This window comes from Vannielia litorea, from assembly GCF_900142295.1.
Lineage (GTDB): Bacteria > Pseudomonadota > Alphaproteobacteria > Rhodobacterales > Rhodobacteraceae > Vannielia > Vannielia litorea.
On the sequence record NZ_FSRL01000001.1, the window covers coordinates 2,385,029 to 2,440,169 of the forward strand.

Genomic DNA, 55,141 nt, shown 5'->3' on the forward strand with positions numbered 1-55,141 from the left:
GCGACCGAGGCCACCACGGCCCGTCCGCCCAGCGCCTCGACCGCCGCCACCTGCGCGCCCTCGTCCGGCCCGCAGCACACCACGCCCGCGCGCGGCGCCAGCCGTAGCCGGTTCGCCTCGCCGGTCGGCCCGGCCATCTCGATCATCGCCGCAGGGGCCACAACCGGCCCCAGCCGGAAGCGCTGCAAATAATGCGGCCCGCCCGCCTTGGGCCCGGTGCCCGAGAGCCCCTCGCCGCCGAACGGCTGGCTGCCCACGATTGCGCCGATCTGGTTGCGGTTCACATAGACGTTGCCCGCCGCCACCGCGTCACTCACCTCCTGCACCCGCGTGTCGATCCGGGTGTGCAGGCCAAAGGTCAGCCCGTAGCCGGTGGCGTTGATGTCGCGCACCACCTGCCCGATCTGCCCGGCCTTGAAGGTCGCCACATGCAGCACCGGCCCGAACACCTCGCGCCCGCCGAGGTCGGCAATCCCGTTCACCGAAATCAGCGCCGGCCCCACGAAGCAGCCCTCCGGCGCGTCGAGCTGCTTCACTAGCCGCCCCTCGGCCCTGGCCGCCTCGACATAAGCCCGAATTTCCGAGGCCGCCTGCGCGTCGATCACAGGCCCCACGTCCGTCTCCAACAGGCCCGGATCACCGACCGACAACTCGTCCATCGCGCCCTTCAGCATCAGGGTGAACCCCGCCGCCACGTCCTCCTGCACGTAAAGGCACCGGAGCGCCGAGCACCGCTGCCCGGCCGACTGGAAGGCCGAGGCCACCACGTCGCGCACCGCCTGCTGCGGCAGTGCCGTGCTGTCCACGATCATCGCGTTCAGCCCGCCGGTCTCGGCGATCAGCGGCGTGCCGGGGGCCATGCCGCCCGCCATCGCCCGCGCAATCGCCTTGGCCGTGGCGGTGGAGCCGGTGAAGGCCACGCCGCTCACCCGGGCGTCGGAGGTGATCGCCGCGCCGACCACGGCACCCTCGCCGGGCACCAGCTGCAGCACCTCGGCCGGCACCCCCGCCTCGTGCAGCAAGGCCACCGCCGCCGCCGCGATGCGGGGCGTCTGCTCGGCGGGCTTGGCCAGCACGCCGTTGCCGCAGGCCAGCGCCGCCGCGACCTGCCCGGTGAAGATCGCCAGCGGAAAGTTCCAGGGGCTGATGCAGGCAAAGACGCCCCGCGCCTGCGACGGCGCGGGCGCCGCCTCCGCCTCGCCCGCGTAGTAGCGCAAGAAATCCACCGCCTCGCGCAGCTCGCCCACCGCATCGGGCAGGGTCTTGCCCGCCTCGGCGATCAGCACCGCAAAGAGCGCGCCCCATTCGCGCTCATAGAAGTCCGAGGCACGCCGCAGCACCTCCGCCCGCTCGGCCACCGGCGCATCCCACGGCTGCGCTGCCGCCAGCGCCGCCTCAACCACCTCGGCCCCTGCATCCGCCACAGGCCCGCGCGGCTCGGCTTCGGCCACCGCCGCGCCGATCCGCGCCAGCTCGCTCACGTCGCTCAGGTCGAACCCGCGCGAGTTGACCCGGCCCGAAAACACCTGAGGCCCCCTGGCGATTTTCGCCGGCCCGCTCCAGGCCTCGAAGGGGCAGCCCGCCACCACCTCCGGCGGCACGCTCTCGTCGACGATCTGGTTCACGAAGCTGGAGTTCGCCCCGTTCTCCAGCAGCCGCCGAACGAGATAGGCCAGCAGGTCCTTGTGGGTGCCCACCGGCGCGTAGATCCGGCAGCGCGTGCCCTGGTCGGCCAGCACCAGATCATGCAGCCGCTCACCCATGCCGTGCAGCCGCTGGAACTCGAAAGCCGAGCGCGGCAGCTCACGCGCCATGTGCAGCACCGCGGCCACGGTATGCGCGTTGTGGGTGGCGAACTGCGGATAGATCCGGTCGGTCATGCCCAGGAGCTTGCGAGCATTGGCGATGTAGCTGATGTCCGTCGCAGGCTTGGCGGTGAACACCGGAAACTCCTCCAGCCCCTCCACCTGCGCATGCTTGATCTCGCTGTCCCAATAGGCGCCCTTCACTAGCCGCACGGTGATCCGGCGACCGAGCCGCGCCGCCAACGCGTGCAGCCAGTCCAGCACCGCGCCGCAGCGGCGTCCATAGGCCTGCACCACCACGCCGAAGCCGTCCCATCCCGCCAGCGCCTCGTCCGAGAGCACCGCCTCGATCACCTTGAGCGAGAGCACCAGCCGGTCGGCCTCCTCGGCATCGACGGCAAAGTTCATGCCCGCCTCCGCCGCCTGCCGCGCCAGCCGCGCGACCACCGGCACCAGCTCGGCCATCACCCGCTCCTGCTTGGCCACCTCGTAGCGCGGGTGCAGGGCCGAGAGCTTCACCGAGATCCCCGGGTTCTCCGCCATCCCGCCCTTACAGTTCTGCGCAATCGCGGCGATCGCGTCGCCATAGGCCTTTGCATAGCCTTCCGCATCGGCGCGCGTCATCGCCGCCTCGCCCAGCATGTCGTAGCTGTAGGTGTAGCCCTTGGCCTCCATGCCGCTCGCCCGCTTCATCGCCGCGCCGATGCTCTCGCCCAGCACGAACTGCCGGCCCATCTCCTTCATCGCCCGCCCCACGGCCGCGCGGATCACCGGCTCGCCCAGCCGCTTGACCGCGCCGCGCAGCCGGGTCGCCATGCCGGGCCGCTCGTCGAGCACCTTGCCGGTCAGGAACAGCCCCCAGGTGGAGGCATTGACCAGCGGCGAGGCGCTCTTGCCGATGTGGCGGCCCCAGTCCGAGGGCGCGATCTTGTCTTCGATCAGGTCGTCGATGGTCTGCGAATCCGGCACCCGGAGCAGCGCCTCGGCAAGGCACATCAGCGCCACGCCCTCGTCGGTGGAAAGCCCGTATTCGGCGAGAAACACCTCCATCAGCCCGGGCCGCGCATCGGCACGTATGCGCCGCACCAGCGCAGCCCCTTGCGCCGAAATCTCCGCCCGCGCCGGCCCGTCTAGCGCCGCCTCGGCGATCAGCCGTTCCACGAGCGCAGCCTCCGGCTGGCGCTTCAGCGCGTCGATCTGCCCGAGGGCGGCGGAGGTGGCGGGGGGCGTGGGATGGGTGCACATGGCGCGAGTATCGCTTCTTTCCTTCAGACGATGTGTCTATTCTCACGGGCACAACAGCCCGCTCGGATCAAAGCGATGCAGAAATTTGGACGAAACGCCACCATAGACCTCGATGCGCTGGACGAATCAATCATCCGCGAACTGAGCGGCGATGCCCGCCTCAGCATGACCGAGCTCGCCCGCCGCGTCGGCCTCTCCAAGACTCCGGTCCTTGCCCGTGTCCGCCGGCTCGAGGAGGCCGGGCTCATCACCGGCTACCACGCCACCGTGAGCTGGCCCAAGCTCGGGCTCGGCTGCGTCACCTTCGTGCAGGTCCGGCTCACCGACACCCGCGAGAAGGCGCTGAAGGCCTTCAACAAGGCCGTGGCGACCCTGCCGGAAGTGGAGGAATGCCACATGATCGCCTCCGGCTTCGACTACCTGCTGAAGGTCCGCACCCGCGACGTGGCGAGCTACCGCGAGGTGATGGGCGAAAAGCTCTCCGAACTGCCCCACGTCGCCTCCACCTCCTCCTTCGTGGCCCTCGAGGTGGTGAAGGACGGCTGACCGCCCGGCCCATTTCCGCCCCTCGACACGGGCCGCAATTGCCCTAGCCTCTCCCTGACTCGAGAGGAGACCCATATGCCCCAGCCCCCCGCCTGCGACTTCGGCACCCCCGCCCCCGATTTCACCCTCCCCGGCACCGATGGCCGCAGCTGGAGCCTCGCCGATGTGTCGGGCGAGAAGGGCACGCTGATCATGTTCATCTGCAACCACTGCCCCTATGTGAAGGGCATCATCGACCGGCTCATCACGGATGCGCAAACGCTCCAGACCGCCGGCATTGGCGTGGCCGCGATCTGCGCCAACGACGCCGAGAGCCATCCCGCCGACAGCTTCGAGAACATGAAGGCCTGGGCCGAGCAAAAGGCCTTTCCCTTCCCCTACCTGCACGACGAGAGCCAGCAGGTCGCCCGCGCCTATGGTGCCGTCTGCACCCCCAACTTCTTCGGCTACAACGCCGCCGGAGAGCTGCAATACCGCGGCCGGCTCGACGCCTTCGGCAAGAACGCGGCCCCCGCCGACGCCCCCCGCGAGCTGGTCGAGGCGATGATGCAGGTCGCGGCCACCGGCAAGGGCCCGGAGGAGCAGGTGCCGTCGATGGGCTGCTCGATCAAGTGGCGGGCCGCCTGATGCCCGCCCACATCGGGAATTCCGCAGCAAGATGAACGGCTTGCGAGAAAATTCCGCACCGCGTGAAACTTCTGCCGCGGCGCCCGCGTGTCCTCTCCTGCAAGCCGGTCGCGCAGCGCCTTGCTGGGAGGCGCGGCCCCGGGTTGCTGTATGAGTGTGAAGGGTAGAGGCGTCCGCAGCCGGCAAGGGCTGCGGACGTCTCGCTATTGTGGAACGAGGTTGATACGGTCGTCCCCATGGTAACGCCGGAAGAGATCGAGGGGATGATTGCGCGCTGCGGTCTGGGCGACCGCGCCGCCTTTGCCGAGCTCTACCAGGCGACCTCCTCGAAACTTTTTGGCATCTGCCTCCGTATCCTCAGGGAGCGCTCCGAAGCCGAGGATGCCCTGCAGGAAGTCTACCTGCGGATCTGGCGCAAGGCCGAGAGCTACGTTGCGGGCGGACCCTCGCCGATGGCCTGGCTGTCGACCGTCACCCGCAACCTGGCGATCGACCGCCTGCGCGCCAGGGCCCCCGCCGCCGACGAGCTGTCGGATGCGCCCGAGCTGGTGGCCTCCGGCCCGACGCCCGAGCAATCGGCGGTGGCCGCGGGCGAGGCGGCCCGGATCGGCGCCTGCCTCGGCGAGCTGGAGCCGGATCGGGCCGGCGCCGTGCGCGGCGCCTATCTTGAAGGCGCCACCTACGACGAGCTGGCAGGCCGCTACGGCGTGCCGCTCAACACGATGCGAACCTGGCTGCGGCGCAGCCTGATGAAACTGAAAGAGTGCCTCGAGCGATGACCGAAGCGGCCCCATACGACGAAGACGACATCGCCCTGGCGGGCGAATACGTCCTGCGTCTGCTCGGGGCCGAGGAGGTCGCCGCCTTCGAGGCGCGGCTGGCCGCCGAACCCGCGCTGCGCCGCCTTGTCACCGAGTGGCAGGAGGGGCTCGCAAGCCTCGCCGACGAGATCTCCGAGGCCCCGCCCGCCGCCCTCTGGGCCCGGATCGAGGCCGCCGCCCATGGCGACACGCCGCTGCGCAGCGCCGTGCCGTTCTGGGGCTGGCTCACCGGCGGCCTGGTGGCCGCGCTGCTGGCGCTGGCGGTGTTCTTCGTCATCCCGCCCGGCCCGGTGGAGCCGGTGCAACAGGCGCGCATCGCCGCCGAGGACGGCTCGCTGGTGGTGCTGGCCGGGCTTTCCGCCGAGGGCGAGCTGCACCTGGTGCGCGAGGCGGGCGGCCCCCGCGCAGGCCGCGTGCTGGAGCTCTGGCTGATCGCCGAAGGCGCGCCGGCGCCGGTCTCTCTGGGCGTGCTCCCCGAAGAGACCGACGTGCGCATCCCCGTGCCCGAGGCGCTCCGCGCGCGCTTTGCCGGCGGCACCCTGGCCATCTCCGACGAACCCCCCGGCGGCTCTCCCACCGGCGCCCCCACCGGTGACGTCCTGGCCGCCGCGCCCATCGAGCTGCTCTGAAAATTCTGACGCCGATCTTTACATCGTTTTCAATACTTTAGCTGCAGCTCACGGTTTCGTGTGAAACCAAATGCCCGGCTGCTCCGTAGCTCTCTGCATACCCCGGCCGAAACGGTCCGGGACCACACAGAGAGGATTACCCATGCTGACCAAGACGCTTTCGCTCACCGCCGCCGCCGCCCTCTTCGCCGGTGCCGCCTTCGCCGCCAACCCCGAAGTCGGCGGCGCGCCGATGTTCGAAGACAAGAACATCGTCGAAAACGCCGTCAACTCCGCCGACCACACCACGCTGGTCGCCGCCGTGCAGGCCGCCGGCCTGGTCGAGACCCTCTCCGGCGAAGGCCCCTTCACCGTCTTCGCGCCGACCAACGCCGCCTTCGAGAAGCTGCCCGCCGGCACCGTCGAGACCCTGCTGATGCCCGAGAACAAGGATCAGCTGACCAAGATCCTCACCTGCCACGTGGTTGCCGCCGATGCGATGTCGGCCGCCATTAGCCAGATGATCATGGATGACAACGGCGCCCACGAGATCCAGACAGTTGGTGGCTGCGTGTTCACCGCCCGCCAGACCGGCACCGACATCCAGATCGAAGACGAGATGGGCAACATCTCGACCGTGACCATCGCCGACGTGAAGCAGTCGAACGGCGTGATCCACGTGGTCGACACCGTGCTCCTGCCGAAGATGTAAGCCACGATCCGCAGCCGGGGGGCCCAAGCCCCCGGCCGCGGCCAGGTGCCTCCCCTCTACCCATCACCGGGGGGGCACCGCCCTCCTCCCCGCCGAAAGGACAGCCCGATGAACCGCCGCGACTTTCTCTCCGCCGCCTCTGCCGCCCTCCCCGTGGGGCTGCTGCTCAGCCCGCGCCTCCTTGCTGCGACCGAGGGCAGCTTCGAGGTCACGCGAAGCGAGGCCGAGTGGCGCGCCATGCTGACCGAGACCGAATATGCCGTGATGCGCGAGGAGGCGACCGAACGTGCCGGAACCTCGCCGCTCAACGACGAGAAGCGCCCTGGCACCTACGCCTGCAAGGGATGCGACCTGCCGCTCTATTCCTCCGAAACGAAGTATGACAGCGGCACCGGCTGGCCCTCGTTCTGGCAGTCCCTGCCCGATGCCATCGGCACCAAGGAAGACCGCAAGCTGTTTTCGGTCCGCACCGAGTGCCACTGTCGCCGCTGCGGCTCGCACCTGGGCCACATCTTCGATGACGGCCCCGCGCCCACCGGCAAGCGCCACTGCCTCAACGGGGTGAGCCTCACGTTTCTCCCGGCCTGAGAATCCCCCCTCGGCCCGTGTCTCCGTGCGGGCCGACCGCCCGCCCCGCGCACCATCCCGCGCCGGGGCGGGCCCCTTCAGGCAGAGGCCACGGGGCCGCTGAACCCGACCGGCCGCTCAGAACCCCCGCAACTCGGTGAAAACCTCCAGCGGCTCCCGCGCCGTACGCACCGCGTTGGCCGGATGTGCCGGGTCGGCCCGGCCAAGCGCAATCCCGCAAACCACCAGCTCCCCCTCCGGCAGCCCCAGCGCCTCGTGCACCACGTCGCCGTGATGGGCAATCGCCCCCAGCCCGCAGGTCGCCAGCCCCCGCGCCTCCGCCGAGGCCAGCAGCGCCATGATCGCCATGCCGAGATCCATGAAGCAGCCCTTGCCCATGCCCCGGTCGATGGTCACGATCACCCCCACCGGCGCATCGAAGAAGCGGTAGTTGCGGTCGAACTGCCGCCGCCGCCCGTCGAGGTCGCGCCTCTCGATGCCCAGCGCCTCGTAGAGCGCATAGCCCGCCGCCCGCTGCCGCGCCTTCAACTCCGGCGGCATGTGCTTGGGAAAGTAGGAATATTCCGCCACCTGCGGCCGCCCCTCGGCAATCGCCTCGGCCAGGGCGCCCGAGAGCGCGGCCAGGGGCGTGCCGGTCAGCGCGATGAACCGTCCGGGCTGCAGGTTGGCGCCCGAGGGCGCGCGCCGGGCATCGGTGAGGATCGCCTCCACCGTGCTGCGCGCCACCGGGTCGGGCAGAAAGCCCCGCACCGAGCGCCGCTGCGCCAGCGCCTCGCTGACGGTCAGCTCGCGGGTGCGGGGGCCTGCGTCCACCGGCTCAGCCCCGGCTGGGCAGCGCGCCCGGCCGCGCCCTGGCCAGCGCCTGGGTGACCAGCGCCGCCAGCACTGCCTTGATGAGATCGCCGGGGATGAAGGGCAGCGCCGCCACCGTCACCGCCTCGCCGAGCCCCGCCGGCTTGACCAGCATGTACCACGCGAGCGCCACCACGTAGAGCGCCACGATCCCGCCCAGCACCGAGCCCGCCGCCGCGCCCACCGCCACCGGGGCGGCGCGCAGCCGTTCCATCACCAGGCCGGTCACGAAGGCCGCGATGGGAAAGCCCACGAAGAACCCCGCCCAGGGCGTCATCAGCACGCCGAGCCCGCCCCGGCCGCCCGCCAGGAGCGGCAGGCCGAGCAGCACCAGCAGGCAGAAGAGCGCCGCCGCCGCCGCGCCGCGCCAGGCCCCAAGCACCGTGCCGCACAGCATGATGCCCAGCGTCTGCGCCGTGATCGGGATGCCCGAGGCCAGCGTCAGCTTGGGGATCAGCCCCAGCACCGCGATCAGCGCCGCAAACAGCGCGATCATCACCACGTCCCGCTCCGATATCCGCTTCATCTTTCAGCCCCTTCGCTCAATCCGCCGCGCGCCCTCAGCGCCTCGGCCACCCGTTCCGCATCGTCCAGCGCCAGCCCCGCCAGCGGCGCGGCGATCCGCCAACCTGCCCGGCGGCGCCCGCTGCGCGCCCTGTAGCTTTCGGCCAGCGCCGCGCCCTTCTCGCTCAGCACCGGGATAAACCGGATCACCAGCGAGATGGCAAGCTCCAGCGGCCTGGTGCGCAGCCCGACCCACCGCAGCGGCGCGGTCAGCCCGTGCAGCACCGCGAGCATGTCGGCCAACCGTGTCGTCATGGTGACAAGGTTGGCCAGCGCCACCGCGCTCACCAGCCTCAGCACGATCACCGCGCCCTCTTCCAGCGTCCCCACCGCGATGTGCCAGACCGCGATGAGCGCCGCGAAGAGCGCCACCGGCCGAAGCGCAGCAAGGCCCGCCCGCGCGAAGCGCGCGCCCGGCAGGGCATAAAGCGCAGCGACGCCGGCGAGCGAAGCGAGCTGCCCCGCGAGCGAAGCGAGCAGGAACAGCCCGGTTGTCGCCAGGCAGAGCAGCCCCAGCTTCAGCCCCGCAGGACAGCGGTGATACACCGTCTCAACCGGCGAGGTCAGTGAGATCATCGCCCGCCCCCTCCATCGCCGCCCTGAACCGCGCCAGCACCACGCTCGCAGGCCCGTCGGCCTCCACCGCGCCGCGCTCGAGCCAGATCACCCGGTCAAACCCCTCCAGCGCCGCCGGATCGTGCGAGATCATCACCACCCGCTGCGCAATCGCATCGAGCCGCCGGTGCAGCGCCCGCGTGGTCGGAATGTCGAGCCCCGCGAAGGGCTCGTCGAGGATCAGCCACTCCGGTTCCATCGCCAGCACCGAGATCAGGCACAGCAGGTGCCGCTGCCCGCCGCTGAGGCTGCCGACCGGCCGCGCCCACCAATGCCCCTTGCCAAAGCCCTCCAGCGCCGCCCGCGCGGCGGCCTCGGCCTCGCGCCGCCCCTGCTGGGCAAGGCCAAAGCTCACCTCCTCGCCGCAGGTCGGAAAGATGATCTGGTGATCGGGGTTCTGAAACAGGATGCCGACGCGCGCGAGCGCCGCCTTGCGGTCCGCAAAAAGGTCGTCCCCCGCCACCGTCACCGCGCCCTGCGTCGGCGCGATCAGCCCCGCCAGCAGCCGCGCCAGCGTGCTCTTGCCCGAGCCGTTGCGCCCGACGATCCCGATCCGGCGCTCGCCCAGCGCCAGCGTCAGGAGCTGGAGAATCTCCCGCCCCGCCACGCCGTAGCCCGCTTCTTCAAGCCGTATCTCGCCCATCGCACCCTCTTTTGCCGGCCCGCCCTAGCCCGAAACGGCCCGCAATGTAAGGCCCTGCCCGGCCGCAAAACCCACCAAAACAATCGGAATTGACTTACCCAAGCATTTCACTAAGAATTGCCCCGACTCCCAGCCACCCCACCCAAGGGCCAGCCCGGACACGTCGAAAACCGGAGACCCCAGCGAACAGGTGGACCCATGAGAAACGCGACCCCGAGTGACCCGTATTCATCCCTTCTCCAGAGTTTCTTCTACCGCCACTACGGTGCCGGCGAAGCCCGGCTTTTTTGCCGCATCGTCGGGGAGGCGCGGGCATGAACGCGCATGTGACCGCGCCCGCCACCTCCCTGCCCCTGCACGACGCCCGCACCCTCACCCAGGGCGGCATCCAGGCGATGATCGATCTCGACGGGCAGACGTATTTCCTGCGGATCACCCGCGCCGGCAAGCTGATCCTCACCAAGTGAAGCACGCCGTCCTCCCCACCCCGCGCGGGGCCGCACCCGTGGGCCGGGTCTCGGAGCTGACCCCCGCCGAGCGCGCCGCCGTCACCTACCTGCGCATGGCGCTCTCGGGCGGCGGCGCGGCGGTGGCCGAGGATTTCGCCCTGTTGCTCGGCCCGCAGGACGGGGCCGAGGCCCATGCCGCCTTCACCCGCCTGGCCCGCGCGCTCTCGGAGCGGCCCCGCACCTTCCCGCACCACGCGCCCGGCTGCACCTGCTACGGCGGCGACGAGAGCGCCTTCGCCCAGCTGCTCTCCGCCGCCGCCGCAGGCGACGAGGAGGCCGCGATGGGCTTTGCCCTGCACCTCTTCTCCGGGCGCCCGCCGCTCGGGCTGCTCGGCGCCGCCGCCCGCGCCGGTCTGGCCCTCACCCACATGGCCGGGATGCTCTCCGCCCCCCGGCCTCTCCACTGAACGACACCCAGAAAACAGGACAGCAAAGACCAATGATTTCCAAGCTCAAAGCCACGCTCCTCGCCACGGCCACCCTGGCGCCCCTCCCGGCGCTCGCCGGCCCCGCCGAGGTGCTCGCCACCTACGCCGACATCGCCCAGGCCGGCTACGAGGACAGCCTCGCCACCGCGCAAACCCTGCGCTCCGCCGTCGAGGCGCTCATCGCCGATCCGTCGGACGTGACCCTGGAAGCCGCCAGGCACGCCTGGCTCGCCGCGCGCGTGCCCTACCAGCAAACCGAGGTCTTCCGCTTCGGCAACGCCGTGGTCGACGACTGGGAAGGCAAGGTCAACGCCTGGCCGCTGGATGAAGGCCTGATCGACTACGTCGATGCCGGCGGCGCGACGGATGAAAACCCGCTGGCAGGCCTCAACGTGGTCGCAAACCCCACCCTCACCATCTCCGGCGAGGAGATCGACGCGAGCGAGATCACCCCGGCGCTCCTCTCCGACACCCTCCACGAGGCCGACGAGATCGAGGCCAACGTGGCCACCGGCTACCACGCCATCGAGTTCCTGCTCTGGGGGCAAGACCTCAACGGCACCGAGCATGGCGCGGGCAACCGTCCCTTCACCGATTACGCCAGCGGCGAGGCCTGCACCGGCGGCAACTGCGACCGCCGCGCCGCCTACCTCAAGGCCGCGACCGACCTGCTGATCTCCGACCTTGAGTTCATGGCCGCGCAATGGGCCGAGGGCGGCGAAGGCCGCGCCGCCGTGACGGCGGACGAGACGGCGGGCCTCACAGCCATTCTCACCGGCATGGGCTCGCTCTCCTACGGCGAGCAGGCCGGCGAGCGGATGAAGCTCGGCGTCATGCTGCACGATCCCGAAGAGGAGCACGACTGCTTCTCCGACAACACCCACAACTCGCATTACTACGACGGCCTGGGCATCCAGAACGTCTACCTGGGCGAGTACCAGCGGGTCGACGGATCGGTGGTCTCGGGCGAGAGCCTGGCCTCCCTCGTGGCCGCCGCCGATCCGTCGCTTGACGCAGAGCTGACCGCCGCGCTGGCCCATACCATGCGCGAGCTGGGCCAGATCAAGACCGCCGCCGAGGCGGGCTACAGCTACGACCAGATGCTCGCCGCCGGCAACGCCGAGGGCGAGGCCCTGGTGATGGGCGCGGTCGATGCGCTCGTCGCCCAGACCCGCTCCATCGAGCGCGCCGTCACCGCGCTGGGGCTCGACGGCATCGCCGTGGAAGGCTCCGACAGCCTCGATCAGCCCGACGCCGTCTTCCAGTAACCATCCACCACGACGGGGGGCGCTCGCGCGCGTCCCCCGCTCCCTGCCCGCCGGAGGCCCGCCAAGCATGATCGTCTGCTCCTGCCAGCACATCACCGACCGCGACATCCACGCCGCTATCGACTGGATGCGTGCCTCCGATCCTGCCACTATGATCACGCCGGGCCGTGTCTACCACGCGCTCGGCAAGCGTGCCGACTGCGGCGGCTGCATGCCGCTCTTCCTGTCGACCATGCGCGCCAACACCAACCTCGCCGTCCCCGCCGAACTGATCGGCCTCAGGCAGCGACCCCAGAGGAAAGAACACACCGCATGAAAGGCGACGCAAAGGTCATCGAGTACCTGAACGCAGCACTCCGTTCCGAACTGACAGCGGTCAACCAATACTGGCTCCACTACCGGATGCAGGATGACATGGGCCTGCCCGGCCTCGCCGCCAAGTCGCGCGAAGAGAGCATCGAGGAGATGCACCACGCCGACAAGCTGATCACCCGCATCCTCTTTCTCGAGGGCCACCCCAACCTGCAAAAGCTCGACCCGCTGCGCATCGGCGAGACCCCCCGCGAGATGCTCGAGGCCGATCTGGCCGCCGAGCACGAGGCCCGCACGCTCTACAAGGAGGCCCGCGACCACTGCGAGAGCGTCGGCGATTACGTGTCGAAGAACCTCTTCGAGGAGCTGATGGCCGACGAGGAAGGCCACATCGACTTCCTCGAAACCCAGCTCGACCTGCACGACCGCGTCGGCGAGCAGAACTACGCCCAGCTCAACGCCGGCCCGGCCAAGGACGCCGAGTAGGGCAGAGGAACAGTCATCCTCGGGCTTGACCCGAGGACCTCCCCGCCAAGAGACCCTCGGGTCAAGCCCGAGGGTGACACCCGCAAAACCGCACCCGAATAATCCGTCGCCCCCGCGCGTATCTTCCAAGACCCCCGCAGCAACCGAACGCACCGCGCCCCATGCCCCTCCGCCTCGCCTCCCTCCTCGCCCTCCTCGCCGCGCCCCTCGCCGCCCAGACCCTCACCGACGACCATCTTCCCGTGGTGCCACGCACCCCCGAGGAAGCCGCCCGCATCGCCGCCGTCACTGCCCCCGCCACCGAGTTCTCCGCCCCCGAGGCCTTCGAGCAGAACGCCGGCGGCGCGGCCACCGTCCGGCGGCGCGGCAATGCCGATGCCTTCTCCCAGCCCTCCGGCAACATCGACTTCGCCCGCGAGCTCGACTTCAAGCTGGGCAACGGCCTGTTCCGCAAGCTCTGGGTCTCCTCGCCGTCCTCCACCCTCGCCTCCGACGGCCTCGGCCCGCTCTACAACGCCCGTTCCTGCCAGCGCTGCCACCTCAAGGACGGGCGCGGCCACCCGCCGGTGCCGGGCGAGGATGATGGCACCACCATGTTCCTGCGCGTCTCCATCCCCGGCACCCCCGAGGACGGGATCGAGGAGATCGCCGATTACATCGCCACCCTCCCCGAACCCACCTACGGCGGCCAGATGCAGGACCACTCGCTGCCCGGCATCCCCGCCGAGTACCGCCTCGGCATCACCTACGAGGAGATCCATGTGCCGCTTTCGGGCGGCGAAACGGCCAGCCTCCGCGCGCCCACCTACACAGCCGAAAACCTCGGCTGGGGCCCGCTCCACCCGCAGGCCATGCTCTCGCCCCGCGTCGCCCCCCAGATGATCGGCCTCGGCCTGATCGAGGCGATCCCGGCGGCCGATATCCTCGCAAACGCCGACGAAAACGATGCAAACAACGACGGCATCTCCGGCCGCGCCAACATCGTCTGGTCGCTCGAGTTCGACAAACCCATGCTCGGCCGCTTCGGCCTCAAGGCCGGGATGCCCACCATCAAGGAGCAATCCGCCGCCGCCTTCGCCGGCGACATCGGCATCTCCTCGCCGCTCCACCCCGACGGCTTCGGAGATTGCGCCCTCGCACAGGCCGCCTGCCAGCAGGCCCCTCACGGCGACCAGGACGCCCGCGGCTTCGAGATCGGCGCCGACGGGCTCGACCTCGTCACCTTCTACTCCCGCAACCTCGCCGTCCCGGCCCGTGCCGCCGTCGATGACCCGCAGGTGCTGCGCGGCAAGGCGGTGTTCTACGAAACCGGCTGCACCGCCTGCCACACCCCCAAGTTCGTCACCCACCGGCTCGACGGGCAGCCCGAGCAGAGCTTTCAGCTGATCTGGCCCTATTCCGACTTCCTGCTGCACGACATGGGCGAAGGTCTGGCCGATCACCGCCCCGAGGCCCGCGCCACCGGCACCGAATGGCGCACCGCGCCGCTCTGGGGCATCGGCCTGACAAGCCAGGTCTCCGGCCACACCCTCTTTCTCCACGATGGCCGCGCCCGCTCCCTGCTGGAGGCGATCCTCTGGCACGGCGGCGAGGCCCAAGCCCAGCGCGACGCCGTGGTGGAGATGGCCCCGGCAGACCGCGCCGCCCTGATAACCTATCTCGAAAGCCTGTAGGGTGGGCACTCTGCCCTCCCCCCGAAAGGACATCATGCGCCAGCTCGCCGCCGCCCTCGCCCTCCTCGCCGCCCCGCTCCACGCGGGCGTGCCCGAGGCTATCGACGGCCACATCCTCCCGCGCCATGCCGCCTTCGCCGAGGCCGCCGCCGCGCTCGATGCCGCCGCACAGGCAGATTGCACGGCAGACGGCCTCAAGCCGTCCTACCACGCCGCCTTCGATGCCTGGATCGGCGTTCAGCACCTCGCGCTCGGCCCCCTGCAAGAGATCGGCGGCCCCCTCGCGCTGCAGTTCTGGCCCGATACCAAGGGCTTCACCGCCCGCCAGCTCGCGATGGCTCTGAAGTCCGAGGCGCCCGAGACCGTCACGCGCGAGGGCTTTGCAGGGCAATCCGTCGCCGTGCAGGGCTTCATGGCGCTGGAGCGCATGCTCTACGACGAGGCTTTATCGGCCTACCCCGCCGAGACCTACGCCTGCGCCCTGACCCGCGCCATTGCCCATGACATCGCCACCAAGGCCGCCACCCTCGCCGCCGACTGGCCCGCCACCGCCGAGGCCCTGCGCAGCGCCGGCGCGCCCGGCAACGCCACCTACCTCGCCCCGGCCGAGGCGGCGCAGGCGCTCTTCACCGCCCTCATCGCAGGGATCGAATACAACGACGACGCCCGCCTCGCCCGCCCCTTGGGCAGCTTCGACAAGCCCCGCCCCACCCTCGCCGAGGCCTGGCGCTCGGGCCGCAGCCAGCGCAACCTCGCGCTCTCGCTGGCGGCGCTGGAGGAGTTCGCCGCCCTGCTGGCCGACGGCGCGGCACCCGAGACCCGAAAGCTCTTCGAAAGCACCCAGGCCTGGCTCGCGGGCCTCGACGAGCCCCGCCTTGCAGGCGTTTCCGAGCCCACCGCCCGCATGGGGATCGAGAGCCTCGCCTCCTACCTCTCCGCGCTGAAAGAGACCGCCGCCGCCGAGCTGGGCGCGCATCTCGACGTGGGCCAGGGCTTCAACGCGCTCGATGGCGACTGACCGATGATCCCGCGCCGCGCCTTCCTCGCCAGCCTCGCCGCCGCCGCCGCCCTGCCCCGCGCCTCCTGGGCCGACGCCGGCGCGCCCGCCTTTCTCGCGGCGGCCCGCGCGCCCTCCGGCGCCTTCACCCTCTGCGGCCTCTCCGCCGCAGGCGCCCTGCGCTTCCGCCTGCCCCTGCCCGACCGTGGCCATGCCGCCGCAGCCCACCCCACACGCCCCGAGGCGGTGGCCTTCGCCCGCCGCCCCGGCCGCTTTGCCGTGGTGATCGACTGCGCCTCCGGCCGCCAGACCGCCCGGCTCGACGCGCCCGAAGGGCGGCACTTCCAGGGTCACGGCGCCTTTCTGGAAGGCGGCACCGTGCTAGCGACCTCCGAGAACGACTTCGCCACCGGCGCGGGCGTCATCGGCCTCTGGGCACCCGACGAGGGCTACACGCGCATCGGCGAGCTGCCCTCGGGCGGCATCGGCCCGCACGAGTTACTCACCCTGCCCGATGACCGCAGCCTGCTCGTCGCCAACGGCGGGCTGCGCACCGAAGAGGGCAGCCGCGAGGTGCTGAACCTCGACACCATGCGCCCCAACCTCGCCGTGGTCACGCCCGACCGGGGCGTGAGGGAGCTGGCCGAACTGCCCGAGGCCCTCTGGCCCAACTCCATTCGCCACCTCGCCCTGCGCCCGGACGGGCGCGCGGGCTTCGCCATGCAGTGGCAGGGCGACCCCTCCGAGGCGGTGCCGCTGCTGGGCCTCTGGCAGGCCGGCGCACCCTTGCGGCTCTGCGAGCCCCCGCCCGCCCGCGCACTGGCGATGCGCGGCTACGCCGGCTCGGTCGCCTTTTCGGGTGACGGACAGGCGCTGGCCATCACCTCGCCCCGCGGCGGCGAGGTGCAGCTCTTCGATGCCGAAACCGCCACGCTCACGGCCCACTGGCGCCGCCCCGACATCTGCGGGCTGGCGCCCCTGGGCGCGGGCTTTCTCGCCTCCGACGGGATGGGCGGCCTCTTCGCGCTGGCGACCGACGGCAGCGCCACGCCGCTGGCCCGCCACGAGGCCGCCTGGGACAATCACCTCGTTCCGGTGCGCCCGGCCTGAAGCCTCAGGTCACCGCGCCGCGCTCGGCAAACCGCGCCTCGCGCCATTCGCCGCTCGCCAGCACCTCGCGCAGCGCCAGCACCGCCCGCGCCACCTCTTCGAAGCTCAGGTAGAGCGGCGCAAAGCCGAAGCGCAGCACGTCCGGCGCGCGGAAATCCCCGATCACGCCCCGCGCGATCAGCGCCTGCATGATCTCGTAGCCGTTCGCGTGGCGGAACGACACCTGGCTGCCCCGCGCCGCGGCCTCGCGCGGCGAGCCCAGCTCCAGCTCCGGGCAGACGGCTTCGACCCAGCCGATGAAGGCCTCGGTCATCGCGCGGCTCTTGGCCCGCACCTCCGCCATCCCGACCCCCTCCCAATCCTCCAGCGCGCCCGCCAGCGTGCGCATCGAGAGCACCGGCTGCGTGCCGGCGAGAAAGGCCTTCACCCCCTCCGCGGCCGCATAGCCCGGCTCGAAGGCGAAGGGCCGCGCGTGGCCCCACCAGCCGCTCACCGGCTGGCGGATGCTGCCATGGTGGCGCGCGGCCGCGTAGACGAAGCCCGGCGCGCCCGGCCCGCCGTTGAGATACTTGTAGGTGCAGCCCACGGCAAAATCGGCGCCGTCGCGGTCCAGCGCCACCTCCAGCGCCCCCGCCGAATGCGACAGGTCCCAGACCGCCAGCGCGCCCGCCGCCTGCGCCGCCGCGCTCAGCCCCGCCATGTCGCGCAGCGCCCCGCTGCGGTAGTCGACGTGGTTGACCAGCATCGCCGCAACCTCATCCGTGAGTGCGGCCTCCACCGGCCCCTCCGCCAGCACCAGCCGCGCCCCCGCCGCCGCGCAGACCCCCTCGGCGATGTAGAGATCGGTGGGAAAGCTCGTCGCCTCCGCCAGGATCACGCGCCGGTCGGGGCGCAGGGCAAGGCAGGCGTGCAGCACCTTGTAGAGGTTCACCGAGATCGTGTCGCAGCAGGCCACGCTGCCCGCACCCGCGCCCACCAGCCGCCCGATCCGGTCGCCCAGCGCCAGCGGCATCTCGAACCACCCCGCCGCGTTCCACGAGCGGATCAGCCCCTCGGCCCATTCCTGGCGCGCCGCCACCTCGAGCGCCGCCAGGGCTGCGTGGCTGGCGGGGCCGAGCGAGTTGCCATCGAGGTAGATCACCCCTTCCGGGATCAGGTAGCGCGCCCGCCTCGGGGCAAGCGGGTCATCGGCATCGCGGGCACGGGCGTCGGCAATCAGGTCCATGGGCGCAATCTCGCACGGGCGCGGGGCCCGCGCCAGATCAATGCGCCTCGCCGAAGAGCCCCGTCTGCACCGGATAGTTGGCGGCAACCTGATACTCCGGGTCGTCCTCGCTGACTTCCAGGATCAGCCCGGTCTGGCTCAGCAGCTTCCGGCAGTCATCGCTGAGGTGCCGCAGGTGCAGCTCCTTGCCCTCGTCCATGTACTTCTTCGCCACGCCCTCGATCGCCGACAGCGCCGTCTGGTCGGCCACCCGGCTCTCCGCAAAGTCCACGATCACCAGCTCCGGGTCTCCCTTGGGATCGAACAGCTCGAGAAACCCGTCCGCCGAGCCAAAGAACAGCGGCCCCACCACCTCATACACCTTCGCGCCCTCCGGTGTGGTGTGGCTCCGCGCGGTGATCCGCTTGGCGTTCTGCCAGGCGTAGTGCAGCGCCGAAACGATCACGCCAACGACAACCGCCACCGCGAGGTCTTCCAGCACCGTCACCACGGTGACGAGGATGGTGACGAAACTGGCGAACTTGGTGCTCACCCGCATGATCCGGAAGGTGTTCCAGGCGAAGGTGCCGATGACGACCATGAACATCACCCCCACCAGCGCCGCCAGCGGGATCTGCTCGATCAGCGGGCTGGCGAAAAGGATGAACGACAGCAGAAAGAGCGCCGCCGCAATCGCCGCCAGCCGGGTCCGCCCGCCGGACTTCACGTTGATCATCGACTGCCCGATCATCGCGCAGCCGCCCATGCCGCCGAAGAAGCCGGTGACCGTGTTGGCCATGCCCTGCGCCACGCACTCCCTGGAGGCCCCGCCACGCTGGTCGGTCATCTGGTTGACGAGGTTCAGCGTCAGCAGGCTCTCGATCAGCCCGATGGCCGCGAGGATCAGCGCATAGGGAAAGATGATGTAGAGCGTTTCCAGGTTCAGCGGCGCCAAAGGCGTGCCATAAAGCCCCTCGCCCTCGCCGAACGGGATGTGGAACGGCGGCAGCGTGCCCGCGATCGAGGCCATGTCGCCCACCCGCGGCACGGGGATGTTGAAGACGATCACCACGATCGCCACGATCCCGATGCCCGCCAGCGGCGCCGGGATCACGTTGGTCACCTTCGGCAGGCCCCAGATGATCAGCATCGTCAGCGCCACGAGGCCCAGCATCAGCATCAGCGGCAGGCCGGTCAGCCACTCGCCATCGCCGCCCGGCACCTTGAACTGCCCCAGCTGGGCCAAAAAGATCACGATCGCCAGCCCGTTGACGAAGCCCAGCATCACCGCATGGGGCACCAGCCGGATGAACCTCCCGAGGTGAAACACCCCTGCCCCGATCTGCAGGATCCCCATGAGGATCACCGTGGCGAAAAGATATTCGACCCCGTGTTGCGCCACCAGGCTCACCATCACCACCGCCAGCGCGCCCGTCGCGCCCGAGATCATCCCGGGCCGCCCGCCGAAGACCGCGGTAATGAGCCCCACCATGAAGGCCGCGTAAAGGCCCACCAGCGGGTGCACATGGGCCACAAAGGCAAAGGCCACCGCCTCGGGCACCAGCGCCAGCGCCACCGTCAGCCCCGAGAGCAGCTCGGTTTTGACCCGCGCGGCCATCGGTTCGTCGCCCTGCCGGAAATCGCCCATGATCCCGCGGGCAAAGGCGAAAAACGGGCTCTTGCCCGCGCGTGGCGTCTCACTCATGTCATGTCTTCCGGCTGGCTTGGCTGTTCGCTGCGCTGCAGCTAGCATGTTTGCGCCAGCGGCAAAACCCCCGCAGGCCGTCGCAGGGGCGCCTTGGGCAAACCGCTTGCAGGCCCGCGGCAGATCGGGCTCCATCGGGGCAGCAACGAGGGGAAGGCGCATGAAACGAATGATCGGCATCATCGGCGGGTCGGGTCTTTATGACATCGACGGGCTGCAAGACGCCCGCTGGCTGACCCTCGACACCCCTTGGGGGCCGCCGTCGGATGCCATCTTCACCGGCACGCTGGGCGGGGTGCCGCTGGCCTTCCTGCCCCGCCACGGGCGCGGCCATGTGCACACGCCCTCCACCGTGCCCTACCGCGCCAACATCGCCGCGCTGAAGATGCTGGGCGTGACCGACGTGGTCTCGATCTCCGCCTGCGGCTCCTTCCGCGAGGAGATGGCGCCGGGGGACTTCGTGCTGGTCGACCAGTTCATCGACCGCACCTTCGCCCGCGAGAAGAGCTTCTTCTCCACCGGCTGCGTAGCCCATGTCAGCATGGCGCACCCCACCTGCCCCGCGCTTGGGGCCGAGGTGGCCGAGGCCGCGCGCGGCGCCGGGGCCACCGTCCATCCGCACGGCACCTACCTGGCGATGGAGGGCCCGCAGTTCAGCTCGGTGGCCGAGTCCCGGATGTACCGGAGCTGGGGCTGCGACGTGATCGGCATGACCAACATGCCCGAGGCCAAGCTCGCCCGTGAAGCCGAGCTCTGCTACGCCTCGCTGGCCATGGTCACCGATTACGACAGCTGGCACGAGGGCCACGACACCGTCGACATCACCGAGATCCTCGCCACGCTGCAGGGCAACTCCGCCCGCGCCAAAGAGACCATCGCCAACCTGCCCGCGCGCCTCGGCGCCGAACACGCCCCCTGCCCGCACGGCTGCGACACGGCGCTCGACCACGCCATCATGACCGCGCCCGAGGCCCGCGACCCGGCGCTCCTCGACCGCCTGAAAGCCATCGCCGCCCGCGTGCTCTGAGCCTCCGCGCCCGCCTCAGATGTCCTGGTTCTCCAGCATCCCCATCAGGCCGCGCTCGGGCAGCCAGGGGTTCAGCCCCAGCGCCTCCTCCAGCGCCGTCTTCGCCTCGCCGTTGCGGCCGAGCCCCATCAGGGTCAGCGCCTTGCCGGCGATCGCGGCAAAATGGTCGGGGGCGCGGGTGATCGCGGCCTCGAGGTCCGTCAGCGCGGGGGCGTAGTCGCGCTGCATGAATCGGATGAAGGCGCGCTGGTTGTAGCCCTCGGCATAGCCGGGGCAGTAATCGACCAGCGCATCGAAGGCCTTGATCGCCCCCTCGAAGTCATGGGCCTCGCGCCGGTCCATGCCCTCGTCGAGCAGTTCCTGGGCGCGGGCATCGGGCGCGGTCGCCCAGATATCCCACATGGCATTGGCGTGGCCGCGGGCCTCCATCTCGGTCTCCGCCTCGCGGATCGACCGCAAGACCTCGGCCCGCTTCTCCGGCTCCACCAGCACCGCCGTGTCGCACCCCTCCGCCGCTGCCGCCACCGGGGCAACGCCAAGGGCCAGTGCCGCTATCAACCATTTGCTAACCATGCCCCAGCCTCCCCTGACCCGGCCCCTTCGGTCAACGCCCCACACGAAAACATGATGAACGCCGCCGCCACAGCTTGACCCTCCCGCGCCCTCCGGGCACTCATCCCCCATGTTCCCGATCCGCGACCACAACCCCTCCCGCAAGACCCCCTGGGTCACGCTCGCGCTGATCGTCGCCAATGTCGCGGTCTTCGTGCTGATGACCCTGCCGCTGAACGACCGCCAGCTCTACGCGCTCTACACCGAGTTCGGCGTCACCCCGGCGCGGGTCGAGGCGCTCGATTACCTCACCGCCATGTTCCTCCACGGCGGCATCCTGCACCTGATCGGCAACATGCTGTTTCTCTGGATCTTCGGCGACAACCTGGAGGAGGAGATGGGCCACCTGCCCTTTCTCGCCTTCTACCTCGCCACCGGCGTGGTGGCGACCTGGCTGCACGTGGCCGCCTCCCCCGGCAGCATGGTGCCGCTGGTCGGCGCCTCGGGCGCCATCGCCGGGGTGATGGGCGGCTACCTGCTGCTCTACCCCAGGGCCAGGATCGACGTGCTCTTCATCATCGTCATCATCCCCAAGGTCTGGCCGATCCCGGCCTGGATCGTGCTCGCCGTCTGGTTCGGCCTTCAGCTGGCCAACGGCGCGATGACCGTGGGCAGCGGCGGCGGCGTGGCCTACTGGGCCCATGTCGGCGGTTTCATCGCCGGGGTGATCGGAACCCTGCCCTGGTTCCTCAAGGAGGGCGCCGCGCGCTGGTGGCAACGGACCGATGGCCACCCGCCCCACCCCGAGGCCGACTATGGCCGCCTGTCTTCCACGTCCATCCCCACCGTCCGGAGACGCCGATGACCGAAGCCCCCCGCCGCGCCACCTGCCATTGCGGCGCGGTGGAGCTCGAGGTCACGCTGGTGCCCGCAGGCCTCGGCTCGATCCGCCGCTGCGACTGCTCCTTCTGCCGCCGCCGCGGCGCCGCCCCGGTCTCGGCAAGGCTGGCCGACCTGAAGATCGTGAAGGGCGCCGACGCCCTCACGCTCTACACCTGGGGCAGCCACACGGCGAAACACTGGTTCTGCGCCACCTGCGGCATCTACACCCACCACCAGCGCCGCTCGAACCCCGAGGAATACGGCGTGAACGCGGCCTGCCTCGAGAGCGTCAACCCGCGCGACCTGGAGCCGATCCCCTGGGCCGACGGCGTGAACCACCCCAGCGACCGCAGCTGACTCCGCTGCCGGGTTCCTCGAGTGCTTTCAGCAAGACGCAGCAGCAGCCGCGCGCTGTCCCGACCGGGGCGCGCAAAGCGTGAACGATCCTGATCAGATGCGCCCCGCCCGCGCCGCCCGGGCGCGCGCCTACTCGCCGCGCACCAGCTTGGCGAACTTGGGAAACAGCGTCGGGTTCGCGGCGATGATCTCGCCATCGGCAAGCATGCTGTTGCCCTCGCGGATCGGCTCCACGAAGCCGCCCGCCTCGCGCACGATCAGCAGACCGGCGGCGATGTCCCAGGCGTTCAGCCGCTTCTCCCAGTAGCCGTCGAACCGGCCCGCCGCCACATAGGCAAGGTCGAGCGCGGCCGCGCCCCAGCGGCGCACCCCGGCGCAGGTCGGCAGCAGGCGCGCGCAGGCCTTCAGCGTCTCGGGCAGCTCCGGGCGGCCACCGAAGGGCAGGCCGGTGGCAAAGATGCTCTCGATCATCCGCTCGCGCCCCGAAACCCGCAGCCGGGTCTCGTTCATGAAGGCGCCGCCGCCCTTCTCGGCAAAGAACATCTCGTCCTTCGCCGGGTCGAAGACCACGCCGGCCACGACCTCGCCCTTGTGCTCCAGCGCGATCGACACAGCCCAATGCGGCAGCCCGTGCAGAAAGTTGGTGGTCCCGTCGAGCGGATCGACGATCCAGCGCCGGGTCGGGTCCTCGCCCGGCGTGCCGCCGCCCTCCTCGCCGAGCCAGCCATAGGTCGGCCGCGCGCCCATCAGCTCCGCCTTCACGATCTCTTCGGCCCGCGTGTCGGCGCGGCTGACAAAGTCGCCCGGCCCCTTGGTCGAGACCTGGAGGTTCTCCACCTCGCGGAAGTCCTTCACCAGCGAGCGGCCCGCCGCGCGGGCGGCCTTGATCATGGTGTTGAGGTTTGCGCTGCCCGACATGGCTCGGCTCCTTTGGCGTTCAAGGTGGCGCGTATAGGCCGGATTCGCCCCGCTGCCAAGCGCTAGCCCGCGCGCTGCAGCTTCAGCGGCTCGGTCCGGGCGAGGCGGAGGAAATGCGCCATGTAGGGCTTGGTGGCCTCCTCCTCCCGCGTGGCCGCGTAGAGCCTGCGGGTAAGGCCCTTTTCGGTGAGCGGCCGGGTGATGTAGTCGTCGCTCTTCACCGTTGCGCGCAGCACCCAGTCGGGCAGCACGCTCACGCCGCGCCCCGAGGCCACCAGCAGCAGGATCACCGCCGTCAGCTCGCTCTGGCGCACCTGCCGGGGCTGCACCTTGGCCGGGGTCAGAAACTGCGAGAACACGTCGAGCCGGGCCTGCTCGACCGGATAGGTGATGAGCACCTCGTCGCGCAGGTCCTCCGGCGCCACGAAGGCCTTGGCGGCGAGCGGGTGCGACGCGGCGGCCACGAAGGTCGGCTGGTAGTCGAAGAGCGGCGCAAAGCCGATGCCCGGCAGGTCTTCGGGGTCGGAAGACACCACCAGGTCCACCTCCTCCCGGTTCAGCGCCGGCAGCGCGTCGAAGGCGAGGCCGGGGCGGATGTCCACATCCACGTCCGGCCAGGCCCGGCGGAACTGCTCCAGCACCGGAAACAGCCACTCAAAGCAGGCATGGCACTCGATGGCGATGTGGAGCCGCCCGGTCTTGCCGCTCTTCAGCGCCTTGAAATCGGCCTCCAGCGCCTCCAGCTCCGGCAGGATCTTTTCCGCGAGCTTCAGCAGCCTGTGCCCGGCCGCCGAGAGCTTCAGCGGTTTCGAGCGCCGCACGAAAAGCTCCACCCCGGCCTGCTCCTCAAGCCCCTTGATCTGATGGCTCAGGGCCGACTGGGTGATGTTGAGCACATCCGCCGCCCGGGCCAGCCCGCCGGCCTGGTGGATCGCCCGGACACTCCTCAGGTGGCGAAACTCTATATGCATAGGAAACTCATGATCGTGTTGAGAGTTATGAGCTTGTTTCACATCCCCCGCAATGCGACAACCAAAACCGACCCGATGCCCATGAGAGCCGACATGCCCGCCACCCCTTCCGTTTCCTTCGAGTTCTTCCCGCCGCAAAACCTCGAGGCGAGCTTTCGCCTCTGGGACACCGTGCAGGTGCTCGCCCCGCTCGATCCCACCTTCGTTTCGGTGACCTACGGCGCCGGGGGCACCACCCGCGAGCTGACCCGCGAGGCCGTGGCCACGCTGCACAAGTCCTCGGGCCTCAACGTGGCCGCCCACCTGACCTGTGTCGACGCCACCCGCGAGGAGACCCTGGGCATCGCCCGCGCCTTCCACGAGGCCGGCGTGCGCGAGATCGTCGCCCTGCGCGGCGACCCGCCCAAGGGCAGCAAGGGCTTCGAGCCGCACCCGGAAGGCTTCGCCAATTCCTGCGAGCTGATCTCGGCGCTCAAGGCCACCGGCGACTTCAAGATCCGCGTCGGCGCCTACCCCGACCCGCACCCCGAGGCCAGGGGGGACGGGGCCGATGTGGAGTGGCTCAAGCGCAAGTTCGAGGCCGGAGCCGACGAGGCGATCACCCAGTTCTTCTTCGAGGCCGAGACCTTCCTGCGCTTCCGCGACGCCTGCGTGAAGGCTGGCATCGACAAGCCGGTGATCCCCGGCGTGCTGCCGATCGAGAACTTCCGCAACACCGCCCGCTTTGCCGCCCGCTGCGGCGCCAAGGTGCCGCAGTGGATGGCCGAGGCCTTCGCCACCGCCGAACGCGACGGCCGCGAGGAGCTTCTGGCCACGGCCCTGGCCACCGAGCTCTGCACCGAGCTGCTGGAGGAAGGCGTGGATCACCTGCACTTCTACACCCTCAACCGCCCCGGCCTCACCCGCGACGTTTGCCGCGCCCTCGGCGTCCACCCGGTGCAAACGCTGGAAAACGTGGCCTGACACCGCCACCGGCGCGCCGGAACGAAGGGTTTTCACGAAAGGTCTTCACGCCCGAAGATTCTTCGTGAAGTTCCTTCCGCCGCGGCAGCCCGCCGCGCCGGGCGGCCGGGCCCCTGGCAGAGCCCAAGCTCCTTAACATGTTATCCCTTGGCAAAACCCTCCCGGCAGGCCACAACACCGCAAAGGGAGGACACCCATGCTGACCAAGGATCAACGCGCCAAGGCCGTCGCATCGCTGCTCGAATCGCATCGCACCAAGGTGCAGGGCGAGCGCCCCTCGGCGATGTTTCCCGAGATCGCCCTGGAGGATGCCTATGCCATCTCTTCCGCCGTGGCCGAGGCGCGGGTGGACGCGGGCCACCGGATCGTCGGCCACAAGATCGGCCTCACCTCCAAGGCCATGCAGGCGGCGAGCCAGATCGACGAGCCCGATTTCGGCTACCTCTTCTCCGACCAGCTCCTGCACGACGGCGCGCGCGTGCCCTTCGAGAACTTCTGCAAGCCGCGCGTCGAGCCCGAGTTGACCTTCGTGCTGCACTCCCCCCTCAAGGGCCCCGGCGTGCAGCTGATCGACGTGCTGAGGGCGACCGAATGGGTCATCCCCTCCATCGAGATCATCGACGCGAGGGTGACCGAGCCGCGCAAGATCTTCGACACAGTGGCCGACAACGGCGCCGGTGCCGGCATCGTGCTGGGCGGTCGCCCGGTCCGGCCCGATGCGATCGACCTGCGCACCGTGGGCGCCATCTTCTACCGCAACTCCGAGATCGAGGAGACAGGCCTTGCCGCCGGCGTGCTCGGCCACCCCGCCATGGCCATCGCCTGGCTCGCCAACAAGCTCGGCCCCTATGGCACCGAGCTGAAGCCGGGCGACTACATGCTCTCGGGCAGCTTCACCCGGCCGGTCCACGCCCGGAAGGGCGATACCCTCCACGCCGATTTCGGCCCGCTCGGATCGGTGGCGGTGCAGTTCACCTGAGCGTCACTCCCTGCCCCACCGTCCCGGCGCGTTAACGATGCACCCGCAGCGGTGACCGCCGAAGATCGCGTATGCATGGATTGTGCATCACTTGTGCATGGGTTGTGTATCGGGGTATCAAAATACCCCATCCGGCCGGCTTCCGCCGCCGCACGGTGCCGTAAGGAAGGTGCAACCCACCGAGGCGGGGCCTCACAGGATTCCGATTTCCGCAAGTTTTGCAACGAGTTCGGGCGGCATCTCGGGGTCGCCCACGCGCTGCTTCGGCAGGTCCGGCGGCGCGTCCTCGGGCTTCAGGTAGCGCCACCCCTGAAACGGACGCCGCACCGCAGGAGCCACCCGGATCAACTCCGGCGCCAGCACGATCCCGCAGCGCCGGATCCCGTCACCGCCCACCACCTCGTCGAGCCGCAGCACCTCCTGCCGCGCCTGGATCACGCCCTTGATCACCCAGTAGAGCGAGCCGCCGTTCAGCAGCGCCGCCTCCTGCTTCGGCCACATCCGGGTCACATGGCGGCTCTCCGCCACGCCGGTCTCCCGCCGCCGCTGTGCCCGCCAGGCCTCGAGCTGGTCCAGCGTGTCGACACCGACACAGAGCTTGACCAGATGTATGGTGTTCTTTGTATGTTCACCCATGATGTGGTAGCCTAAATGCCCACCGACGATTCTGCCAGACGCCCTGACGAGGTGTTGAACAGCCCCGCCCATCGCCCTATCCTGCGCCTTCGCAGCACACTCTGGGATCCCGCCATGACCGCCTTCTCCGCCCCGATCGCCGAAGCCATCTGGGACATGAAATACCGTTTCAAGAAGGCCGATGGCACGCCCATTGACGAGACGGTGCAGGACAGCTGGCGCCGCGTCGCCCGCGCGCTGGCCGAGGGCGAGGCCGATGCGCCCGCGCGCGAGCAGGAGTTCTACGAGGCCCTGTCCGATTTCAAATACCTGCCCGCCGGCCGCATCCTCGCCGGCGCCGGCACCGCCCGCGCCGTTACCCTCTTCAACTGCTTCGTGATGGGCACCGTCCCCGACTCCATGGGCGGCATCTTCGACATGCTGAAGGAGGCTGCCCTGACGATGCAGCAGGGCGGCGGAATCGGCTATGATTTCAGCACCATCCGGCCCAAGGGCGCGGCTGTCTCCGGGGTCGCCGCCGATGCCTCCGGGCCGCTGTCGTTCATGGATGTCTGGGATGCGATGTGCCGCACCATCATGTCGGCCGGCTCCCGCCGCGGCGCGATGATGGCGACCATGCGCTGCGATCACCCCGACATCGAGGCCTTCATCGCCGCCAAGTCCGACCCCGCCCGTTTGCGGATGTTCAACCTTTCGGTGCTGGTCTCCGATCCGTTCATGGAGGCGGTCAAGGCCGACAAGCCGTGGGAGCTCGTGTTCGGCGGCAAGGTCTATCACACGGTCCAGGCGCGGGACCTGTGGAACAAGATCATGCGCTCCACCTACGACTACGCCGAGCCCGGCGTGATCTTCATCGACCGTATCAACGCGATGAACAACCTGAACTACGTGGAGAAGATCGCGGCCACCAACCCCTGCGGCGAACAGCCCCTGCCGCCCTACGGCGCCTGTCTTCTGGGCTCGATCAACCTTGCCCGGCTGGTCACCGATCCCTTCGAGGCCACCGCCGCCATCGACATGGAGGCGCTGGCCAAGCTCACCGCCACCGCCGTCCGGATGATGGACAACGTGGTCGATGCCTCCCGCTTTCCCCTTCCCCAGCAGCAGTCCGAGGCGCAGGCCAAGCGCCGGATCGGCCTCGGCGTCACCGGCCTCGCCGACGCGCTGCTGATGACCGGCCTGCGCTACGGCTCCGACGAGGCAGCCGCGCAAACCGAGGCCTGGCTCCACGCCATCGCCCGCGCCGCCTACCTCGCCTCCGTCGACCTGGCGAAGGAGAAAGGCCCCTTCCCCCTCTTCGAGGCCGAGCCCTACCTCGCCTCGGGCACCATGGCCCAGATGGACGAGGACGTGCGCGAGGCGATCCGCACCCACGGCATCCGCAACGCGCTGGTCACATCCATCGCCCCCACCGGCACCATCTCGCTCTATGCCGGCAACGTCTCCAGCGGCATCGAGCCGGTCTTCGCCTATGCCTACACCCGCAAGGTGCTGCAACCCGACGGCTCGCGCACCGAGGAAGAAGTGGTTGATTACGCTGTGCAAATGTGGCGCGATCTGAAGGGTGACGCCCCCCTGCCCGACCACTTCACCAACGCCCAGACCCTGTCGCCCTCCGAGCACGTCAAGATGCAGGCCGCCGCCCAGAAGTGGATCGACAGCTCCATCTCCAAGACCATCAACTGCCCCGAAGACATCAGCTTCGAGGCCTTCAAGGATATCTACCTGCAAGCCTACGAGACCGGCTGCAAGGGCTGCACCACCTACCGCCCGAACGATGTGACGGGGAGTGTTTTGAGTGTTTCTCAAGACAGTTCCGAAGCCCTACCGAAACTCGACTCACCTGCCGAGAGGCTGAAGTGGGCGCAAGAGAAAGCGGGATTTGCCACTCAGCAGCAGGCGGCAGACGCGATCGGAATAAAGCGATCTCGCTATTCTCTGTGGGTCGCTGGCGGAAAACAGGAGCTTTCCAAAGAGGGCGCAGAGTTAGCTGCCAGTGCCTTCAACGTGCCCGCAGGCTGGCTGCTTTTCGGTGAGGGCAATCAATCAGAAACCCTCGCCACCCCCGGCACCGAACCCAACCACCCCCACGGCGATGTCATCTACATGCACGAGCCGCTCGACCGTCCGCAGGCGCTTGAGGGCAACACCTACAAGCTCAAGTGGCCCGACAGCGAGCATGCCATCTACATCACCATCAACGACGTGGTGGTGGGCAACCAGCGGCGGCCCTTCGAGGTCTTCATCAATTCCAAGAACATGGAGCACTTCGCCTGGACGGTGGCGCTGACCCGGATGATCTCCGCCGTCTTCCGACGCGGCGGCGACGTGTCCTTCGTGGTCGAGGAGCTGAAGGCCGTGTTCGACCCGCGCGGCGGCGCCTGGATGCAGGGCAAATACGTGCCGTCGATCCTGGCTGCCATCGGCGGGGTGATCGAGCGCCACCTCATCGCCATCGGCTTCATCGCGGGCGAGGGCATGGGCCTCAAGGCCGACCCCCAGGCGCAGGTGGTCTCCATCGGCAGCCCCCGCGGCAAGGCCTGCCCCGCCTGCGGCCAGTTCACCCTTCAGATGGTCGAAGGTTGCATGACCTGCACCTCCTGCGGGCACAGCAAGTGCGGCTGATCACCTGCGCCTGCCTCACACGGCAGGGCCTTGCAACCTGACGGGAGCGCGGCTCAGGTCTCGCTGTCGTCGACCGGCCGCAGCCCCAGGGCAAAGGTGGCGCGCAGGGCCTCTTCCGGCTTGGTGTCGGCGGTAAAGGTAAAGCCCGCCGACCGCCCGATCCGCGAAAAGTCCCACTGCGCGCGCGGCACCAGCATCTTCTGCCAACCCTCCGCCACGAAGACCTGAGCCGTGCCGCAGCCCGGCCAGTGCCGCCCGGTGTCGCCCACCATCACCACCGGCACGCCCTCGAACACGATATCCTCCGCCCCGGTCTCGATCTGGCCCGAAACATGATGCGGGCAGCAGCTGTTGCCGAGGTCGATCCGGGGCACCGAATAGGGCGAGCCCAGGGTGGCGATCCGCCGGCCCTGCACCACCGGCCCGTCGGGCAGCGGGTTGCGGATGCGCCCGATCCCGCCCTCGCTCACCACCTGCGCCCCTTCGAAGGCAACGTGGCGCTTGCGCCCGGCAAGCCAGTTGAGAAGCAGGATCAGCTCCTCCTCGAACATTCCCGAAAGCTCGATCATCACCGCCTCCCGCAGGTCCGCCGCGATGCTATGCCGCCTGCGGGCCGAGCGCAAACACGTGTCAGAGCCCGAGCCTGTCCTTCAGGGCGGCCAGCGTGGCCCGGTCGGCCTCGCTCCACTCGGCGCGGCGCGAGCGAAAGAGCGTGGCCTGACTGCGGTGCACGCAGCCGTCGGCCAGCACCTTCAGATGGTTGGCGCGCAGGGTCTCGCCCGAGGAGGTGATATCGGCGATCGCCTCCGCCGACTCGTTCTTCACCGTCCCCTCGGTCGCGCCCTGGCTGTCGATCAGCGCGTAATCGGCCACGCCTTCCTGGCGCAGGAAGTCGCGCACCAGCCGGTGATACTTGGTGGCAATCCTCAGCCGGTGGCCGTGAACCGCCCGAAAGGCGCTGGCCGCCGCATCGAGATCGTCCAGCGTGTCGACATCGGCCCAGAAGGCGGGCACCGCGATGACGAGGTTCGCATGGCCAAAGCCGAGGAGTTCCAGCTCCTCCACCCGCTGCTCCCAGCTGGCGATCTTTTCACGCACCAGGTCCGAGCCGGTGACGCCGAGGTGAATCCGCCCCTCCGCCAGCGCGCCCGGAATCTCCCCCGCGCTCAGCAGGTGCAGCTCGCAGCCCTCCACGCCCTCCACCGCGCCCGCATATTCGCGCTCGCTGCCGGTGCGCTTCAGCCCCACGCCTCGCGCCCCGAACCAGTCGAAGGTCTTGTCCATCAGCCGGCCCTTGGAGGGCACGCCCAGCTTCAGCATCAGCCCGCCCCTCCAAGCTCGACCAGCAGCGCAGGCCGGATCACCGCGCCCACCGCCGGAATCTCCCGGCCCTGCCCCAGCACCCGGCAGAGCGCATCGTAGCGCCCGCCCGTGGCCACCGCCGGCAGGTCGGGCCGCTGCGGCGCGAAAAAGCCGAAGACGAAGCCGTCGTAATATTCAAGCAGGGTGCGGCCAAAGCTGCCCTCGAACTCCAGCGCCGCCAGGTCGATGCCCGCCTCGGCCAGCGCGTCGAGGCGGCGGGCAAAGGTGTCGAGCGCGGGCGAGAGCGCGGGCATGTCCACCGCGAGGTCGCGCAGGTGCTCCAGCGCATCCACCGGGTCGGCACGCACGCCCAGCAGGTCATCGAGCAGATCGAGCTCCGCCTGCGGGATCGGCGGCTCCTGGGCATCGGCCCGGAGCGCCGCGATCCGCGCAAGCACCTCCTCGGCCCGGCGCAGGCCAATCTCCGGCCCGGCCCCGGCCAGCACCTTCTCGGCCGGCTCCGCCTCCAGCCGCTGTAGCAGCGCCGCCCGCGTCGCGGGTACCCCGGCGCGCCCGCCGAAGCGGTCGAGCAGCGCCTTGAAACGGCGGGGCCGCCACAGGTGCCGCATCAGCGCCGCCCGGCGCTTCTCGCTGGTCGAAAGCCCCGCCACGGCCGCACTGAGCACCCCGATATCGCCAATCGCCGCCCGCAGCCCCTTGCCGGCAAGGCATTGCGAAATCAGGGCAAAAACCTCGGCATCGGCGCGCGCCCGGTCGCCCCGGTCGAAGAGCTCGAAGCCCACCTGCTCGAACTCCGAAGGCCGCCCCGAGTCGTCCTCCTGCATCCGAAAGACCGTGCCCGCGTAGCAATAGCGCGCGGGCTCCTGCCCCTGCGCCATATGCGCCTGCACCACCGGCACGGTAAAGTCGGGCCGCAGCATCAGCTCGCCGCGGAGCGGGTCGTGGCTCACATAGGCTCGCGCGCGGATTTCCTCGCCGTAGAGGTCCAGCAGCGTGTCGGCCGGTTGCAGCACGTCGGCACCCACGCGCAGCGCACCCGCCGCCTCGAAGAGGCCGATGAGGCGAGAGACCTCTTCGCGCGGCACCTCCTTGAGCATCAGGCGCGATCCAGCATCTTGGCGATCTCGGCCACGAGATCGGCCCGCGCCACCTCCACCTGCGCCGGCTGCTCGGCCCATTCCTCTCGGGAGAGGCCCTCCGCCAGCTTCGCCCCAAGCACCAGGTCCTTCAGCTGCACCACGCCGCGCTCGGCCTCGTCGCCGCCCTGGATCACCGCCACCGGGCTTTGCCGTTTGTCGGCGTATTTCAACTGGTTGCCAAAGTTCTTGGGGTTGCCGAGATAGACCTCGGCCCTGATCCCGGCGGCCCGCAACTCGCCCACCATCGCCTGGTAATCGGCCATCCGCTCCCGATCCATCACCGTCACCACCACAGGCCCCCGGGTCTCGCCCGAAAGCCGCCCCTTGGCCCTGAGTGCAGCCAGCAGCCGATCCACCCCGATGGAGACGCCGGTGGCAGGCACCGCCTGCCCGGTGAACCGCTTCACCAGGTCGTCATACCGCCCGCCGCCCGCCACCGAGCCAAACTGGCGAGGCCGCCCCTTCTCGTCGGTGATCTCGAAGGTCAGCTCGGCCTCGAACACCGCACCGGTGTAGTAACCCAGGCCGCGCACCACGGAGGGGTCCACCTCGATCCGGTCCGGCCCGTAGCCCTGCGCTGCCAGAAGCGCCGCGATCTGCTCCAGTTCGGCGATCCCCTCCGCGCCAATCGCGCTCTCGCCCACGGCGGCGCGCAAATTCACAAAGGTCTCTTCGGCGCTCGCGGCCTTCGACGTCAGAAACGCCACAACCGGATCGGCCTGCACCGCCTCAAGCCCGACGCCCTCGATGAAGGCCCCGCTGTCATCCTTCCGGCCCTTTCCCAGAAGCTCGCGCACGCCCTGCTCGCCCACCTTGTCGAACTTGTCGATGGTGCGCAGCACGGCACCGCGCTGGCCCTCATCGGCCAGCCCCATGCACTCCAGCACGCCGTTCAGCACCTTCCGGTTATTCACCCGGATCAAGTAATCCCCACGCGGAATGCCCACCGCCTCCAGCGTATCCGCCAGCATGGCGCAGATCTCCGCATCCGCCGCCGGGCTCGCGCTGCCGACCGTATCTGCATCGCACTGATAGAACTGCCTGAACCGCCCCGGCCCCGGCTTCTCGTTGCGCCAGACCGGCCCCATCGCGTAGCGACGATACGGGCTCGGCAGATCGTTCCGATACTGCGCCGCCACCCGCGCCAGCGGGGCCGTCAGGTCGTAGCGCAGCGCCACCCAGCCGCTGTCTTCCTCCTGCCAGGCAAAGACCCCCTCGTTGGGCCGGTCCACGTCGGGCAGGAACTTGCCCAGCGCCTCAACCGTCTCCACGCCGCTGGTTTCCAACGGATCGAAGCCGTAGAGCGCATAGACCCGCGCGATCTCGGCCAGCATCGCGTTGCGCTCCTCCACTTCCGCGCCGAAATAGTCGCGGAAGCCCTTGGGCGTCTCGGCCCTGGGCCGGGGCTGTTTCTTCTCTTTCGCCATGGTGCGGGGCCTTCAAAACCAGTCGCGCGGGGCATAGCGCAGCGGGGCCATGCCCGCAAGCAAGGGCTGGCGGCGGCAGGGGCGCCGCTATATGCACGTTACATGACTGACCGCCTCGAAGAAGAACTCGCCCACATCACCCGCGCGGTCGAAGACCTGCACGAAATGGTCGTGGACCATGGCAAGCGGCTCGACGTGATGGAACGGCGGGTCGAATTGCTGATGAAGCGGGCTGCCGAGAGCGACTCCGCCAGCACCGGCGGCATTGTGCTGGGCGACGAGCGCCCGCCGCACTACTGACGGCCCTTACCGGACGGCGGCGGCCACCAGCTTGCGGTCGTGCATCAGCAGCTCGAAGCTCTGGCGCGCGCCGGGCGTCGGATAGACCGAGACGAAGGCCGTCGACTTCTCGAGCCGGTTCAGCTTGCCCTCGCTGCACACCGCCTTGCCGCAGCCGCGGATACCCGCATAGGCCTTGTCGGTCTCGGTGCGCAGCACCCCGCCGCCGCCGCCGTAGTTGACCAGTTCATAGAGCGCCAGGTTGCCGAAGAGCGCCACCGCGCCGGTCACCTTGCGCGGGCAGCCGTCCTTGAAGCCGGTGACGAAAAAGTTGCGCGGCCCCACCGCGCCGGGGCGGGTGTCGTAGAGCTTCCACTTGCCGTTCTTGTCGATCAGCTGGCCCAGCTCGGTGCCCCGCGCACCGCAGCTTTCTTCCACCGCGCCGAAGGGCAGCGTGGCTTGCGGCGATTTCGACGAGGCGGTGCCGCTGGCCTCGGGCACCGAGACACAAGCGGACAGGAGCGCAGCGAGCGCGGTCAGGGGCAAGATGTATTTCATGGCAGCAGCAGCTAGATATCTTCGACGGTCAAGACGCCACTCAGGGACTTGAGCGCGCTCTTGATCTGCGGATTTACCGGAAAATCGCCTTCAAGCTCAAGGTGGACCTCCCCCGGCAGGTCCGCCGCTATCAGGCACAGGCTCACCGCGCCGCGGGATTTCGAGGCCTTGTCGGCCTCCGCGCGATCGAGCAGCGAGCGCACCGCAGCCGCCGCCGCGACGTCATCGAGAAAGAGCCGGATGTCGCTCCGCCCGGCCTGTGCGGCCACCGCGTCGATCGGCGCCACCGAGCGGCCCAGCAGCTTCAGCTGGTCGGCCTCCATGGTGGCCTCGCAGGTGATCACCACGTTGCTCCCCGCGTCCAGCAGATCGCGGGATTTCTCGAGCGCCTCCGAGAACAGGGTTACCTCGTAAAGCCCTGTCGGATCAGAGAGTTGCACGAAGGCAAAGCGGTTGCCGCGCGCGCTCTTGCGCTCCTGCCGCCCGGCCACCGAGCCGGCCAGCTTCACCACCGCCGGGGCGCGCTCCACCTGCCGCATCACCTGCTCCAGCGTGCTCACGCCCTGCCGCTTCAGCGGGCCCATGTAGTCGTCCAGCGGGTGACCCGAGAGGTAGAAGCCGATCGCCTTGTGCTCCTCCCCCAGCCGCTCTCCCACCATCCAGTCATCCACGCTGGGAAGGCGCGGTTCGGGCAGGTCGTCGCCCGCCTCGCCAAAGAGCGAAACCTGAGCGGAAGCCCGCTGATCGTGGATCGCCGACGAGTAGTTCACCAGTGGATCGAGCGCCGCAAACACCCTGTGCCGATTCGCATCGAGCGCGTCGAAGGCCCCGGCGCGGGCCAGCATTTCAAGCGGGCGCTTGCCGATCTTCTTGAGATCCACCCGGCGGGCGAAATCGAAGAGAGAGACAAACTCGCGCCCGTCCCGCGCCTCCACGATGAGCCGCATCGCATCGGCCCCCACGTTCTTCAGCGCGCCCAGCGCGTAGACGACCCGGCCCTCGCTCACGCTGAAGGTCTCCAGCGAGCGGTTCACGCAGGGCGGCACGATCTCGATCCCCAGCCCCCGCCGCACCTCCTCGGCATAGACGGCGAGCTTGTCGGTCAGGTGGATATCGCAGTTCATGACGGCGGCCATGAACTCCACCGGGTGGTTCGCCTTCAGCCAGGCGGTTTGATACGACACCACCGCATAGGCCGCCGCGTGCGACTTGTTGAACCCGTAGTTGGCGAACTTCTCCAGCAGGTCGAAGACCTCGGAGGCCTTCTTCTTCTCCACCCCGTTCTCCGCCGCGCCCTTCTCGAACTTGGGCCGCTCGGCGTCCATCGCCTCCTTGATCTTCTTGCCCATGGCGCGGCGCAGCAGGTCGGCGCCGCCGAGGCTGTAGCCCGCCATCACCTGGGCAATCTGCATCACCTGCTCCTGGTAGACGATGATGCCCTGGGTCTCTTCGAGGATATGGTCGATCAGCGGATGAACGCTCTCGATCTCGCGCTGCCCGTTCTTCACCTCGCAATAGGTCGGGATGTTCTCCATCGGGCCGGGCCGGTAGAGCGCCACCAGCGCCACGATATCCTCGATGCAGTCGGGCTTCATGCGCCGCAGCGCATCCATCATGCCCGAGCTTTCCACCTGGAACACGGCAACCGTCTTTGCGCTGGCGTAGAGCTTGTAGCTCTTCTCGTCGTCCAGCGGGATCGCGTTGATTTCGTTCACCGCGCCGTCGGGCGGCTCGTAGAGCGTTTCGCCATCCGGCCCGATGTGGATCGGTCGCCCGCCCGCGTTGATCAGGTCCACCGCGTTCTGGATCACCGTCAGCGTCTTGAGGCCCAGAAAGTCGAACTTCACCAGCCCCGCCTGCTCGACCCACTTCATGTTGAACTGGGTCGCCGGCATGTCGGAGCGCGGATCCTGGTAGAGCGGCACCAGCTCGTCGAGCGGCCGGTCGCCGATCACCACGCCCGCTGCGTGGGTGGAGGCGTTGCGCAGCAGCCCCTCGATCTGCTGGCCATAGGTCAGCAGCCGGTCCACCACCTCCTCGTTGCGCGCCTCCTCGCGCAGCCGCTCCTCGGTGGCCAGCGCCTTCTCGATCGACACCGGCTTGACCCCCTCCACCGGGATCATCTTGGAGAGCCGGTCCACCTGGCCGTAGGGCATCTGCAGCACACGGCCCACGTCGCGCACGGCGGCCTTGGAGAGCAGCGCCCCGAAGGTGATGATCTGCCCCACCCGGTCGCGGCCATACTTCTCCTGCACGTAGCGGATGGTTTCCTCCCGCCGGTCCATGCAGAAGTCGATGTCGAAGTCGGGCATGGAAACCCGCTCGGGGTTGAGAAACCGCTCGAAGAGCAGCGCATAGCGCAGCGGGTCGAGGTCGGTGATCGTCAGCGCATAGGCCACCAGGCTGCCCGCGCCCGAGCCCCGCCCCGGCCCCACCGGAATGCCCTGCTCCTTCGACCACTTGATGAAATCGGCCACGATCAGGAAGTAGCCGGGAAAGCCCATGCCCTCGATGATGTCGAGCTCGAAGTCGAGCCGTTCCTGGTACTCCTCCACGGAGGCCGCATGGGGGATCACCGCGAGCCGCGCCTGCAGGCCCTCGTTGGCCTGCCGCCGCAGCTCCTCCACCTCGTTCTCGGCGAACTTGGGCAGGATCGGGTCGCGCCGGTAGGCCATGAAGGCGCAGCGCCGGGCGATCTCCACCGTGTTCTCCAGCGCCTCCGGCAGATCGGCAAAGAGCGTCGCCATCTCCTGCGCGCTCTTGAAGTAGTGCTGCGGCGTCAGCCGCCGCCGGTCTTCCTGCTGGTCCACATAGGCACCCTCGGCGATGCAGATCAGCGCGTCATGGGCCTCGTAGATCTCGGGCCTGGGGAAATACACGTCATTGGTGGCCACCAGCGGAATGCCCCTGGCATAGGCCATCTCCACATGGCCCCGCTCGCTGAGGCGCTCCGCCTCGGGCAGGCCGTCCTCGCCGGGGTGGCGCTGCAACTCCATGTAGAGCCGGTCGCCGTAGATCCGCGCCAGCCCCTCCACCAGATGCTCCGCCTTGGGCCGCTGGCCCGCGCGCAACAGCCGCCCCACCGGCCCGTCCGGCCCGCCCGTCAGGCAGATCACCCCTGCCGCATGCCGCTCCAGCTCCTCCAGCGTCACATGCGGCAGGCTCCCGTCGCCGCGCAGGTAGAGGCAGGAGTTGAGCTTCATCAGCGCTTCGTAGCCCGCCTCGCTCTGTGCCAGCAGCACCACCGGCGCGGGCGGCACCGGCTTTGCGCCCGGCGCAGCAGGCTCGTAGTCCAGGTCCACCTGGCAGCCCATGATCGGCTGCACCCCCGCCCCTGCCAGCGTGACGCTGGCCTCCAGCGCGGCGAACATGTTGTTGGTGTCGGTCACCGCGACGGCGGGCATCTCCGCCTTCTCGCAGAGGCCTGCCAGCTTCTTCACCGGCACGGCGCCCTCCAGCAGCGAATACTCGGTGTGAACGCGCAGGTGAATGAATCGGGGAGCAGCCATACCGCTACCCTATGGCGGGCGGGCGGCGGATTGAAGTAGCCTCACGCCCATGAACCTGCCCGCTCTCCTCGCGTCACTCGACGCCCGCGCCCACGCCGCCGCCGACTGGGGCAAGGTCGCCAGCTACATCCCCGAGCTGGCGCGGGTCGATCCGGCGCAATTCGCCATCTCGGTGGTGCTGGCCGATGGAACCCTGCACTCCGCCGGGCAGTCGCAAACGCGCTTTTCCATCCAGTCGGTTTCCAAGGTCTTCACCCTGGCATGCACCCTCTCGCGCATCGGCGAGTCGCTCTGGTCCCGGGTCGGACGCGAGCCCTCGGGCGACCGCTTCGACTCGATCCTGCTGCTCGAGCAGGAGCAGGGCCGCCCGCGCAACCCCTTCATCAACGCCGGCGCGCTGGTCACGACCGACGAGTTGCTCTCCGGCCGCGCGCCCAGGGAGGCGCTCTCCGAGATCCTCGGCTTCATCCGCGCCGCAGCGGGCGACGATGACATCCACATCGACGGAGAGGTCGCCGCCTCAGAGCAGGCCACCGGCTTTCGCAACATCGCGCTGGCCAACTACCTCAAGAGCTATGACAACCTGAAGAACGCGCCCGAGATGGTGCTGGGCACCTACTTTCACCAATGCGCCATCGAGATGACCACCGAGCAGCTTGCCCGCGCCGGTCGCGGCATCGCGGGCCTCCCCGGCGCACCGCTGCTGCTCTCGCCGGTCAAGCGCCGCCGCATCGCCGCGCTGATGATGACCTGCGGCCATTACGACGGCTCCGGCGACTTTGCCTTCCGCACCGGCCTGCCCGGCAAATCCGGCGTCGGCGGCGGCATCCTCGTGGCCGTGCCCGGCGTGGCCTCCGTCGCGGTCTGGTCGCCCGGCCTCAACGCCTGGGGCAACTCCAAGGTCGGCACCGAGGCCATCGAGCAGCTTGCGCACGAGACCGGCTGGTCGGTCTTCGGCTAGCCCCGCTCAACTCTCGGCAAAGACCGCGCCCCGCGCCGTGTCGCGCATGGTCATCGGCAGCTCCGAGGCGGCCTTCTCCCGGATCTGCACGATCCTTTCCTGCGCCGCATCCGCCGTGGCTTCGTCGGCGTTTTCCGCGACCAGGCCGAAGCTGCGCTCCCCGGTGCGGATCATCAGCACCCGCCGCGCGCCTGCGCTCAGGATCATCAGCTGAAACACGTCGCGCGCCACGGCCTTCATCTCGTTGGTTCAGTCGGTGGTGTCCCAGTCGGAAATGCTGCTGAACGTCATCGGTGATCCTCCCCCTGTCGCGGCCGGCATGGTGCGCGATGGGCGAAACGAGCACCAAGCGCCCCCGAACGGGCAGAACCCCGACCTGGCGTCAACTCCGCCGCTCACCCCACCTCGTAGCCCACGATCCGCCCCCGGAAGTAGGGCACCCACACCCCCTCCCGCAGGTAGCCCACCTCTCCGCGCAGCGGCAGCCGCCGCCCGCCGATCTCGCCGTGCTCCGAAAACACCCCGCGCCAATCCCGCAGCACCAGCGTGCCGCCCTCCAGCGAGGGCCGCCCCTCGGCCTCCATCTCCACGATCTCCCCGCCCTCCAGCCGGAACACCACGGCGACCTCCCCCAGCGAGGCCCGCAGCCGCCCGTCCGCCAGCACCTGCCAGCCGATCGCCCCGTTCGCCAGGATCGCATCGGGCGCCCAGGGCAGTTCGGCCAGGTAGCGCATCGCCTCCGACCGGTCGATCTCCGGGCCCCCTGCCCGCGCCACCGGCACCAGCCCGGCCAGCCGCGCCACCAGCCGCCCCCGGCCCCCGGCATAGGCGTCGATCACCGAAAACGCGCAAAACGGCCCCAGCCCGCGCACCCGCGCCAGCCAGACGAACCCCGTCGCCCGCAGCGCCACCCATTGCCGCGCCCGCAGCGCCTGCCATCCCGCCCCCGGCGCCATCTCCATCTCCGCCACCTGGCGAAACCGGGCCAGGCGCCCCGCGCCCCTGGCCCCCATCCGTGCCGCCAGCGCCCGCACCTCCTGCGGCAGCGCCACCGCCGGCCCCGCGCCCTCGCGCGTCTCCACCCGCCGCCGCAAGACCATCGCCTCGCCGGCCGCCCAAAGCGCCAGCGCGACCACGAGACACACCGCAAGGATCCCGATCCAGACCATGCCCCAGCCTCCCACGCCGCCCCCCGGCGCGCCTTGATCCGGCGCAAACCTGCCAAAACATAGCCTCCAGGCTAACTATCTTGACGCCACCACCCGACTCGTATTACCTAGCCACATGACTAACCATCTCGATCTCTTCTTCAGCGCCATCTCCGACCCCACCCGCCGGGCGGTGATCGAGCGCCTCACCCGCGGCCCCGCCGCGGTGAGCGAGCTCCACGCCCCGCACGACATGGCCCTGCCCACCTTCCTCAAGCACCTCAAGGTGCTCGAGAACGCGGGCCTCACCCGCTCCACCAAGAAGGGCCGTGTCCGCACCGTCCATATCGAGGCCCAACCGCTGGCCGCCGCCGAACACTGGCTGACCACCCAGCGCAAACTCTGGGAGGGCCGGCTCGACCGCCTCTCAGCCCTCGCAGAACGTCTTGAAAAAGGAGGCGACGCATGACCGCCCTGACCTTCGACACCCTCACCCTCACCCGTTCCATCGCGGCCCCGCCCGCGCGGCTCTTCCCGCTGATGACCGAGCCCGCCTACCGCGCCGAATGGGGTGCCCCCACCGAGAACACCCGGCTCGACATCGTCGAGGCCGATATCCGCCCCGGCGGCCGCGAACTCTCCCGTTGCGGCCCAAAGGACAACCCCGAGTTCGAAGTCACCACCGACTTCCACCATCTCGACGCCCCCGCGCTCCTGGTCTTCACCGAAACCATCCGCATCGACGGCGCGCCCCTCTCCTGCGGCCTCTGCTCCATCGAGATCACCCCCGAAGGCACCGGCTCCCACCTCACCGTAACCGCCCAGCTTTCCAGCCTGATCGGTGACGAAATGGCCGCAGGCTACACCCAGGGCTGGACAGCCGCGCTCGCCAACCTCGCCCGCCTCGCGGAAAGGCATGCCGCATGACCCCCGATCTCGACCTCCAGCTCTCCCGCCAGATCAAGGCCAGCCCCGCGACGGTCTGGACCTGCCTCACCACGCCCGAGCTGCTCTGCCAATGGTTCGTCCCGGCCCCGTGGCGCTGCGCCGAAGCGGTGATCGAGCCGCAGCCCGGCGGCCGTTTCTACAGCCTCTTCAAGGGCCCCGACGGCGAGGAAATGCCCAATGAGGGCGCCATCCTGCTGGCCGAGCCCGAGCAGCGCCTGGTCTTCACCGACTTCTTCAGGGCCGGCTTCGTGCCCAACGAAACCCCCTTCATGCTGGCCGATATCACCCTGGCTCCCAGGGACGGCAGCACCCATTACACCGCCCTCGTGCGCCACCGCACGCCGGAGGATCGGGCAAGGCACGAGGAGATGGGCTTCCACGAGGGCTGGGGCACCGCCGCCGACCAGCTCGCCACCTTGGCCGAAGGGCTCTGACGTCAAGGGGATGGCGGGTGGGGTGTCGCGCCTCAGGCGCGCACGTCACCCCGCCATCCGCACAAATTCCCGGCAGAACGCGCCAATTGCCGCCCAAACGGGCAGATTTCCCCTTGCCACCCCCGCGCCTGCGCCGCCAAACTCCCCCCGAGGCCCGCTTTCTACGCCGCATCGAAGGCCGGGCCTCGGGGATGCATTCGGTAACGCGGCGGGTAACTCCATGGACATCACGTTTCTTCTCAACGGAGAGACCGTGGCGCTGCGCGACGCAAACCCCACCACCACGGTGCTCGACTGGCTCCGCGAGACGCGCGGGTTGAAGGGCACGAAGGAAGGCTGCAACGAGGGCGACTGCGGCGCCTGCACGGTGATGACCCGGCAGCCCTCCGGCCCCTGGGCCGCCCAGAACGCCTGCATCCTGCTGCTCCCCCACCTCCACGGCCGCGAGCTCCGCACCGTCGAGGGCGTCTCCGCCCCCGATGGCACGCTCCACCCGGTGCAGGCCGCGATGGTGGCCCACCACGGCTCGCAATGCGGCTTCTGCACCCCCGGCTTCATCACCTCCATGGCCGCCGCCCACGCCAATGGCGCGCAGGATTTCAACGACAAGCTCGCCGGCAACCTCTGCCGCTGCACCGGATACGCCCCCATCGTCCGCGCCGCGGAGGCCGCGGCGAAAGAGCCGGTGCCCGCCCATCTCGCGGCCCCCGCGTCGCTCACCGCCGCGCCGCAGCCGGAAATCCCCGAAAGCGCCGACGCGCTCGCCACCTGGTATGCCGCACACCCGCAGGCCACGCTCATCGCCGGCGCCACCGACGTCGGCCTCTGGGTCACCAAAAAGCTCGCCGACCTGTCCGAGGTCGCCTTCCTGCACCGCGTCACCGACCTCGATTACGTCGAGATCACCCAGAGCGAGGTTCGCATCGGCGCAACCACCCCCATCGCGACCCTTCGCGCCGCCATCGCGCCCTATCACCCCTCGCTTGCCGAGCTCTTGCGCCGCTACGGCTCCGAGCAGGTGCGCCAGGCCGCCACCCTCGGCGGCAACATCGCCAACGGCTCCCCCATTGGCGACAGCCCACCCGCCCTCATCGCGCTGGGCGCCACGCTGCATCTGCGCCACGGCGAGGCCCGCCGCAGCCTGCCGCTCGAAGACTTCTTCATCGACTACGGCAAGCAGGACCGCGCCCCGGGCGAATTCGTCGAGGCCGTGAGCTTCCCGCGCCAGCCCGACAGGCTGCGCTGCTACAAGCTCTCCAAGCGGTTCGACCAGGATATCTCCGCCGTCTGCGGCTGCTTCTGCATCACCGTCGAAGATGCCACGGTCACCGCCGCCCGCATCGCCTTCGGCGGCATGGCCGGCACGCCGAAGCGCGCCGCCGCCACCGAGGCCGCGCTGACCGGGCAGCCCTGGGAGGAGGCGACCGTCACCCGCGCCATGGCCGCCCTTGCCACCGACTTCCAGCCGCTCACCGACATGCGCGCCTCCGCCGCCTACCGCATGGAAGCCGCGCAGAACATGCTGCACCGCTACTTCCTCGAGAGCCAGGGCATCGCCACCTCGGTGCTGGAGGTGCAGCCATGAGCGTCGCCAAACCCCTCCCGCATGACGCGGCCCCGCTCCACGTCACCGGCCAGGCCCGCTATGTCGATGACATCCCGGTGCCCGCCAACACCCTCCACCTCGCCTTCGGCACCTCCGCCAGGGCCCGCGCCACGATTACCGCGCTCGACCTCACCAAGGTCCGCGCCGCCCCCGGCGTGGTCACCGTGCTGACAGCAGCAGACCTGCCCGCCGCCAACGATGTCTCTCCCTCCGCCCATGACGAGCCGCTGCTCGCCGAGGGCGAAGTCTACTACATCGGCCAGCCGATCTTTCTCGTCGTCGCCACCAGCCACCTCGCCGCCCGCAAGGCCGCCCGCCTCGCCGAGATCACCTACGACGAGCACCCCGCCCTGCTGACCATCGACGACGCCCTGGCCGCCAACTCCCGCTTCGAGGAGGGCCCGCGCGAATACGGCCGCGGCGACCTCGCCGCCGGCTTCGCCGCCGCCGCCACCGTGGTCGAAGGCACGCTGGAGATGGGCGGGCAGGAGCATTTCTACCTCGAAGGCCAGGCCGCGCTGGCCCTGCCGCAGGAAGGCGGCGACATGCTGGTGCACAGCTCCACCCAGCACCCCACCGAGATCCAGCACAAGGTCGCCGAGACCCTGGGCGTGCCGATGAACGCCGTGCGCGTCGAGACCCGCCGGATGGGCGGCGGTTTCGGCGGCAAGGAAAGTCAGGGCAACGCGCTGGCCTGCGCCTGCGCCGTGGTCGCCGCGCGCACGGGCCGCCCCGCGAAAATGCGCTACGACCGCGACGACGACATGGTGATCACCGGCAAGCGCCACGACTTCCGCATCGCCTACCGCGCCGGGATGGACGCGCAAGGCAAGCTCACCGCCGTCGACTTCACCCAATACGCCCGCTGCGGCTGGGCGCAGGACCTCTCGCTGCCCGTGGCCGACCGGGCGATGCTCCACGCCGACAACGCCTATTTCATCCCCAACGTGCGGATCGTCTCGCACCGGCTCAAGACCCACACCCAAAGCGCCACCGCCTACCGCGGCTTCGGCGGCCCGCAGGGGATGCTCGGCATCGAACGGGTGATGGACCACCTCGCCGCCGCCGCCGGGATCGAGCCGCTGGCGCTGCGCCAGAAGAACTTCTATGCCTCCGGCGGGGATATTTCCGGCAAGAAAATGCAGCTGGACGTGCCCGACGTCTCCGCCGCCGAAGAAGACCTCACCTCCCGCGGCGCCACCCAGGTGGAAGACCCCGAAACACCCCCGCCCCCGCCCGCGGGCGTGCAAACCACGCCCTACGGCCAGCCGGTGGTGGACAGCGTCTGCCACGAGATCGTCGCAGCACTCTGCGAGAAGACCGACTATACCGCGCGACGGGAGGCCGTGGCCGCCTTCAACGCCGCCAACCCGGTGCTGAAGAAGGGCCTGGCCCTGACCCCGGTGAAGTTCGGCATCTCCTTCACCCTCACCCACCTCAACCAGGCCGGGGCGCTGGTGCATATCTACCAGGACGGCTCCGTTCACATGAACCACGGCGGCACCGAGATGGGCCAGGGCCTGTTCCAGAAGGTCGCCCAGGTTGCCGCCTCCCGTCTGGGCGTGCCTCTGGAACGGGTCAAGATCACCGCCACCGACACCGGCAAGGTGCCCAACACCTCCGCCACGGCGGCCTCCTCGGGCAGCGACCTCAACGGCATGGCCGTCGCCGCCGCCTGCGACGAGTTGAAGGCCCGCATCGGCGACTTCCTCGCCGAGGTCCACCAGGCCGATCCGGCCGCCGTGGAGTTCAAGGATGATGCCGTGCATGTCGGCGCCGACGTCATCCCCTGGGAGAAGGCCGTGGCCGAGGCCTACGTGGGCCGCGTCTCGCTCTCCGCCACCGGCTTCTACAAGACCCCCGGCATCAGCTGGGATCGCATCAAGGGCCAGGGCCGCCCGTTCTTCTACTTCGCCTATGGCGCGGCGCTGACCGAGGTCGTGATCGACACGCTCACCGGCGAAAACCGGATGCTGCGGGTCGATATCCTGCACGACGCCGGCAGCTCGCTGAACCCCGCGCTCGATATCGGCCAGGTCGAAGGCGGCTTCATCCAGGGCGCGGGCTGGCTCACCACCGAGGAGTTGGTGTGGGATGCCAAGGGCCGCCTGCTCACCCACGCCCCCTCCACCTACAAGATCCCCGCCTGTTCCGACCGGCCTCCTGTGTTCAACGTGGCGCTCTGGCCCAACGCCAACCGCGAGCCCACGATCTACCGCTCCAAGGCGGTCGGCGAGCCGCCCTTCATGCTGGGCATTTCGGCCCTCATGGCGCTGTCGGACGCCTGCGCCGCCTGCGGCCCGCACTACCCGGCGCTCGAAGCGCCCGCCACCGCCGAGCATGTGCTCGAAGCCATAGGGCGGGCACGAGGATGAGCTTTGACCGCGACAGCCTCGCCGCCGCCATCGCCGCCCAGGGCGAGGTGGTGCGCGTGGTTGTCGTCAGCGCGCAGGGCTCCACCCCGCGCGGCCCCGGCACCGCGATGCTGGTCTGGCCCACCGGCCAGCAGGGCACCATCGGCGGAGGCGCGCTGGAATGGGAGGCCTGCGCCATGGCCCGCGCGCGCCTCGGCCAGCCGCCCGTCACCGTGACCCTCCCCCTCGGCCCGGCGATGAACCAGTGCTGCGGCGGCACCGTCACGCTGGCGCTGGAGAGCTTCGCCGAGGCCCCGCCCGAGGCCCCCGCATTCGCCCGCCCGGTCTCCGACACCGCCCCCGCCGAGCCGCCGCTCGCCTTCGCCCGCGCCCTCACCGCCACCCGCAACGGCTCGCAACCCGCCGGGATCGCTCATGAAAACGGCTGGCTGCTGGAGCCGATGACCACGCCGCGCGCCCCGGTCTGGATCTGGGGCGCTGGCCACGTCGGCCGGGCGCTGGCCGCCACCCTCGCCCCGCTCGACCACATCGCGCTGACCTGGGCCGACACCAGCGCCGACCGCTTCCCGCAAACGCCGCCCGTCGCGCCCACCACCGGCGACCTGCCGGCCTTGGCCGCCACGGCCCCTCCCACGGCACACCACCTCATCCTCACCTATTCCCACGCGCTCGACCTCGCGCTCTGCGACACCCTCCTCGCCCGACCCGCCGCCTCGATCGGCCTGATCGGCTCGGCCACCAAATGGGCCCGCTTCCGCGCCCGGCTCGCCGCTTCCGGCCACGCGGCTGCACAAATTTCGCGCATCCGCTGCCCGATCGGTGACCCGACCCTCGGCAAACACCCGCAGGCCATTGCGATTTCCACCGCGGCCCAGCTACTCTCCATGCTCGAAAAGCAGGCAAACGCCGCCATGCGAGGGGACATGACCGGATGAGCGAACTCTTCGCCGCCCATGGGCTGCGCAAGGCCTATCCCGGTGTCGTCGCCAACGACAACGTCAGCTTCTCCATCGACGAGGGCGAGATCCACGCGCTGCTGGGCGAGAACGGCGCCGGCAAGTCCACCCTGGTCAAGATGATCTACGGCCTCGTCAAACCCGACGAAGGCCACATGACCTTTCTCGGCGCCCCCTTCGCCCCGCCCGAGCCGCGCGCCGCGCGCGGCGCCGGGGTGGCGATGGTGTTCCAGCACTTCTCGCTCTTCGACGCGCTCTCGGTGGCAGAGAACGTGGCGCTGGGCATGGAGAACCCGCCCAAACCCGCCAGGCTCGCGGCCCGGATCACCGAGGTCTCCAACGAATACGGCCTGCCGCTCGACCCGCACCGCACCGTGGGCGACCTCTCGGCCGGCGAGCGCCAGCGCGTCGAGATCATCCGCTGCCTGCTGCAGGACCCGCGCCTGCTGATCATGGACGAGCCCACCTCGGTGCTCACCCCCCAGGAGGTCGAGATCCTCTTCGCCACCCTGCAAAAGCTCCGGGCCGAGGGCACCTCGATCCTCTACATCAGCCACAAGCTCGAAGAGATCCGCGCGCTGTGCGACCGCGCCACCATCCTGCGGCTCGGCAAGGTGGTGGGCCATGCCGTCCCGCGCGAGAACACCGCCTCCGAACTGGCCGAGATGATGGTCGGCACCGCGCTGCACCGGCCCGAGCGAGAGCTTGCTCCCTCGGGCGAGATCGCGCTGGAGGTGGCCAACCTCTCCGTCAAATCCACCAACCCCTTCGGCACCTCGCTGAGAGATGTCTCGCTGATGGTCCGCAAGGGCGAGGTGCTGGGCATCGGCGGGGTCGCGGGCAACGGGCAGGACGAGCTGCTGGCCGCCCTCTCCGGCGAGGCCACCTCCGCCCCCGATACCGTCCGGCTCCACGGCCAGCCCATCGGCAAGCTCCCGCCCCCCGCCCGCCGCAAGCTGGGCCTGCTGTCGGCCCCCGAGGAGCGCCTCGGCCACGCCGCCGCCCCGGAGATGTCGCTGACCGAAAATGCCCTGCTCTCGGCCCGCCTGCGCAAGAAGCTGACCAGGAACGACTTCATCAACTGGAAGGCCGCGCAGGCCTTCGCCGAGGAGGTCATCGCCGCCTTCGACGTGCGCACGCCGGGCCCCCATGTCGCCGCCCGCTCGCTCTCGGGGGGCAACCTGCAGAAGTTCGTCATGGGCCGCGAGATCGAGCAGAAGCCCGAGGTGCTCGTCGTCAACCAGCCCACCTGGGGCGTCGATGCCTCCGCCGCCGCCGCCATCCGCCAGGCCCTGCTCGACCTGGCCGCCGACGGCGCCGCCATCGTCGTCATCTCCCAGGATCTCGACGAGCTCATGGAAATCTCCACCAGCTTCGCCGCTCTCAACGGCGGCCGCCTCTCGGCCCCGGTCCCGGTGGAGGGGCTGACCATGGAGCGCATCGGCCTGATGCTGGGCGGCGCGCATGACATGGAAGTGGCCCACGAGCACCACGCGGAGGCTCACGCATGATCCGCCTCGAAAAACGGCCCAACCCCTCCAAGGCCTGGAGCTACTCCACCCCGCTGCTCGCCGTGCTGCTCACCATGATCTTTGGCGGGCTGCTCTTTGCCGCGCTGGGCAAGGAGCCCCTCACCGCCATCCGCACCATCTTCTACGACCCGCTCTTCGGCCAGCACGCCTTTTTCTACCGCCCGCAACTGCTGGTGAAGGCGGCGCCGCTGATCCTCATCGCCATCGGCCTCTCGCTCGGCTTCCGGGCAGGCATCTGGAATATCGGCGCCGAGGGGCAATACATCATCGGCGCGCTCTGCGGTGCAGGCGTGGGCCTTGCGTTCTACCCGACTGAATCCTTTATCATCTTTCCGCTCATGGTCCTCGCAGGCGCCCTCGGCGGCTGGGCCTGGGCGATGATCCCGGCCATCCTGAAAACCCGTTTCGGCACCAACGAGATCCTGGTCTCGCTCATGCTGGTCTATGTCGCCGAGAACCTGCTGCGCGGCATGGCGGTGGGGCTGATGAAGAACCCCGAGGGCTTCGGCTTTCCGGGCTCGCGCAACCTCGCGCAATACCCCTCCGCCACCAGCTGGATCAACCAGAACGCAGGCCTCCACTGGGGCGTCGTCTTCGCCCTGATCGCGGTGATCTTTGCCTATGTCCTGCTGACCCGGCACATACTCGGCTTCAACATCCGCCTCGCCGGCCAGGCCCCCCGCGCCGCCCGCTTCTCGGGCGTGAACCCCACGCGGCTCGTGCTCTTCTGCCTCGGCACCTCCGGCGCTTTGGCGGGCCTTGCCGGGCTCTTCGAGGTCGCCGGCCCCTCGGGGCAGGTCACCACCGATTTCAACGCAGGCTACGGCTTCACCGCCATCATCGTGGCCTTCCTCGGCCGGCTCCACCCCCTCGGCATCCTGCTGGCAGGGCTGCTGATGGCGCTCACCTACATCGGCGGCGAAATCGCCCAGTCGCAGCTGCAACTCCCGGCCGCGGCGATCCAGCTCTTCCAGGGCATGCTGCTCTTCTTCCTCCTGGCGGTCGACCTGCTGACCAACTACCGCATCCGCCTCAAGCAGGGGGCCGCGGCATGACCCACCCGCTCACCCTTGCCGCCCTCTTCCTCGCCTCTGCGGCCCTCGGGTTGGTCTGCCTCAAGTCCAACCTGCTCGTACCCAAGCTGATGGCCTTGCTCTTCCTCTTTCCCTACGGCCTGCTGATGTCCGTTATCGTGCTGACACCGGCATTCGTCACTCCGCTCCTGACCGGCCGCAAGACCGCGTATCGCGGCTGGAAACCCACGCTCGCCGCGTACTTCGGGGTGATGGCCGGGGTAAACAGCACCTTCCTCTGGCCGGGAGCCGCCTGATGGACCTCTCCTCGATCAACTGGCTCCTCCTGCTGGCCTCGCTCATGGTCGCCGCCACCCCCATCCTGCTCGCGGGCATCGGCGAGCTGGTGGTCGAAAAGGCGGGCGTGCTCAACCTTGGCGTCGAGGGCATGATGATCACCGGCGCCATCGCGGGCTTCGCCGTGGCGGTCGAGAGCGGCTCGCCCGCGCTGGGCTTTCTCGGCGCCGCCGTGGCGGGCGCGGTGCTCTCCATGCTCTTCGCCCTGCTCACCCAGTTCGCGCTGGCCAACCAGGTCGCCTCCGGCCTCGCGCTCACCCTCTTCGGGCTCGGGCTCTCTTCGCTGATGGGTCAGAGCTACGTGGGCGTCAAGCCACCCTCCACACCCAAGCTCGACATTCCCCTCCTGTCCGACATCCCGGTGCTTGGCCCCGTACTCTTCTCGCACGACCTGATGGTCTATTTCTCCATCGCGCTGGTCGCCGCCACCTGGGCCTTCCTCACCAAGACCCGCGCGGGCCTCACCCTGCGCGCCGTGGGCGAGAACCACGAGGCGGCCCATGCGCTGGGCTACAAGGTCGTCGCCATCCGCTGCGCCGCCATCGCCTTCGGCGGCGGCTGCGCAGGCCTCGGCGGCGCTTACCTCAGCCTCGTGCGCGTGCCGCAATGGACCGAAGGCATGACCTCTGGCGCCGGCTGGATCGCGCTCGCCCTCGTCGTCTTCGCCTCCTGGAAGCCCTGGCGCGTGCTGATCGGGGCCTACCTCTTCGGCGGCATCACGGTGCTGCAACTCAACCTCCAGGCCGCCGGCCTGAAGGTGCCGGTCGAGTATCTCTCGATGTCCCCCTACATCATCACCATCATCGTGCTGGTGATCATGTCTTCCGGCCGGGGCCGCAGCGCGCTTGGCGCGCCCGCCTCGCTTGGCCGGATCTTCCACGCCACCGGGTGACACAACCCGGGGCTTCACCAACCACTCAACAGGGAGCAACTCCATGAAGAAAAGAACCCTCCTCAAAGGCGCCGTCGCGGCGCTGGCGCTCGCCGCCACGCCCGCACTGGCCCAGGACAAGACCAAGGTCGGTTTCGTCTACGTCGGCCCGGTGGGCGACGGCGGCTGGACCTACGAGCACGACCAGGGCCGCAAGGCGGTGGAGGCCGAGTTCGGCGACGCGGTTGAAACCGTCTACGTCGAGAGCGTTCCCGAAGGCCCCGACGCCGAGCGCGTCATCACCCAGATGGCGCTCGACGGCGCCGACCTGATCTTCACCACCTCCTTCGGCTACATGGACCCCACGATCAACGTCGCCGCCAAGTTTCCGGACGTGAAGTTCGAGCACGCCACCGGCTACAAGACTGCACCCAACGTCTCGGTCTACTCCGCCCGCTTCTACGAAGGCCGCGCCGTGCAGGGCACCATCGCCGGCCGGATGACCAAGTCCAACGTGATCGGCTATATCGGCTCGGTGCCGATCCCCGAGGTCGTGCGCGGCATCAACTCCGCCTACATCCACGCCAAAAAGGTCAACCCCGACGTCCAGTTCAAGATCGTCTGGGTCTTCGAGTGGTTCAACCCGGCCAAGGAGGCCGACGCCGCCAAGGTGCTGATCGAGCAGGGCGCCGACGTGATCCTGCAGCACACCGACTCGACCGCGCCGCTCGCCGCCGCCGCCGAGGCCGGGGGCGTCATCGGCTTCGGCCAGGCCTCCGACATGGCCGAGTACAAGGACGGGCCCCGCGTCTCGTCGATCATCGACAACTGGGCGCCCTATTACATCGCCCGCACCAAGGCGGTGATGGACGGCACCTGGGAGAGCACCAACACCTGGGACGGGATCGGGCCGGGCATGGTCGGCATCGGCGAGATCACCGACAAGGTGCCCGCAGAGGTGAAGGCCGAGGCCGAGGCGCTCGCCGCCTCCATCGCCTCCGGCGAGTACCACCCCTTCACCGGCCCGCTGAAAAAGCAGGACGGCTCCGACTGGCTCGCCGAGGGCGAAGTGGCCGATGACGGCACGCTGGCGGGGATGAACTTCTACGTCGAAGGGCTCGAAGGCGACATCCCGCAATAAGCGGCACCCCATCCACCCTCAAAGGCCCCGCCCCACCCGGCGGGGCCTTTTTCATCGGCGAAGCAAACTCCCGCGATCGGCGACGGAACGAAGGGACTCCGGCGTTACATTCATGTATTCTTATATATGCAACTGATGGAGACCACCATGAAACCCATTGCGTCCACCGCCCTCGCGCTCGTTCTCGGCCTCGCCCTGCCGCTCGCGGCACAGCCCGCCAGCCCCGGAGCCCACTTCATCGAGAACTGGGATGCCGATGGCGACGGCAAGGTGTCGCTCGCCGAAGCCAGCGAAAAGCGCGCCGACCTCTTCACCATGTTCGACCAGGACGAGGACGATGTCCTGTCTTCCGGCGAATACGACGCCTTCGACGAGACCCGCGCCGAGGATCTGGCCAACAACGCCGAGGCGCATGGTGGCATGGGCAAGGGAAAGGGCGCAGGCCAGGGCGTTGACCTGGGCGATCATGTCCGCTCGTTGGACCGTGGCTTTGCCGACGCCGATGGCGACGGCACGGTGAGCCGTGCCGAGTTCGAAGGCATCTCCGCCACATGGTTCGCCCAGCGCGACCGTGATGGAGATGGCTACATCACGACGGCAGACTTCGGCCCCCGGGGCTGATCCTGCCATGGCGCCCGCCTCCCCGGTCTTGGGGGCGGGCGACCTGCTTCAGCCTTGCGCCGCGGCCCGGATCGCCCGGATGTTGGCGCCGTAGGGCGCCGGGTCGGCGACCGAGCCGCCCTTGAACACCGCCGAGCCCGCCACCAGCACATCGGCCCCGGCTGCCGCCACCAGCGGCGCGGTCTTCGGGTCCACCCCGCCGTCGATCTCGATATGGATCTCGCGGTCGCCGATCATCTCGCGCAGGGCGCGGATCTTGTCGCCCATGTCGATGAACTTCTGCCCGCCGAAGCCCGGGTTCACCGTCATCACGCAGACCAGGTCGACGAGGCCGAGCACGTCGCGCACCGCCTCCGCAGGCGTGCCCGGGTTCAGCGCCACGCCGGGGCGCATGCCGGCGGCGCGAATGGCCTGAAGGGTGCGGTGAACGTGCGGCCCGGCCTCGACATGGGCGGTCAGCACATCGGCGCCCGCCTCCGCGAAGGCGTCGATATAGGGGTCCACCGGGGCGATCATCAGGTGCACGTCCATCACGCCCTTGATATGCGGGCGCAGCGCCTTGCACATCGCGGGCCCCAAGGTGAGGTTCGGCACGAAATGCCCGTCCATCACGTCCACGTGGATCCAGTCGGCCCCCTGCGCCTCCGCCGCCTCGCACTCCGCCCCGAAGGCGGCAAAATCGGCGGCGAGGATCGAGGGGGCGATCTTGATCGAACGGTCGAAGGGCATGGGCAGGGCTCCGGTTGGGTCGCGCAGGGGTTACCGCCCTCCCCGGCGCAACGCAAGCCGGGCGGGCACGGCCGCAGACCGCCCTTGCCCCATATTTGACCATCTGGTAAAAATCGCCCCCGTGGACAACCCCGCCACCCCATGCCACGCTTTCCCCCGAGGAGGCCCCGCCCGTGTCTGACAAGCCCGTGACCACCAAGGCCGAAAGCGCCACCGCCAAGGCCCAGCTGCCGCAGCTCACCCTCGCCCGCAATCCGGGGATGGAGCTCGACATGGACTGGGTCATGCGGGCCCAGGCCAACACCTCCGCCATCGAGCGCCGCGCCGCCACCCTGCCGGGCCGCCGCTCGGTCAAGAAGGCCTTCCAGGCCGCGTGGCTCTGCAAGGCGATCACCCTCATCGACCTCACCACGCTGGCCGGGGACGACACCGAGGGCCGTGTCCGCCGCCTCTGCGCCAAGGCCCGCCAGCCGGTGCGGCCTGACCTTCTGAAGGCGCTCGGCATGGAGGGCATCACAACCGGGGCCGTCTGCGTCTATCACGACATGGTGCCCACCGCCGTCGCGGCGCTCCGTGGCTCCAACATCCCCGTCGCCGCCGTCTCCACCGGCTTCCCGGCCGGGCTCTCCCCCTTTCACCTCCGCCTCGCCGAGATCGAGGAGAGCGTGAAGGCCGGGGCCGATGAGATCGACATCGTCATCTCCCGCCGTCACGTGCTCACCGGCAACTGGCAGGCACTCTACGACGAGATGCGCGCCTTCCGCGCCGCCTGCGGCCCGGCCCACGTCAAGGCGATCCTCGCCACCGGCGAGCTGGGCACATTGCAAAACACCGCCCGCGCCTCGCTGATCTGCATGATGGCCGGCGCCGACTTCATCAAGACATCGACCGGCAAGGAGAGCGTCAACGCCACCCTGCCCGTGAGCCTCGTGATGATCCGCGCCATCCGCGACTACTTCGAGGCCACAGGCCACCGCGTCGGCTACAAGCCCGCCGGCGGCATCTCCAAGGCCAAGGACGCGCTGCTTTACCTCGCACTCCTCAAGGACGAGCTCGGCCCCCGGTGGGTCCAGCCCGACCTCTTCCGCTTCGGCGCCTCCTCGCTGCTGGGCGACATCGAGCGCCAACTCGAACACCACGTCTCCGGCGCCTACTCGGCGTCCTACCGGCACGCGATAGGATGACCCGACCGTTGCCACATGGAACGAGGGCAGCGCCCGTCCCGCACGGGGCAGCCCTGAACAACGCGGCACCTCGCCGTCTCGCACAGCACATCCGCAGGGAACAGGCGTCGACGAAGCGCCCGCCCCATCACGCCGCAGGCGTGCCTTTGGCACGACGGGGGGCGGGACGGGCGCTGCCCGGCGGTGCCGGGCTGGGTGCCAAAGCTCAAACGATGCGATCGGAAACGAAATGAACGTCCCCGAAATCTTCGACACCCTCGCCTACGGCCCCGCCCCGGAGTCCGCCTCCGAGGCCCAGGCCTGGCTGGAAAAGCACAACCGCAAGTTCGGCCACTTCATCGACGGCGCCTTCACCAAGCCCGCCAAGGGGTTCGACACCCGCAACCCCGCCACCGGCACGCATCTCGCCACCCTCACCCAGGGCACCGCCAAGGACGTGGAGCAGGCCGTCAAATCCGCCCGCAAGGCCCACCCCAAGTGGGCCGCCCTCTCCGGCCACCAGCGCGCCAAGTACCTCTACGCCCTCGCCCGCCTGCTACAAAAGCACTCCCGCCTCTTCGCCGTCCTCGAGACCCTCGACAACGGTAAACCCATCCGCGAGTCGCGCGACATCGACATCCCCCTCGCCCAGCGCCACTTCTACTACCACGCAGGCCACGCCCAACTCGCCCCCACCGAGCTGCTCGACCGTGCCCCCCTCGGGGTCGCCGGCCAGATCATCCCGTGGAACTTTCCGCTGCTGATGCTCGCCTGGAAGGTCGCGCCCGCGCTGGCCATGGGCAACACCGTGGTGCTGAAACCCGCCGAATATACCTCGCTCACCGCCCTGCTCTTCGCCGAGATCAGCCAGGAGGCGGGGCTGCCGCCGGGGGTGCTCAACGTCGTCACCGGCGACGGCGCCACCGGCGAGGCCCTTGTGGCCTCCGATGTCGACAAGCTCGCCTTCACCGGCTCCACCGCCGTTGGCCGCCGCATCCGCGAGGCCACCGCGGGCCGGGGCATCCCGCTCACCCTCGAGCTGGGCGGCAAGAGCCCCTACATCGTCTTCGAGGATGCCGACATCGATAGCGCCGTCGAAGGCCTCGTCGATGCCATCTGGTTCAACCAGGGCCAGGTCTGCTGCGCCGGCTCCCGCCTGCTGGTACAGGAGGGCATCGCAGAGGCCTTCCACGCCAAGCTGAAGGCCCGGATGGACGGCCTCCGCATCGGCGACCCGCTCGACAAATGCATCGACGTGGGCGCCGTGGTCGACCCGGTCCAGCTGAAGACCATCACCGAGATGGTCGCCGCCAACACCGAGGGCGAGACCTACGTGGCGCAAACCGACTGCCCGCCCGAATCCAGCGGGGGCTGCTTCTACCCGCCCACCCTCATCACCGGCCTCGCCCCCTCCTCCACCCTGATGCAGGAAGAGATCTTCGGCCCCGTCCTCGTCAGCTGCACCTTCCGCACCCCCGACGAAGCCATCCAGCTGGCCAACAACACCCGCTACGGCCTTGCCGCCACCCTCTGGTCCGAAAACATCAACCTCGCCCTTCACGTCGCCCCGCAACTGGCCGCAGGCGTGGTCTGGGTCAATGGCACCAACATGTTCGACGCCGCCGCCGGCTTCGGCGGGGTCCGCGAGTCCGGCTTCGGCCGCGAGGGCGGATGGGAGGGGCTGCTGGCCTACTCCAGGCCCGCCAAGGCCCCCAGGAAAGCCGCCAGCCCGCAAGCCTTCCAGGGCGCCTCCAATGCGTCCCTTCGGGGCGACGGCGCCCCCGCCGACCCGCTCGACCGCACAGCCAAGCTCTACATCGGCG

56 protein-coding genes (2 of these 56 cut by a window edge) are annotated in these 55,141 nt (G+C 69.5%); 36 read left to right on the forward strand and 20 right to left on the reverse strand.

Going from position 1 to position 55,141, the window contains the following annotated elements; translation table 11 throughout:
• Positions 1–3,050, reverse strand: the 5' portion of a protein-coding gene (locus BUR94_RS11630; RefSeq protein WP_084193009.1) for an L-glutamate gamma-semialdehyde dehydrogenase. The gene continues 220 nt to the left of window position 1, outside the view; 3,050 of the gene's 3,270 nt are visible here — the first part of the coding sequence; the start codon lies at positions 3,048–3,050; its stop codon lies beyond the left edge, outside the window.
• Between the two features lie 75 nt (positions 3,051–3,125).
• On the opposite strand from BUR94_RS11630, the gene BUR94_RS11635 reads away from it, so the two are divergent.
• From BUR94_RS11635 to msrB, 6 genes are all read left to right on the forward strand, one after another.
• Positions 3,126–3,596, forward strand: a complete 471-nt coding sequence (locus BUR94_RS11635) for an Lrp/AsnC family transcriptional regulator (RefSeq protein ID WP_074256391.1) — start codon at positions 3,126–3,128, stop codon at positions 3,594–3,596.
• A 75-nt stretch (positions 3,597–3,671) separates the two neighbouring features.
• Entirely contained in the window at positions 3,672–4,223 is a 552-nt protein-coding gene (locus BUR94_RS11640) for a thioredoxin family protein (protein WP_074256392.1), read from the forward strand.
• A 236-nt stretch (positions 4,224–4,459) separates the two neighbouring features.
• Complete coding sequence (locus tag BUR94_RS11645; protein WP_074256393.1) at positions 4,460–5,002, forward strand: sigma-70 family RNA polymerase sigma factor; 543 nt, start codon at positions 4,460–4,462, stop codon at positions 5,000–5,002.
• A complete protein-coding gene (locus tag BUR94_RS11650; protein ID WP_074256394.1) occupies positions 4,999–5,673 on the forward strand; it encodes an anti-sigma factor in 675 nt (224 codons plus the stop codon). Before BUR94_RS11645 ends, BUR94_RS11650 begins: the two co-directional genes overlap by 4 nt.
• Positions 5,674–5,815: 142 nt before the next feature.
• Positions 5,816–6,364 (forward strand): fasciclin domain-containing protein, encoded by a 549-nt coding sequence (locus BUR94_RS11655; RefSeq protein WP_074256395.1) that lies wholly within the window; start codon positions 5,816–5,818, stop codon positions 6,362–6,364.
• Positions 6,365–6,472: 108 nt separating this feature from the next.
• Entirely contained in the window at positions 6,473–6,952 is a 480-nt protein-coding gene (msrB, locus tag BUR94_RS11660; RefSeq protein WP_074256396.1) for a peptide-methionine (R)-S-oxide reductase MsrB, read from the forward strand.
• 117 nt (positions 6,953–7,069) lie between these two features.
• On the opposite strand, the gene BUR94_RS11665 is transcribed toward msrB, so the two are convergent.
• The 4 genes from BUR94_RS11665 to BUR94_RS11680 are packed head-to-tail and all read right to left on the reverse strand — an operon-like array spanning position 7,070 to position 9,626.
• Positions 7,070–7,765: a nitroreductase gene (locus tag BUR94_RS11665; protein ID WP_074256397.1), complete on the reverse strand. Its 696-nt coding sequence runs from the start codon at positions 7,763–7,765 to the stop codon at positions 7,070–7,072.
• 4 nt (positions 7,766–7,769) lie between these two features.
• On the reverse strand, positions 7,770–8,330 hold the full coding sequence (locus tag BUR94_RS11670; protein ID WP_074256398.1) for a biotin transporter BioY: 561 nt from the start codon (positions 8,328–8,330) through the stop codon (positions 7,770–7,772).
• The gene (locus BUR94_RS11675) at positions 8,327–8,944 is read right to left on the reverse strand and encodes a CbiQ family ECF transporter T component (protein WP_074256399.1); all 618 of its coding nucleotides are present in this window, start codon (positions 8,942–8,944) and stop codon (positions 8,327–8,329) included. The genes BUR94_RS11670 and BUR94_RS11675 overlap by 4 nt, the downstream gene beginning before the upstream one ends.
• Positions 8,919–9,626 (reverse strand): energy-coupling factor ABC transporter ATP-binding protein, encoded by a 708-nt coding sequence (locus tag BUR94_RS11680; protein ID WP_074256400.1) that lies wholly within the window; start codon positions 9,624–9,626, stop codon positions 8,919–8,921. The genes BUR94_RS11675 and BUR94_RS11680 overlap by 26 nt, the downstream gene beginning before the upstream one ends.
• A 314-nt stretch (positions 9,627–9,940) precedes the next feature.
• Between BUR94_RS11680 and hemP the strand changes: the two genes are divergently transcribed.
• From hemP to BUR94_RS11720, 8 genes are all read left to right on the forward strand, one after another.
• Positions 9,941–10,093 (forward strand): hemin uptake protein HemP, encoded by a 153-nt coding sequence (gene hemP, locus BUR94_RS11685; RefSeq protein ID WP_074256401.1) that lies wholly within the window; start codon positions 9,941–9,943, stop codon positions 10,091–10,093.
• Positions 10,090–10,542 carry a hypothetical protein gene (locus BUR94_RS11690; RefSeq protein WP_074256402.1) on the forward strand — a complete coding sequence of 151 codons (453 nt, stop codon included), beginning with the start codon at positions 10,090–10,092 and terminating at the stop codon, positions 10,540–10,542. The genes hemP and BUR94_RS11690 overlap by 4 nt, the downstream gene beginning before the upstream one ends.
• 32 nt (positions 10,543–10,574) lie before the next feature.
• Positions 10,575–11,831, forward strand: coding sequence for an imelysin family protein (locus tag BUR94_RS11695; protein WP_074256403.1), 1,257 nt, complete (start codon positions 10,575–10,577; stop codon positions 11,829–11,831).
• A gap of 67 nt (positions 11,832–11,898) precedes the next feature.
• Positions 11,899–12,147, forward strand: coding sequence for a (2Fe-2S)-binding protein (locus BUR94_RS11700; RefSeq protein ID WP_074256404.1), 249 nt, complete (start codon positions 11,899–11,901; stop codon positions 12,145–12,147).
• Positions 12,144–12,629 carry a bacterioferritin gene (gene bfr / locus BUR94_RS11705; RefSeq protein WP_074256405.1) on the forward strand — a complete coding sequence of 162 codons (486 nt, stop codon included), beginning with the start codon at positions 12,144–12,146 and terminating at the stop codon, positions 12,627–12,629. The genes BUR94_RS11700 and bfr overlap by 4 nt, the downstream gene beginning before the upstream one ends.
• Before the next feature lie 161 nt (positions 12,630–12,790).
• Complete coding sequence (locus BUR94_RS11710; RefSeq protein ID WP_074256406.1) at positions 12,791–14,302, forward strand: di-heme oxidoreductase family protein; 1,512 nt, start codon at positions 12,791–12,793, stop codon at positions 14,300–14,302.
• Between the two features lie 34 nt (positions 14,303–14,336).
• A complete protein-coding gene (locus BUR94_RS11715) occupies positions 14,337–15,320 on the forward strand; it encodes an imelysin family protein (RefSeq protein ID WP_074256407.1) in 984 nt (327 codons plus the stop codon).
• A 3-nt stretch (positions 15,321–15,323) separates the two neighbouring features.
• A complete protein-coding gene (locus tag BUR94_RS11720) occupies positions 15,324–16,409 on the forward strand; it encodes a DUF1513 domain-containing protein (RefSeq protein ID WP_074256408.1) in 1,086 nt (361 codons plus the stop codon).
• 4 nt (positions 16,410–16,413) lie between these two features.
• Here BUR94_RS11720 and kynU read toward each other — a convergent pair whose 3' ends face one another.
• Positions 16,414–17,634: a kynureninase gene (gene kynU, locus BUR94_RS11725; protein WP_074256409.1), complete on the reverse strand. Its 1,221-nt coding sequence runs from the start codon at positions 17,632–17,634 to the stop codon at positions 16,414–16,416.
• Positions 17,635–17,671: 37 nt separating this feature from the next.
• The gene (locus BUR94_RS11730) at positions 17,672–19,261 is read right to left on the reverse strand and encodes a SulP family inorganic anion transporter (protein ID WP_074257700.1); all 1,590 of its coding nucleotides are present in this window, start codon (positions 19,259–19,261) and stop codon (positions 17,672–17,674) included.
• A 217-nt stretch (positions 19,262–19,478) separates the two neighbouring features.
• Between BUR94_RS11730 and BUR94_RS11735 the strand changes: the two genes are divergently transcribed.
• The gene (locus BUR94_RS11735) at positions 19,479–20,345 is read left to right on the forward strand and encodes an S-methyl-5'-thioadenosine phosphorylase (protein WP_074256410.1); all 867 of its coding nucleotides are present in this window, start codon (positions 19,479–19,481) and stop codon (positions 20,343–20,345) included.
• Positions 20,346–20,360: 15 nt separating this feature from the next.
• Here the strand turns inward: BUR94_RS11735 and BUR94_RS11740 are convergent, their stop codons facing one another.
• A complete protein-coding gene (locus BUR94_RS11740) occupies positions 20,361–20,918 on the reverse strand; it encodes a tetratricopeptide repeat protein (protein ID WP_074256411.1) in 558 nt (185 codons plus the stop codon).
• A gap of 109 nt (positions 20,919–21,027) precedes the next feature.
• Here BUR94_RS11740 and BUR94_RS11745 point away from each other — a divergent pair, with 109 nt between their 5' ends.
• Together BUR94_RS11745 and BUR94_RS11750 are read left to right on the forward strand one after the other, a co-directional pair.
• Positions 21,028–21,762: a rhomboid family intramembrane serine protease gene (locus BUR94_RS11745; RefSeq protein WP_074256412.1), complete on the forward strand. Its 735-nt coding sequence runs from the start codon at positions 21,028–21,030 to the stop codon at positions 21,760–21,762.
• Positions 21,759–22,136 carry a GFA family protein gene (locus BUR94_RS11750; protein WP_074256413.1) on the forward strand — a complete coding sequence of 126 codons (378 nt, stop codon included), beginning with the start codon at positions 21,759–21,761 and terminating at the stop codon, positions 22,134–22,136. The genes BUR94_RS11745 and BUR94_RS11750 overlap by 4 nt, the downstream gene beginning before the upstream one ends.
• A 129-nt stretch (positions 22,137–22,265) precedes the next feature.
• Here BUR94_RS11750 and BUR94_RS11755 read toward each other — a convergent pair whose 3' ends face one another.
• Positions 22,266–23,054: an inositol monophosphatase family protein gene (locus BUR94_RS11755; RefSeq protein ID WP_074256414.1), complete on the reverse strand. Its 789-nt coding sequence runs from the start codon at positions 23,052–23,054 to the stop codon at positions 22,266–22,268.
• A 62-nt stretch (positions 23,055–23,116) separates the two neighbouring features.
• Entirely contained in the window at positions 23,117–24,025 is a 909-nt protein-coding gene (locus BUR94_RS11760; protein ID WP_074256415.1) for a LysR family transcriptional regulator, read from the reverse strand.
• Between the two features lie 93 nt (positions 24,026–24,118).
• Between BUR94_RS11760 and metF the strand changes: the two genes are divergently transcribed.
• Positions 24,119–24,988: a methylenetetrahydrofolate reductase [NAD(P)H] gene (gene metF, locus BUR94_RS11765; RefSeq protein ID WP_074257701.1), complete on the forward strand. Its 870-nt coding sequence runs from the start codon at positions 24,119–24,121 to the stop codon at positions 24,986–24,988.
• A 196-nt stretch (positions 24,989–25,184) separates the two neighbouring features.
• Complete coding sequence (locus BUR94_RS11770; RefSeq protein ID WP_074256416.1) at positions 25,185–25,967, forward strand: FAA hydrolase family protein; 783 nt, start codon at positions 25,185–25,187, stop codon at positions 25,965–25,967.
• Positions 25,968–26,159: 192 nt separating this feature from the next.
• On the opposite strand, the gene BUR94_RS11775 is transcribed toward BUR94_RS11770, so the two are convergent.
• Entirely contained in the window at positions 26,160–26,603 is a 444-nt protein-coding gene (locus tag BUR94_RS11775) for a DUF1489 family protein (protein ID WP_074256417.1), read from the reverse strand.
• A 114-nt stretch (positions 26,604–26,717) separates the two neighbouring features.
• Here BUR94_RS11775 and BUR94_RS11780 point away from each other — a divergent pair, with 114 nt between their 5' ends.
• Positions 26,718–29,228, forward strand: coding sequence for an adenosylcobalamin-dependent ribonucleoside-diphosphate reductase (locus BUR94_RS11780; protein WP_074256418.1), 2,511 nt, complete (start codon positions 26,718–26,720; stop codon positions 29,226–29,228).
• 53 nt (positions 29,229–29,281) lie between these two features.
• Here BUR94_RS11780 and BUR94_RS11785 read toward each other — a convergent pair whose 3' ends face one another.
• The 4 genes from BUR94_RS11785 to hisS form a co-directional block, all read right to left on the reverse strand.
• Complete coding sequence (locus tag BUR94_RS11785) at positions 29,282–29,797, reverse strand: hypothetical protein (RefSeq protein WP_074256419.1); 516 nt, start codon at positions 29,795–29,797, stop codon at positions 29,282–29,284.
• A gap of 61 nt (positions 29,798–29,858) precedes the next feature.
• A complete protein-coding gene (hisG, locus tag BUR94_RS11790; protein WP_074256420.1) occupies positions 29,859–30,551 on the reverse strand; it encodes an ATP phosphoribosyltransferase in 693 nt (230 codons plus the stop codon).
• Positions 30,548–31,648: an ATP phosphoribosyltransferase regulatory subunit gene (locus BUR94_RS11795; protein ID WP_074256421.1), complete on the reverse strand. Its 1,101-nt coding sequence runs from the start codon at positions 31,646–31,648 to the stop codon at positions 30,548–30,550. The genes hisG and BUR94_RS11795 overlap by 4 nt, the downstream gene beginning before the upstream one ends.
• Complete coding sequence (gene hisS / locus BUR94_RS11800) at positions 31,648–33,117, reverse strand: histidine--tRNA ligase (protein ID WP_074256422.1); 1,470 nt, start codon at positions 33,115–33,117, stop codon at positions 31,648–31,650. The genes BUR94_RS11795 and hisS overlap by 1 nt, the downstream gene beginning before the upstream one ends.
• A gap of 102 nt (positions 33,118–33,219) precedes the next feature.
• Between hisS and BUR94_RS11805 the strand changes: the two genes are divergently transcribed.
• The gene (locus BUR94_RS11805) at positions 33,220–33,417 is read left to right on the forward strand and encodes a SlyX family protein (RefSeq protein WP_074256423.1); all 198 of its coding nucleotides are present in this window, start codon (positions 33,220–33,222) and stop codon (positions 33,415–33,417) included.
• 6 nt (positions 33,418–33,423) lie between these two features.
• Here the strand turns inward: BUR94_RS11805 and BUR94_RS11810 are convergent, their stop codons facing one another.
• Complete coding sequence (locus BUR94_RS11810) at positions 33,424–33,954, reverse strand: hypothetical protein (RefSeq protein WP_074256424.1); 531 nt, start codon at positions 33,952–33,954, stop codon at positions 33,424–33,426.
• A gap of 11 nt (positions 33,955–33,965) precedes the next feature.
• Positions 33,966–37,463: a DNA polymerase III subunit alpha gene (gene dnaE / locus BUR94_RS11815; RefSeq protein WP_074256425.1), complete on the reverse strand. Its 3,498-nt coding sequence runs from the start codon at positions 37,461–37,463 to the stop codon at positions 33,966–33,968.
• Positions 37,464–37,512: 49 nt separating this feature from the next.
• Between dnaE and BUR94_RS11820 the strand changes: the two genes are divergently transcribed.
• Positions 37,513–38,424 carry a glutaminase gene (locus tag BUR94_RS11820; RefSeq protein WP_074256426.1) on the forward strand — a complete coding sequence of 304 codons (912 nt, stop codon included), beginning with the start codon at positions 37,513–37,515 and terminating at the stop codon, positions 38,422–38,424.
• 6 nt (positions 38,425–38,430) lie between these two features.
• On the opposite strand, the gene BUR94_RS11825 is transcribed toward BUR94_RS11820, so the two are convergent.
• A complete protein-coding gene (locus BUR94_RS11825; protein WP_084193012.1) occupies positions 38,431–38,664 on the reverse strand; it encodes a hypothetical protein in 234 nt (77 codons plus the stop codon).
• Positions 38,665–38,819: 155 nt separating this feature from the next.
• On the reverse strand, positions 38,820–39,593 hold the full coding sequence (locus BUR94_RS11830) for a DUF6544 family protein (protein WP_074256427.1): 774 nt from the start codon (positions 39,591–39,593) through the stop codon (positions 38,820–38,822).
• A 115-nt stretch (positions 39,594–39,708) separates the two neighbouring features.
• Here BUR94_RS11830 and BUR94_RS11835 point away from each other — a divergent pair, with 115 nt between their 5' ends.
• From BUR94_RS11835 to BUR94_RS11890, 12 genes are all read left to right on the forward strand, one after another.
• Positions 39,709–40,041 carry an ArsR/SmtB family transcription factor gene (locus BUR94_RS11835; protein WP_074256428.1) on the forward strand — a complete coding sequence of 111 codons (333 nt, stop codon included), beginning with the start codon at positions 39,709–39,711 and terminating at the stop codon, positions 40,039–40,041.
• Entirely contained in the window at positions 40,038–40,499 is a 462-nt protein-coding gene (locus BUR94_RS11840; RefSeq protein WP_074256429.1) for an SRPBCC domain-containing protein, read from the forward strand. Before BUR94_RS11835 ends, BUR94_RS11840 begins: the two co-directional genes overlap by 4 nt.
• Positions 40,496–40,954 (forward strand): SRPBCC family protein, encoded by a 459-nt coding sequence (locus tag BUR94_RS11845; protein ID WP_074256430.1) that lies wholly within the window; start codon positions 40,496–40,498, stop codon positions 40,952–40,954. Before BUR94_RS11840 ends, BUR94_RS11845 begins: the two co-directional genes overlap by 4 nt.
• Before the next feature lie 220 nt (positions 40,955–41,174).
• A complete protein-coding gene (gene xdhA / locus BUR94_RS11850; protein WP_074256431.1) occupies positions 41,175–42,539 on the forward strand; it encodes a xanthine dehydrogenase small subunit in 1,365 nt (454 codons plus the stop codon).
• Entirely contained in the window at positions 42,536–44,935 is a 2,400-nt protein-coding gene (gene xdhB / locus BUR94_RS11855; RefSeq protein WP_074256432.1) for a xanthine dehydrogenase molybdopterin binding subunit, read from the forward strand. The genes xdhA and xdhB overlap by 4 nt, the downstream gene beginning before the upstream one ends.
• A complete protein-coding gene (gene xdhC, locus BUR94_RS11860) occupies positions 44,932–45,870 on the forward strand; it encodes a xanthine dehydrogenase accessory protein XdhC (protein ID WP_074256433.1) in 939 nt (312 codons plus the stop codon). The genes xdhB and xdhC overlap by 4 nt, the downstream gene beginning before the upstream one ends.
• A complete protein-coding gene (locus BUR94_RS11865; RefSeq protein WP_074256434.1) occupies positions 45,867–47,402 on the forward strand; it encodes an ABC transporter ATP-binding protein in 1,536 nt (511 codons plus the stop codon). Before xdhC ends, BUR94_RS11865 begins: the two co-directional genes overlap by 4 nt.
• A complete protein-coding gene (locus tag BUR94_RS11870) occupies positions 47,399–48,478 on the forward strand; it encodes an ABC transporter permease (RefSeq protein ID WP_074256435.1) in 1,080 nt (359 codons plus the stop codon). The genes BUR94_RS11865 and BUR94_RS11870 overlap by 4 nt, the downstream gene beginning before the upstream one ends.
• Complete coding sequence (locus BUR94_RS11875; RefSeq protein ID WP_074256436.1) at positions 48,475–48,753, forward strand: hypothetical protein; 279 nt, start codon at positions 48,475–48,477, stop codon at positions 48,751–48,753. Before BUR94_RS11870 ends, BUR94_RS11875 begins: the two co-directional genes overlap by 4 nt.
• The gene (locus BUR94_RS11880) at positions 48,753–49,685 is read left to right on the forward strand and encodes an ABC transporter permease (RefSeq protein WP_074256437.1); all 933 of its coding nucleotides are present in this window, start codon (positions 48,753–48,755) and stop codon (positions 49,683–49,685) included. The genes BUR94_RS11875 and BUR94_RS11880 overlap by 1 nt, the downstream gene beginning before the upstream one ends.
• 43 nt (positions 49,686–49,728) lie before the next feature.
• Complete coding sequence (locus tag BUR94_RS11885) at positions 49,729–50,805, forward strand: BMP family ABC transporter substrate-binding protein (RefSeq protein WP_074256438.1); 1,077 nt, start codon at positions 49,729–49,731, stop codon at positions 50,803–50,805.
• A gap of 147 nt (positions 50,806–50,952) precedes the next feature.
• The gene (locus BUR94_RS11890; protein ID WP_074257702.1) at positions 50,953–51,426 is read left to right on the forward strand and encodes an EF-hand domain-containing protein; all 474 of its coding nucleotides are present in this window, start codon (positions 50,953–50,955) and stop codon (positions 51,424–51,426) included.
• A gap of 48 nt (positions 51,427–51,474) precedes the next feature.
• On the opposite strand, the gene rpe is transcribed toward BUR94_RS11890, so the two are convergent.
• Entirely contained in the window at positions 51,475–52,155 is a 681-nt protein-coding gene (rpe, locus tag BUR94_RS11895) for a ribulose-phosphate 3-epimerase (RefSeq protein ID WP_074256439.1), read from the reverse strand.
• A 188-nt stretch (positions 52,156–52,343) separates the two neighbouring features.
• On the opposite strand from rpe, the gene deoC reads away from it, so the two are divergent.
• Entirely contained in the window at positions 52,344–53,339 is a 996-nt protein-coding gene (deoC, locus tag BUR94_RS11900) for a deoxyribose-phosphate aldolase (protein ID WP_074257703.1), read from the forward strand.
• 229 nt (positions 53,340–53,568) lie between these two features.
• Positions 53,569–55,141, forward strand: the 5' portion of a protein-coding gene (locus BUR94_RS11905) for an aldehyde dehydrogenase family protein (protein WP_074256440.1). Its footprint extends 791 nt past the window's final position; only the first 1,573 of its 2,364 coding nucleotides appear in the window; the start codon lies at positions 53,569–53,571; its stop codon lies beyond the right edge, outside the window.

Excerpts from the sequence above, each read along its gene's own strand:
- BUR94_RS11635 (WP_074256391.1), top strand. The coding sequence starts at position 3,126 with ATGCAGAAATTTGGACGAAACGCCACCATAGACCTCGATGCGCTGGAC.
- BUR94_RS11640 (WP_074256392.1), top strand. The coding sequence starts at position 3,672 with ATGCCCCAGCCCCCCGCCTGCGACTTCGGCACCCCCGCCCCCGATTTC.
- BUR94_RS11645 (WP_074256393.1), top strand. The coding sequence starts at position 4,460 with ATGGTAACGCCGGAAGAGATCGAGGGGATGATTGCGCGCTGCGGTCTG.
- BUR94_RS11650 (WP_074256394.1), top strand. The coding sequence starts at position 4,999 with ATGACCGAAGCGGCCCCATACGACGAAGACGACATCGCCCTGGCGGGC.
- BUR94_RS11655 (WP_074256395.1), top strand. The coding sequence starts at position 5,816 with ATGCTGACCAAGACGCTTTCGCTCACCGCCGCCGCCGCCCTCTTCGCC.
- msrB (WP_074256396.1), top strand. The coding sequence starts at position 6,473 with ATGAACCGCCGCGACTTTCTCTCCGCCGCCTCTGCCGCCCTCCCCGTG.
- BUR94_RS11670 (WP_074256398.1), bottom strand. The coding sequence starts at position 8,330 with ATGAAGCGGATATCGGAGCGGGACGTGGTGATGATCGCGCTGTTTGCG.
- BUR94_RS11675 (WP_074256399.1), bottom strand. The coding sequence starts at position 8,944 with ATGATCTCACTGACCTCGCCGGTTGAGACGGTGTATCACCGCTGTCCT.
- BUR94_RS11680 (WP_074256400.1), bottom strand. The coding sequence starts at position 9,626 with ATGGGCGAGATACGGCTTGAAGAAGCGGGCTACGGCGTGGCGGGGCGG.
- hemP (WP_074256401.1), top strand. The coding sequence starts at position 9,941 with ATGAACGCGCATGTGACCGCGCCCGCCACCTCCCTGCCCCTGCACGAC.
- BUR94_RS11695 (WP_074256403.1), top strand. The coding sequence starts at position 10,575 with ATGATTTCCAAGCTCAAAGCCACGCTCCTCGCCACGGCCACCCTGGCG.
- BUR94_RS11700 (WP_074256404.1), top strand. The coding sequence starts at position 11,899 with ATGATCGTCTGCTCCTGCCAGCACATCACCGACCGCGACATCCACGCC.
- bfr (WP_074256405.1), top strand. The coding sequence starts at position 12,144 with ATGAAAGGCGACGCAAAGGTCATCGAGTACCTGAACGCAGCACTCCGT.
- BUR94_RS11710 (WP_074256406.1), top strand. The coding sequence starts at position 12,791 with ATGCCCCTCCGCCTCGCCTCCCTCCTCGCCCTCCTCGCCGCGCCCCTC.
- BUR94_RS11715 (WP_074256407.1), top strand. The coding sequence starts at position 14,337 with ATGCGCCAGCTCGCCGCCGCCCTCGCCCTCCTCGCCGCCCCGCTCCAC.
- BUR94_RS11720 (WP_074256408.1), top strand. The coding sequence starts at position 15,324 with ATGATCCCGCGCCGCGCCTTCCTCGCCAGCCTCGCCGCCGCCGCCGCC.
- kynU (WP_074256409.1), bottom strand. The coding sequence starts at position 17,634 with ATGGACCTGATTGCCGACGCCCGTGCCCGCGATGCCGATGACCCGCTT.
- BUR94_RS11730 (WP_074257700.1), bottom strand. The coding sequence starts at position 19,261 with ATGGGCGATTTCCGGCAGGGCGACGAACCGATGGCCGCGCGGGTCAAA.
- BUR94_RS11735 (WP_074256410.1), top strand. The coding sequence starts at position 19,479 with ATGAAACGAATGATCGGCATCATCGGCGGGTCGGGTCTTTATGACATC.
- BUR94_RS11740 (WP_074256411.1), bottom strand. The coding sequence starts at position 20,918 with ATGGTTAGCAAATGGTTGATAGCGGCACTGGCCCTTGGCGTTGCCCCG.
- BUR94_RS11745 (WP_074256412.1), top strand. The coding sequence starts at position 21,028 with ATGTTCCCGATCCGCGACCACAACCCCTCCCGCAAGACCCCCTGGGTC.
- BUR94_RS11750 (WP_074256413.1), top strand. The coding sequence starts at position 21,759 with ATGACCGAAGCCCCCCGCCGCGCCACCTGCCATTGCGGCGCGGTGGAG.
- BUR94_RS11755 (WP_074256414.1), bottom strand. The coding sequence starts at position 23,054 with ATGTCGGGCAGCGCAAACCTCAACACCATGATCAAGGCCGCCCGCGCG.
- BUR94_RS11760 (WP_074256415.1), bottom strand. The coding sequence starts at position 24,025 with ATGCATATAGAGTTTCGCCACCTGAGGAGTGTCCGGGCGATCCACCAG.
- metF (WP_074257701.1), top strand. The coding sequence starts at position 24,119 with ATGCCCGCCACCCCTTCCGTTTCCTTCGAGTTCTTCCCGCCGCAAAAC.
- BUR94_RS11770 (WP_074256416.1), top strand. The coding sequence starts at position 25,185 with ATGCTGACCAAGGATCAACGCGCCAAGGCCGTCGCATCGCTGCTCGAA.
- BUR94_RS11775 (WP_074256417.1), bottom strand. The coding sequence starts at position 26,603 with ATGGGTGAACATACAAAGAACACCATACATCTGGTCAAGCTCTGTGTC.
- BUR94_RS11780 (WP_074256418.1), top strand. The coding sequence starts at position 26,718 with ATGACCGCCTTCTCCGCCCCGATCGCCGAAGCCATCTGGGACATGAAA.
- BUR94_RS11785 (WP_074256419.1), bottom strand. The coding sequence starts at position 29,797 with ATGATCGAGCTTTCGGGAATGTTCGAGGAGGAGCTGATCCTGCTTCTC.
- BUR94_RS11795 (WP_074256421.1), bottom strand. The coding sequence starts at position 31,648 with ATGCTCAAGGAGGTGCCGCGCGAAGAGGTCTCTCGCCTCATCGGCCTC.
- hisS (WP_074256422.1), bottom strand. The coding sequence starts at position 33,117 with ATGGCGAAAGAGAAGAAACAGCCCCGGCCCAGGGCCGAGACGCCCAAG.
- BUR94_RS11805 (WP_074256423.1), top strand. The coding sequence starts at position 33,220 with ATGACTGACCGCCTCGAAGAAGAACTCGCCCACATCACCCGCGCGGTC.
- BUR94_RS11810 (WP_074256424.1), bottom strand. The coding sequence starts at position 33,954 with ATGAAATACATCTTGCCCCTGACCGCGCTCGCTGCGCTCCTGTCCGCT.
- dnaE (WP_074256425.1), bottom strand. The coding sequence starts at position 37,463 with ATGGCTGCTCCCCGATTCATTCACCTGCGCGTTCACACCGAGTATTCG.
- BUR94_RS11820 (WP_074256426.1), top strand. The coding sequence starts at position 37,513 with ATGAACCTGCCCGCTCTCCTCGCGTCACTCGACGCCCGCGCCCACGCC.
- BUR94_RS11825 (WP_084193012.1), bottom strand. The coding sequence starts at position 38,664 with ATGAAGGCCGTGGCGCGCGACGTGTTTCAGCTGATGATCCTGAGCGCA.
- BUR94_RS11830 (WP_074256427.1), bottom strand. The coding sequence starts at position 39,593 with ATGGTCTGGATCGGGATCCTTGCGGTGTGTCTCGTGGTCGCGCTGGCG.
- BUR94_RS11835 (WP_074256428.1), top strand. The coding sequence starts at position 39,709 with ATGACTAACCATCTCGATCTCTTCTTCAGCGCCATCTCCGACCCCACC.
- BUR94_RS11840 (WP_074256429.1), top strand. The coding sequence starts at position 40,038 with ATGACCGCCCTGACCTTCGACACCCTCACCCTCACCCGTTCCATCGCG.
- BUR94_RS11845 (WP_074256430.1), top strand. The coding sequence starts at position 40,496 with ATGACCCCCGATCTCGACCTCCAGCTCTCCCGCCAGATCAAGGCCAGC.
- xdhA (WP_074256431.1), top strand. The coding sequence starts at position 41,175 with ATGGACATCACGTTTCTTCTCAACGGAGAGACCGTGGCGCTGCGCGAC.
- xdhB (WP_074256432.1), top strand. The coding sequence starts at position 42,536 with ATGAGCGTCGCCAAACCCCTCCCGCATGACGCGGCCCCGCTCCACGTC.
- xdhC (WP_074256433.1), top strand. The coding sequence starts at position 44,932 with ATGAGCTTTGACCGCGACAGCCTCGCCGCCGCCATCGCCGCCCAGGGC.
- BUR94_RS11865 (WP_074256434.1), top strand. The coding sequence starts at position 45,867 with ATGAGCGAACTCTTCGCCGCCCATGGGCTGCGCAAGGCCTATCCCGGT.
- BUR94_RS11870 (WP_074256435.1), top strand. The coding sequence starts at position 47,399 with ATGATCCGCCTCGAAAAACGGCCCAACCCCTCCAAGGCCTGGAGCTAC.
- BUR94_RS11875 (WP_074256436.1), top strand. The coding sequence starts at position 48,475 with ATGACCCACCCGCTCACCCTTGCCGCCCTCTTCCTCGCCTCTGCGGCC.
- BUR94_RS11880 (WP_074256437.1), top strand. The coding sequence starts at position 48,753 with ATGGACCTCTCCTCGATCAACTGGCTCCTCCTGCTGGCCTCGCTCATG.
- BUR94_RS11885 (WP_074256438.1), top strand. The coding sequence starts at position 49,729 with ATGAAGAAAAGAACCCTCCTCAAAGGCGCCGTCGCGGCGCTGGCGCTC.
- BUR94_RS11890 (WP_074257702.1), top strand. The coding sequence starts at position 50,953 with ATGAAACCCATTGCGTCCACCGCCCTCGCGCTCGTTCTCGGCCTCGCC.
- rpe (WP_074256439.1), bottom strand. The coding sequence starts at position 52,155 with ATGCCCTTCGACCGTTCGATCAAGATCGCCCCCTCGATCCTCGCCGCC.